We start from the raw sequence: 57,671 nt of genomic DNA on the forward strand, positions 1-57,671 counted from the left end.
TCCTCGCCGACACATACTCCGCGACCCTGACGCATTCGATCTACTAGCGCTCGGCCCGACCGAACGTCCCGAACATCGACGCGATGTGCGAGGCAGAATTCCTGATCAACTCGACAGTCCGACCCGACATCTCGTCGAGCGTCGAGGGTCCGGGTGCGATCGAGACCGCCGCCGTGACACCGGCCGCACGAGCCTGACTGGGGTCCAGCTGAACCCGCCCCGCCACGACTACGACGGGACAGCCGGACGGCACCGCACCCAGCACCCCGGCGACGACTTTTCCGTTCAGCGATTGCGAATCGAACGACCCCTCCCCCGTCAGCACGAGGTCGGCGCGTGCGCTCAGCTCACCGAATCCGACTGCATCCAGAACCAGCTGAGATCCCGGAAGAAATTCCGCTGAAAGAAGGGCCGACAGGCATGCAGGCATGCCTCCTGCCGCACCGGCGCCGGACAATTCGGTCGCGTCTACACCGGTGGCAGCGGTGAGTATTGCCGCCAAGTTGGCCAATCCTGTGTCGATGCGCTGAACCTGCTGCTGGTCGGCTCCCTTCTGTGGGCCGAATACCGCTGCAGCACCTCGACTTCCGAGCAACGGATTGTCGACATCCAATGCGACGCGAAAGTGCACATCGGCTGCACGTGCATGGATACCCGTCGAGTCGATCGAGCGAATGTCACCCAATCCCTGTGCCCCGCGGGCGACTTCGATCCCTGATTCGTCGAGAAACTTCACACCCAGCGCTCTCGCAAATCCCATGCCGCCGTCGTTGCTCGCGCTGCCGCCGATGCACAGCAGGATGTCGGTGACACCCTCGTCCATCAGATGACGCGCCAGGATCCCGACCCCGTAACTGTCTGCGCGCATCGGCTGGAGGTCCACGTCGGACACGTGCGGGAGTCCGTTGGCCTCCGCGGCCTCGATGACTCCTGTTGTACCGTCGGCAGATACGGCGACCCGAGCACGACGAGGGCGCCCGATGGCGTCGACGGTGTCGACCTCACGGATCTCGGCGTTCAGCCCCGCAGCGAGCGCGTCGAGGGTGCCCTCACCTCCGTCCGCGAGCGGGCACTTGACGACCTCGACCGCCGAGCCCAATGCCTCCCGCACTCCGGCGGCCATCGCGGCAGCCGCTTCGGACGCGGTACACGTGCCCTTGAACGAATCCGGGGCAACGACGACATAGCTCTTTAGCTCCATCACCGTAGGCTAGGCCACCGACAGACCAACCGATATGGGCGCAGCGCACACAAGACGACCCGAAATCGATGCCAGATCAGTGCGTCATGCACCTACTTCGACGACGGAGGCCGCAGCCAAGGCGATGCGCATCGTGACCGCATCGTCGAAGGTTCGGAGATCCAGGCCCGTCAGCTCCTGGATACGATTCAAGCGCTGCACGACGGTGTTGCGGTGCGCATGAAGCGCCCCCGCGGATGCGACGATCGAAAGATCGTGCGCCAGAACGGCTGCGGCGGTTCGGCGCAGCATGGGTGACAGAGGTCCAAGAGTGCGTGCGGCGCAATCCTTCGACAACTCGTCCGGCTGCAGTCCAAGAAGAATGTCGAGGTCGAACTCGGCGAGGTCGTGCACTTGCCCGTCGGCCACTCGTACGCGTCGGGACACGACGTCGAGTCGTCGTGCATCGATGGAGAGCTGTTCGGTTGTGGCAGAGATTCTTCCGACCACGACCGTCGCACCGCGGGAGCGCAGACGATCGAGCACGGCCCTGCGTACTCCGTCGTCCGCGCGGCCGACGAGGAACCAGATGAATCCTGATCGTTCGATCGCGACGACGTTGTCGATGCCCGCGATGCAGTTCCGCAGTCGCGACGGGTTCGCGTCGCCGCCCACGGCGGCAAGCAGACTCCACGGGGATCGACTCGGTCGCCCGACGTCGTTCAGGACCGCTACCACTCGGGCGTCCGGCACCCCTGGCTCGGCGACGAGCGCGGTCAGCAGATCCTTCAACCTCGCGTCGCGCCATTGAGAATCGACAAGTTGCTGCTCCTGGCGGAGCAACAGGGTCACTGTCAGGACGACCAGCCGCGCAACGGGTTCGACGACCGACGGCTTGCCCGTCACGCCCACCACTCCGACGGCTTCCCCGTCGATCACCAGGGGCACGTTGACACCGGCCTTGGACTGCTCGCGGTCGCGCGCGATCCGGACGATGTCTCGTTTCGCGAGCGCAGCGATGGCCCCGTCGTGACTCGTTCCGAGCCTAGCCGGGTCGGCCGACGCGATGATGACGCCGCGGTCGTCCATGATGTTGACGTTGTGCTCGACCACGGGACGCACCTGGTCGACGACTCGCTGGGCGAGCTCTGCAGTCAGCACGCTGGTACTCCCTTCCACGACCGCATCGATGGACCACCACAACCGTCTAACGGTTGCCACGTGACATCGATGCCGATAGAGCGTACGAAAAAGGCCCGCCGCTGACGCGACGGGCCCTTTCGACAGGAATTGCTTACTTCACGGAAAGCGATTCCAGGATCTCGCGAGCGAGTGCAGCGGTCTCGGACGGCGTCTTGCCGACCTTGACGCCTGCAGCCTCGAGCGCGTCCTTCTTCGCCTGAGCCGTGCCCGACGAGCCGGAGACGATGGCGCCTGCGTGGCCCATGGTCTTGCCCTCGGGAGCGGTGAAGCCTGCGACGTAGCCGACGACCGGCTTGGTCACGTTGGCCTTGATGTAGTCGGCCGCACGCTCTTCTGCGTCGCCACCGATCTCACCGATCATGACGATCAGCTTGGTCTCGGGGTCGTTCTCGAACGCCTCGATGGCGTCGATGTGCGTCGTACCGATGACCGGGTCTCCACCGATGCCGATGGCCGTCGAGAAGCCGAAGTCACGGAGTTCGTACATCATCTGGTAGGTCAGGGTGCCGGACTTCGAGACGAGGCCGACGGGTCCCTTGTCGGTGATGTTCGCCGGAGTGATGCCGACGAGAGCCTCACCGGGCGTGATGATTCCGGGGCAGTTCGGGCCGATGATGCGGGTCTTCTTGCCCTTTTCAACGTTGTAGGCCCACGCGTACGCGGAGTCCTGCACGGGGATGCCCTCGGTGATGACCACGAGCAGCGGGATCTCCGCGTCGATCGCCTCGACGATGGCGTCCTTGGAGAATGCCGGGGGAACGAACGCGATGGAGGTGTCCGCACCGGTCTTCTCGATTGCCTCGGCGACCGAAGCGAACACGGGAAGCTCGATGTCGTTGCCCTGTGCGTCGACATGCTTGACCGTCGTGCCGGCCTTGCGTGCGTTGACGCCACCGACCACGTTGGTGCCGGCCTTGAGCATCAGGGCGGTGTGCTTGGTTCCCTCGCCACCGGTGATGCCCTGGACGATGACCTTGTTGTCCTTGTTCAGAAAGATAGACATGGTTTCCTCTACTTCGCTGCCAGCTCGGCGGCCTTGTCGGCGCCTTCATCCATGGTTCCGGCGAGCGTCACCAGCGGGTGCGCGGCGTCGGCGAGAATCTTGCGTCCCTCTTCGACCTTGTTGCCGTCGAGACGCACTACCAGCGGCTTGTTGGCGTCGTCGCCCAGCTTCTTCAGCGCGCCGACGATGCCGTTTGCGACGGCGTCACACGCGGTGATGCCACCGAAGACGTTGACGAACACGCTCTTGACCTGCTCGTCACCGAGGATGACGTCGAGGCCTGCAGCCATGACCTCTGCCGAGGCGCCGCCACCGATGTCGAGGAAGTTGGCAGGCTTGACGCCACCGTGTGCCTCACCGGCGTATGCGACGACGTCCAGCGTGGACATGACGAGTCCGGCGCCGTTGCCGATGATGCCGACCTGTCCGTCGAGCTTGACGTAGTTGAGGTCGTTCTCCTTGGCCTTGGCCTCGAGAGGATCGGCCGCGTCCTTGTCCTCGAAGTCCGCGTGGGCTTCGTGGCGGAAGTCGGCGTTCGCGTCGAGCGTGACCTTTCCGTCGAGCGCGAGAATCTGGTCGTCGGGGGTGCGAACCAGCGGGTTGACCTCGACGAGAAGCGCGTCTTCCTTGATGAAGACTTCCCACAGCTTCTGGATGGTCACCGCAGCGGCGTCGAGCACCTCGGCGGGCAGCTTGCCCTTTTCAGCGATATCACGAGCAAATGCGAGGTCGACGCCCTTCACGGCATCGACCGGGATCTTTGCGAGTGCGTCCGGGTTCTCCTCGGCCGTCACCTCGATCTCCACGCCACCCTCGACGGAACACATCGCGAGGTAGGTGCGGTTGGTGCGGTCGAGCAGGAAGGAGATGTAGTACTCCTCGGCGATGTCGGAGGCTTCTGCAACGAGAAGCTTCTTCACGACGTGGCCCTTGATGTCGAGGCCGAGGATCGCTTCTGCGTTCTCGGTAGCTGCCGCGACGTCCTTGGAGTACTTGACGCCGCCGGCCTTGCCTCGACCGCCGACCTTGACCTGTGCCTTGACCATCACAGGCTTGCCGATTTCCTCGGCAATCTGAGTTGCACCAGCAACCGTGTCGGTGACACGGCCTGCGGACGTGGGTACGTCGTGCTTGGCGAACAATTCCTTCGCCTGGTATTCGAAGAGATCCATCAGCTCACCGTCTCGTCTACGTTGACGCCCGCTCAAGGGGTGTGAGCGGGTCCGGTCATCGACTTTATCCAGGTGCCCGGAGGCTTCATCGCCCACCCGGAACCTATGTGGTCTATCTCACCGGTACGCGGCATGTGTCCCAGGTCTCATCGAGCGCGCCGTCGAGCCGAAAGCAGCGCCGCCACAACGAGAATCACGCAGCCGAGGGCTCCGGCGACGACACCTGGACCGACCGCCGGGTCCGTCGCTCGCCCGGACGTGAGGGGCCAGCCCACCACGTAGACGACGACGGCCGCCGACCCGCCCGCCAGAAGCGCGGCACCGCGCGCAGGCCTCGAACGGGCAGCGACGACGGCCGCAACCACCAATGTCACCGCGAGAGCCATCTGGCCCCACACGTCCCAACCCCACGGGATTTCGGTCACCGTGGCTGCGGTGACGTCGGAGCCGCTGTAGAGCGGGAGCGCGAGACCGATCGCGGCGACGACGGCACCGAGCAAGGCAACCGCGCCGACGACGCGGTCTCCCGTCGTGTCGGACGTGTCGACGTCGTCACGCTCCGCGCTTCCCGCCAGGAGCGTCGCGGAACCGCACACCACGGCCGCGACGACGGCGACAACGATCGCCAGCCCGCCGGATCCGATCGCGATGCCGTCGATGTCCGTTGCGAGCACGACGGCCTGCAGCACGCCGGCACCCGTCATCACGACGGCCACGCTCAGTACACCCGTTGCAGGGCGGACCGTTGCCGCGAACAGCGAGAAGAACAGCGGCACCGACGCGACGACGAGAACGAACCCGGCAATGACGGCGGTGCGGGTCGCGAGGATCGTCGGTGTCGGCAGACCGTCGGGAACGACGAGAACAGGAAGCAGCCCACCTGCGATCGACGCCACGCCGGACACGACACCGGCCGCACCTGCGACGACGTGCCACCGCGTCGACGACGCATGTCCGTCGTCGAGCCCCGACCGACGGACGCGATCGGACCCTGCCCGGCGCTCACGCGCGGCTGCCACCGGCCATGCCGTGACCCCGGCGGCGAGAAGGACGACGGCAGCGGCCGTCCCCGCGACGGAGCCCGGGGACACCTCGATCCCGGGGCCGGACGCCAGGCCGGCGAGCAGCCGCGACCCGGTCAGACCGGTCAGTGCCGCACCCGCACCGAACAACGCGCCCGACGCGACGACGGGCGAGATCGATGCCAGTGCCGACGCCGCGACGACGAGGACTGCCAATGCGGCGAGAGCCGAGCCGACGGCCGTCGTCCACGGCGACTCGACGACCGCAGGCACGAGCACGATCGAATCGGTCGAGACGAACGGCGGAACGAACAGGGCCCCCGCGCCGATCACGGCCGCCACCACGGCCACCGTCGACAGCAGACCGCCGACGCGTGCGGCGGCGGCGCGCCCGGTCAGGTCCGGGCTGGCCGACTGGCCGTACCCGTCGCTCAGCGATGCTCGACCGACCGCGATCCAGCCGAGCAGGCCGGCAAGCACTGCGAGTGCGTGCGACGCCACCACCACATAGGCGCCTGCGCTCGGCTCGAGCACCGCTGCGGTGATCGGGCGGAACAGCTCCAGCCGGTTCGCGTCGATCGGATCCAGAAGCAGGCCGAGATCGAGAACGGTCAGTCCGACGGCCACCGCCCCGTATCCCGCCGTCACGGCTCCGGCCAGTGCAGGACCGCGAACGACCGCCAGCCAGGCGCCGACGGCGACGACCGCGAGAGGGACGGAGCCCACCAGACTCGCGCCGACGAGGCCGCCCGTCGGGCCATCACCCGACGTCGCACTCACGGGGTCGAGAACGACGGCGGCGAGCGCGAGAACAGCTGCGATCGACGCGACCGCCGCGGCCGCGATCGCGGGAGGGCGAGCGCTCTTGTCGTCCTGTGCCCTGCCCTCGATCACTCGAGGGGGAGCCTTGTCGGACCGGTGGATCTGAGATGAGGACGCCACACGACAGACGCTATCGTTCGTCGCCCCGGGAACACGTGATGCGCTCGTCGTGTTTCGACAACGGAATCGGGGGTACTCCGGCGTTGTCGGAGACCCCAGGGCGTCTCCGCGTTTCGCCTGTTCGCGTTGTGAGCCATCTCACATATCCGACCGCGGGGCCCGTAAAACTTGCGCCCCTTGCAATCGTTTCGTTACCGTCTGCCGAGTCTTAAGTCACGAGCAGATCACGAAACGGAGGCCGCAGGTCTTGTCGCAACACCGCGCGTCCTTCACCGCAAGCCGATTCGTCAAGCCGGCAGCGGTTACCGACAGCGCACCTGCCGTCTACTCGCCCGACACCGTGTTCACCGAGGACACCGTGTACTCCCGGGACACCAGCTGGGGCTCCGAGGCCGAGAACCTCGAGTCGAGTCGGTACGACTACTTCGCCAGCAGCTACGGCGCAGCCAAGACCTATCACGACTCCGAGCTGCACGTGTCCGAGATGGACGACGCAGCCGACGACTCCGTAACCGAAACCATCGAGGCCGTCGCTCGCCGAGGCGGAGCGCACCGCATTCCGACGCCTCCCACCGCACTCAAGGGCCGCGCAGCGGTTCTCGCAGTTGCCGCCGGTGCCGTTGTCGCAGCGGGCCAGGCCGTCGTCGATCACGAACCCGCCGCAGCCAGCTCGTCCGAGGAAGTTGCGCTCGCAGCCGGAGCGGCTCCCGCAGCCCCCGGCATTGCCGCGACGACCACCCCCGAGGCCGCCGACTACGCAACGGACGCTGCTGCGGCGTCGCCGTCGTCGGCCCCGCAGATCCTGAACGTCGCGAACCCGGTCGATCTCAGCCAGTTCAACGACCTGCTCGCCAAGGGCCAGCGTTTCAGCGAAGAACGCGCCGCCCGCGAAGCAGCGGCACGACGCCCGCTGTTCGTCCTTCCGGCGGTCGGAACCTACACATCCAACTTCGGCATCCGCTGGGGCGTCCTCCACGCCGGTGTCGACATCGCGAACGCCATCGGTACACCGATCCTCGCCGTCGCCGACGGCAAGGTCATCGACGCCGGTCCTGCGTCCGGGTTCGGCATGTGGGTTCGCCTGCAGCACGCCGACGGCACCATCACGGTGTACGGCCACATCGACAGCGCCAACGTCACCGTCGGCCAGGAAGTCATGGCAGGCGACCAGATCGCGCGCATGGGTAACCGCGGTTTCTCCACCGGCCCTCACCTGCACTTCGAGGTGCACCTCCCCGGCGAGAACAAGATCGATCCGCTGCCCTGGTTGGCATCCCGCGGCATCAGCCTCGGTCCCGAGCAGGACTGAGTTCAGTCGGCGTCGTACGCCCTCTCTGCCCCCCCCCCCGGTTTTCTGACCGAATGTGACATTCGGTCACCTTTGGCCGAGCGAGGGCGTCATCCGGTCCCTCAGAGTGACCCAGGGCGTCATTCGCTCCCCCCCGCGCTCCTCGCCCGACCGAGGGGGCCATCCGGTCACTCAGAGTGACCCAGGGCGTCATTCGCTCACCCCGCCCCGCGCTCCCCGACCGAGGGCCTCATTCGCTCACTCAGAGTGACCCAGGGCGTCATTCGCTCACCCCGCGCTCCGTTCCGCGCACGACCGAGGGGGTCATTCGGTCACTCAGAGTGACCAAGGGACGCCCTCGGTCACCTTCGGCGACGTTTCGCCACTCGGCACCCCAGGATCGCGGAGCTACAGCTTGGTCATCGGCACGCCACCGATGAGCATCATCTTGACGCGACCGGACGTGCCGAAGTCGACGAGCACCATGGCCGACGTACCGCTTCCGGTGGACTCGAGGACCGTTCCGAGGCCGTACTTGTCGTGGTTGACGCGATCGCCGACGGCCAGCACCAGCGTGTTGTTCTTGGGTCGGGGCGCACCGAAGCTGGGGGTCGACGGCCGATCGCCGAACCCACCGCCGCCGAAGCCGCCACCGCCGAAGCCCCCGCCGAAGCCAGATCGCGGCCGTCCACCGCCGATCGCGCGGCCGGAGATACCCGGGTCCTCGCGCTTCCAATTGATCAAGGACTGCGGAATCTCCTGCAGGAAGCGCGATTCGGGGTTGTTGATCGGCTGACCCCACGCCGAACGCATGATCGCGCGCGTCACGTACAACCGATGACGCGCCCGAGTGATGCCGACGTACGCGAGCCTGCGTTCCTCGGACAGTTCGTGCGGATCGCCGAGTGCCCGCATGTGCGGGAACTGACCGTCCTCCCACCCCGTCACGAAGACGACCGGGAATTCGAGACCCTTCGCAGTGTGCAGCGTCATCAGCGTGACGACGCCTGTGCCGGAGTCCGGAATCTGGTCGGTATCGGCGACCAAGGACACTCGTTCGAGGAAGGCCGCGAGCGAACCGGGCTCGGGCAGACCCTCGTCGTCGGCATCCTCGTCTGCGGCATCCTCGTCGACGACGTCATCGGTGTCGAGCTCCGCCTCGACGGCCGCCAGGTTTCGCGCCTCCGACGTGAATTCCCGTGCGACGCTGACCAATTCGTTGAGGTTGTCGAGACGCGCGCCGTCCTGTGGATCACTGCTGCCTTCGAGTTCGGCGCGGTAGCCCGTCCGATCGAGCACGGCTTCGACGACGTCACCGATGTCGGCGATGTCGTTGCCGTCACCGTCCGTGGTGCCGAGTACGTCACGCAGTTCGTCGAGCAGATCGAGGAACTGTCCGATCAACTTCTGCGCACGCGAGTTGAGCAACCCAACCTTGCCGTCGGCCGCGTCGCGCAGAGCCCGAGCGAAGCTGATGTCGCGCTGCTCGGCATGCACGGCCACGCACGCCTCGGCACGATCACCGATTCCGCGCTTGGGCACATTGAGAATGCGACGCATACTGACGGTGTCGTCTTCGTTGGACAACACACGCAGGTAGGCGACGATGTCGCGAATCTCCTTGCGTTCGTAGAACCGAACGCCGCCGACGACCTTGTACGGCAGCCCGAGGCGGATGAAGATCTCTTCGAGCGCACGGGAGGAATTGTTGGTGCGATAGAAGACCGCGACCTCGTCATAGCGGACGCCTTCGCCGTCGACCAGCCGATCGATCTCCGACGCAACGAACGACGCCTCGTCGTGCTCGTTGTCCGCGACGTAGCCGACGATCAGCTCGCCCTCACCGGAGTCGGTCCACAGCCGCTTCTCGCGCCTGCCCGCGTTACGCGAGATGACGGAGTTGGCCGCCGACAGAATGTTCTGCGTCGACCGGTAATTCTGCTCGAGCAGAATGGTGCGCGCATCGGGGTAGTCGCGCTCGAACTCCTCGATATTGCGAATCGTCGCGCCACGGAACGCGTAGATGGACTGATCGGCGTCGCCGACGACACACAGCTCCCCCGGCTCGACGGTGCCTTCGAGAGCCCCGTCGGAATCCTCGCGGCCCACGAGCTCACGCACGAGCATGTACTGGGCGTGGTTGGTGTCCTGGTACTCGTCGACGAGCACATGGCGGAACCGACGACGGTAGTACTCGGCGACCTGCGGAAAAGCTTGAAGCAGCCCGACGGTCTCGCCGATCAGGTCGTCGAAGTCCATGGCATTCGCGGCGCGGAGGCGCTGCTGATAGTGGCCGTAGACGCGCGCGATGAGCTTCGGCAGCTCGACGGTCTCTTTCTCCGCGTCCGCCGCGGCGTCCTCAGGGCCGATGAGTTCGTTCTTCAGGTTGGAGATGTGCGTGGCCAACAACCGCGCCGAGAACTTCTTCGTGTCGATCTGCAGATCCTTGGAGATCATCGTCAGCAGGCGTCGCGAGTCGTCGGCGTCGTAGATCGAGAAGTTCGAGTTCAGACCCGGCAGCAACGATGCCTGGCTGCGCAGGATGCGGACGCAGCTGGAGTGGAACGTCGACACCCACATGCTGTTGGCGCGTGGACCGACGAGACCTGCAACACGTTCACGCATCTCTGCGGCAGCCTTGTTGGTGAACGTGATGGCCAGTACCTGCCCGGGAGAGACGCCCCGCTCGGCGAGAAGGTAGGCGATGCGACGCGTCAGGACGGCCGTCTTACCCGAGCCTGCACCTGCGACGATGAGCAACGGCGATCCAGAATGCACCACGGCCTCGCGCTGCTGGGGATTCAGCCCCTCCAACAGCGCTTCCGACTTGCTCTTACCTGGCACTGGGACAACCTGAAGATTCGTGTTCATCGCGCATCCAGATTACCGGTGGGGACCGACAGGACGTCATCGCCGAGGACGTCGCACGAACAGCCGACTTTTCACGGGCGGCATCCGAGTGGCAAACTGGATCGGTGATCGAAACAGCCGTCCGTCGCCGCCTCCTGCCGTCGGTCGATCTACCAGCGACGAGACAAGGGGATTGTCGGTAGCAGTGCGCGCCCCGAGGTCCTCTTTTCGACGAGGGTCCGGGGTTTCTTCATGTAATTGCCGACATTCCGACCCACGCACCCGCGTAACGGTGACGAACAAGCCAACGATCCACGAAGTGACACTAGGAGAGAAAATGGCATCCACCACGCAGAGCGACTCCGAATCCACGTTGCCGTCGACCGAGGCAGAGATCGACGATCTCCGCCAGGAGATCGACCGCCTGGACGCCGAGATCCTGGCCGCCATCCAGCGCCGCACCGAGGTCTCGCAGTTGATCGGCCGCACCCGTATGGCTTCCGGTGGTCCTCGCATGGTCCACAGCCGTGAGATGAAGGTTCTCGACCGCTTCAGCGCCCTCGGCCAGGAAGGGCACACGCTTGCAATGCTTCTTCTCCGCCTCGGCCGCGGACGTCTCGGCCGCTAGACACCGGGGCCGCTGGACGCCGGGCCCTGTACGTCCGGTAGCTGACAACCTCGACGCTCGTTGTGCACGGCAACCCGTGCACAACGAGCGTTTCGGTCAGCTCAGAGCGATGTACTTGGTCTCCAGGTACTCCTCGATCCCCTCGCTTCCCCCTTCGCGACCGAAGCCGGAAGCCTTCACACCACCGAACGGCGCCGCCGCGTCCGAGATGACTCCGCGGTTGACGCCCACCATGCCGCTGTCGATGGCGTCGGCGACCCGTAGCGCTCGATCGAGCCCCTGCGTGTAGATGTACGACGCGAGACCGAATTCCGTGTCGTTCGCGGCCGCGATTCCTTCTTCCTCGGTGTCGAATCCGACGATCGGTGCGACGGGTCCGAAGACCTCTTCCTTCAGAATTCGCGCGTTCGCAGGAACGTCGGTCAGAACGGTCGCGGGATAGAAGTAGCCGTCACCGCCTGCGGCCTCGCCGCCCAGCGCCACCGTCGCACCGGCGTTCACGGCGTCGTCCACGAGTTCCTGGACCTTGCTCAGCTGGTCGGCGTTGATCAGCGGCCCGAGCTTGGTGTCGGGATCGATGCCGGGTCCGAGCGTGAACGTCTTCATCTTCTCGACGAGTTTCGCCGTGAATTCTTCGCGAACGCTGTTGGCGACGTGGAATCGGTTCGCAGCGGTGCACGCCTCGCCGCCGTTGCGCAGCTTGGCGAGAATCGCACCGTCGACGGCCGCGTCGATGTCCGCGTCGTCGAACACGACGAACGGCGCATTGCCGCCGAGCTCCATCGACGTCCGCAACAAGCTGCCCGCAGACTGCTCGACGAGCTTGCGACCCACCTCCGTCGAGCCGGTGAACGTCAACTTCCGCAGCCGCGGATCCTCCAACAAGGGTGCGCTGACCGCGCTGGACTTCGACGTCGTCAGCACGGACAGGACACCCTCGGGCAGTCCTGCCTCGGCGAACAGCTGCGCGAGCAAGAGCATGGTCAGGGGCGTCTCGCTCGCGGGCTTGACGATGATCGTCGATCCCGACGCCAGCGCGGGTCCGATCTTCCGAGTTCCCATCGCGAGCGGGAAGTTCCACGGCGTGATGGCGAGAACCGGTCCGACGGGCACCTTGGTGACCAGGATGCGTCCGTTGCCCGCAGGCGCCGGGGTGTAGCGACCGTCGACGCGAACGGCCTCTTCCGCAAACCATCGGAAGAATTCGGCACCGTACTTGACCTCGGCCTTCGATTCGGCAAGAGCCTTACCCATCTCGAGCGTCATGACGGCCGCGATGTCGTCGGCGCGTGCCGTGATCTTCTCGAAGACCGCGCGCAGGATCTCGCCGCGCTCACGAGCGGGAGTCTTGCCCCAGGACTTCTGGGCGCCGGCGGCCGCGTCGAGCGCCTTGACCGCGTCGCCCGCACTGGCGTCGGCGACCCGGGTGAGAGGCTTGCCGGTAGCAGGATCCTTGACCTCGAACGTCGCACCGTTCTCGGCATCGACCGCGAGGCCGCCGATCCACAATTTCGCAGGAATCGATTCGATGAGCTTGGAGGTGTGCATCCCTTCAGTCTGCCCTTGCTGTCTGCACAGCAAACGAGAAGGCGCGCACTCGGGCCGTCCGCCCACTAGGGTTTGTCGATATGAGCAGTGACATCACGGGCACCGAGGCCTGGACGAACCTGAAGGCGCATCACTCCTCCATCGGCGAGACAGACCTGCGAACTCTGTTCGCCGACGACCCGGATCGCGGCCGCGAGTTCACCTTGACCGCGGGCGATCTGCACATCGACTACAGCAAGCACCGAATCGACCGCGAGACCGTGTCTCTTCTCGTCGAACTCGCCCGCGCAGCCGACATCGAAGGCCGTCGCGACGCGATGTTCGCGGGCGAGCACATAAACACCTCCGAGGATCGGGCAGTTCTGCACACCGCGCTTCGCCTTCCCGCCGACGCTCGGCTGGAAGTCGACGGACAGAACGTCGTCGCCGATGTTCACGAAGTCCTCACGCGAATGGGAGAATTCACCGATCGCGTCCGCTCCGGCGAATGGGTCGGCGCGACGGGCAAGAAGATCGAGACCGTCGTCAACATCGGTATCGGTGGCAGCGACCTCGGACCCGTCATGGTCTATCAGGCACTGCGCCACTACGCCGACGCAGGCATCTCGGCGAAATTCGTGTCCAACGTCGACCCTGCCGATCTCGTCGGGGCGCTCGACGGACTCGACCCGGCGACGACGTTGTTCATCATCGCGTCGAAGACCTTCTCGACTCTCGAAACGCTCACCAACGCAACAGCTGCGCGACGCTGGCTCGTCGACTCGCTCGGCGAGGACGCCGTCGCCAAGCATTTCGTGGCGGTGTCGACCAACGCGGAACGCGTCGCCGATTTCGGTATCGACACCGACAACATGTTCGGATTCTGGGACTGGGTCGGCGGACGATACTCGGTCGACTCGGCGATCGGCCTGTCGGTCATGGCGGTCATCGGAAAGGAGGCGTTCGGAGAGTTCCTGGACGGCTTCCACCGCGTCGACGAGCATTTCCGCACCGCTCCCCTTGCCGAGAACGCGCCGGTGCTGCTCGGCCTCATCGGACTCTGGTACAACAACTTCTTCGGCGCGGAAACCCGTGCAGTGCTGCCGTATTCGAACGATCTCGCACGCTTCCCGGCGTATCTGCAGCAGCTGACGATGGAGTCCAACGGCAAGTCCGTCAAAGCCGACGGATCGCCCGTGACGACGTCGACCGGCGAAATCTTCTGGGGTGAGCCGGGAACAAACGGTCAGCATGCGTTCTACCAGTTGCTGCACCAGGGAACACGACTGATCCCGGCCGACTTCATCGGGTTCGCCGAGCCCACCGACGATCTCCCGACGCGCGACGGCAGCGGCAGCATGCACGACCTGCTGATGAGCAACTACTTCGCGCAGACCAAGGTGCTCGCATTCGGCAAGACCGCGGACGAGATCGCCGCGGAGGGAACGCCGTCGGATGTGGTGCAGCACAAGGTGATGCCGGGCAACCGTCCGTCGACGTCGATTCTCGCGCCGAAGTTGACGCCGTCGGTCGTCGGCCAGCTCATCGCACTGTACGAGCACCAGGTGTTCGTCGAGGGCATGGTGTGGGGCGTCGACCCGTTCGACCAGTGGGGCGTCGAACTCGGCAAGACGCAGGCACTGGAACTGACACCGGTCTTGACCGACGCCGAAGTACCTGCAGCGCAATCCGATTCGTCCACCGACGCGTTGGTCCGGTGGTACCGGGATCAGCGGGGTCGAGCGAAGTAGCTACGGCGGCGGGAGCAGCCCCGCTCACACCCTTGCCAACACCGCTGCGGTATCCACCCCCGTCGGCAAGGTGCCGAAGGCTCCACCCCAGTCCTGCGCCAACCTGCTGGCGCAGAAGGCGTCGGCAACCGCGGGATTCCCGTGACGCACGAGCAGGGACCCCTGCAGCACGAGGGCCATCGACTCGACGACGCGTCGGGCGCGGTATTCGATGTCGGACCGGTCGGCCAGCTCCTTGCCGACGCGGGCGATGGCGTCGTCGAGTCGAGAGTCCGCGCCTGCTGCAAGGCCGACCTCGGTGAAGTACGCCTCGACGGTGTCGGGCTGCTTGGCCAGCGCGCGCAGGGAGTCCAGTGCCGCGACGTTGCCCGATCCTTCCCAGATGGACATCAGCGGCGACTCCCGGTACAGCCGGGGCATGCCCGATTCCTCGACGTAGCCGTTGCCGCCGAGACATTCGAGCGCCTCGGCTGCGTGCGACGGCGCCCGCTTGCACACCCAGTATTTGGTGACGGCCAACGCGATTCGGCGCAGTTCGGCCTCCTGCGTGTCACCCGAGGCGGCGCGGTCGGTCGCCCCGGCCAACCGCATCATCACGGTCGTTGCCGCTTCGGATTCGATGATCAAGTCCGACAACACGTTCCGCATCAGTGGCTGATCGACCAATGCCGCACCGAACGCCTCGCGATGCCGAGCGTGGTGCACCGCCCGCATCGTCCCCGCACGAATACCGGCAGCCGAGCCGATGACGCAGTCGAGCCGCGTCATGTTCACCATCTCGATGATGGTCGGGACGCCGCGTCCTTCCTCGCCGACGAGCCATCCCGTCGCACCCTGGTATTCGATCTCGCTCGACGCGTTCGACTTGTTCCCCAGTTTGTCCTTGAGTCGTTGCAGTGCAATGCGATTGAGCGAACCGTCGGGAAGAACGCGGGGCAGCAGGAAGCACGACAGCCCTCCGGGTGCCTGCGCGAGCGTGAGGAACATGTCGGACATCGGGGCAGACGTGAACCACTTGTGCCCGACGATCGAGAAAGTCCCGTCCGAAGACGGCACCGCCGTCGTCGTGTTCGCGCGTACGTCGGAGCCACCCTGCTTCTCCGTCATCGACATTCCTGCGGTGAGGCCTCGTTTCTGCGTCGGCACGCGGAGTCCGAAGTCGTAGTGCGTCGACGCCAACAACGGCTCGTACAACGCCGCCAGTTCCGAATTGTGCCGCAGCGCAGGCACTGCCGCGTACGTCATCGAGATCGGGCACATGTGTCCGGCGTCGGCCTGGCCCCACGCGTAGAACTTCGCGGCCCGTGCGACGTGGGCGCCGGAACGGTCGCATTGCCACGGGGTCGCATGCAAACCGCCCGCGACAGCCACCGACATCAGGTTGTGCCAGTGCGGATGGAACTCGACCTCGTCGATGCGGTTGCCGTAACGATCGTGCGTGTGGAGCACGGGTGGATGCTCGTTGGCCAGTCGGCCCCACTCCTGCGCCTCGACACTGCCGGCCAGATCACCGAGCTCGCGGAGATCGTCGTACGCCCACTGCGCTCCCTCGCGCGCGAGACCTTCGAGCAGCGACGCGTCGTCGGACGTGTCGTAGGGCAGTAGATCCGGAACCTGATTGAAGACGCTGTGGGTAGCAGGGAATGTCATGGACGAACTCCTAACGAGCGGAGGGCGAATGCGACGAGATCGGGGACGACGTCAGGGCCCGGCGGTCGATCCGGACTCAGCGGACCCACCAGAACTTCGCCGACGGCACCGACGAGTGCGGCCGCCGCCAGCTGTGCGTTCTGTTCGGGCACGTCACCCGCGGCGATGCCCGCGGTGATCGCGCCGGCGATGGCGTCGGTGAAGCTTCGGCGGAAGACGAGCCGTTCGGCGTCGACGGCGGCATCGACGGGTTCGGCGAGCAGCGCGTAGGCCATGGTCCGGTTTTTCATAGCGCGGCCGGCGAACGTCTCGATGATGGCCGTGACCCGCTCGACGACGGTGCCGCGTGCACCCGCGTCGGCGACGGCCTGCACCTCGCGGCCGCATACTTCACGGAAGATCGCGACGACCAGATCGGACTTGTTCTCGAAATGGGTGTAGACACTCCCCGCCGACACGCCGGCCGCTGCGGCGACGGAGGCGATGGACAGACCCCTGTAGCCCTGCGTCGACAGCACCTCGACGGCGGACGCGAACAGTTTCTCTCTACCGGCGTCGAGCCTGGCTTGCACGGACTCCGTGCGGCGGTACGGCATGTCAAGAATTGAAGCACTGATTCATTGCTTCAAGCAAGGCCTGCTGGGTACCGTCGACTGCATGGCAGTGAGGATCGAGCGCTCCGGGCCCGTCACGACGATCGTGCTGTCGCGCCCCGAGTCCAGGAATGCCGTCGACGGTCCGACGGCGGCCGAGCTCGTCGCCGCGTTCGAGGACTTCGATGCCGACGACGACGCGGCCGTCGCGGTTCTGTGGGGCGAAGGCGGGACGTTCTGCTCGGGCGCCGACCTCAAGGCGCTCGGCACCGAACGATCCAATCACGCAACGGAACACGGCGACGGTCCGATGGGGCCGACCCGCATGCACCTGTCAAAACCGGTCATCGCCGCGGTGTCCGGGTACGCCGTCGCCGGTGGACTCGAACTGGCGCTGTGGTGTGATCTGCGTGTCGCCGAGGCCGACGCGACGTTCGGCGTGTTCTGCCGCCGGTGGGGCGTTCCATTGATCGACGGCGGAACCGTCCGCTTGCCGAGGCTCATCGGCGCGTCCCGTGCGATGGATCTGATTCTGACCGGCCGCGCGGTCGACGCCGACGAGGCGCTCGCGATCGGCCTGGCCAACCGGGTCGTGCCCGTCGGGCATGCGCGTCGGGAAGCCGAAGAGTTGGCCGGGGCGCTCGCCTCGTTCCCGCAGACCTGCATGCGACGCGACAGGCTGTCTCTGCTCGAACAGGACGGGCTCGTCGAGGATGCAGCCCTCGTGAACGAATTCCGCCACGGCGTCATCTCCATGTCGGCCGACGCACTGAACGGTGCGCAGGCGTTCGCCGCAGGCGCCGGAAGGCATGGGGCAAGCGCACCGTGACCACGGATCGCCTGTCCGTCGTCGACGAGATCTTCCTGCGGACTCATCGAGGCTACGGCCTGCCGATCGTTCTTCAGGGAATTCTGCGCACCGACGAGGTCGTCGCGCGCGTGGATCTTGCTGCGATACATGCCAATCTGGCTTTGGGCAGCTTGGGCCGACGGGTCGTCACCCCGTCGATCCCCGGTGCACGACGGCGCTGGGTACCGTCGAGCGAGACGCTCCCCCTCGTCGTCGACGACGGCCGCATCCCGGACTCCGACGTGCTGGACTGGGCGGATGCACAGGGCGACGTCGACCTCGATCCCGAGAACGGACCGGGCTGGCGACTGTCGGCGACGACGACACGCGGCGGTGGCACCGTCGTGTCGCTCGTGTGCTCTCATGCGCTGGCCGACGCAGCGGGTCTGATCGCGGCAGCTGCTCGCGCATTCGAAGGGTCTGCGCCACAGCGCTTCTCACGACGGACGTCGGATCTGGCCGACGCCGTGAAGCTGGGAACGACGGTTACCGCAGGCTCGGTCAAAGCGTTGGCAGGCCTCGTCCGCGACCCGGAATCGCGGCGCGAACTGAACGGGTACATCGGTGGATCCGACCGTACCGCGTCTCACGACGTCGCCATCGCGACAGCCGTTTTCGACGTCGCGGCCACACCGAACAATGCCGAGTTCGTCGCGATCGTGAGCGACATCGCCGTCGAACTGGGGCTCGACGCTCCGGTGTCGGTCAACATGCCGTTCCGAGTACCGACCCAGGGCGCCAACGGGATCGGCATGGTGACCATCGACGTGACACCAGGGGACACCGTCGACGAGATCAAGACCGCATACACGTCCGCGTTCGCGAATCCTGCCGGTGCGCCAGGAGGTTTCCCCGCCGAGACGGTGCAGCTGCTGCCCGACCGTCTCGCGGCGACGTTGACGTCGAAACCCGGACGCGCACGCGTGCTGTGCTCCAACATCGGTCGGATTCCCGACTCGATCATGGAGATAGGGCCTCACCGCGTCAGGTCCATCGCGACGCGGGCACTGCATCCCGGGGCGCACAGGTCGGTCACCGCGACGTCGCTGTCCGCATATCTCGCATACACGGATCGACAATGCACACTGTCCCTCGTCGGCACCGACGCGACTCTCGCGGCGTCGTCGGACGACGTGCGTCGAGGAGCCGAGGCGGTGCTGGCCCGTCGGCGACTCGATGCTCGATCGTGGAGATAGGACTACCGTGAACTCATGAGCGAGCACGACATCTACAGCAAGATCGAGCAGTTGGTCGCCACCGAGCACAAGCTCAGGTCGCAGACCGAAGCCGGCGAGATCGACCCGAGTGACGAGAAGGCCCAACTGGCATCGATCGAGCGTGCGCTCGACCAGTGCTGGGACCTGCTGCGTCAGCGCCGCGCCCGTCTCGATGCGGGACAGAACCCGGACGACGCCCAGGTCAACAGCGTCGAACAGGTCGAGCACTACCTGCAGTAGCGAGAAACAGCTACACGAAGCGGTTCGTGAGTTCGTTGGGCAGGAAGCGCAGGGCCAGGTCGATGGCCTGCCACTTCAGGCCGGGCAGGGCGACGCGTCGCGATTCCTTCTCGATGGCGTCGACCATTGCGGTGACGCCCGCGTCCAGGCTTGCCGTCATCGACGACGCGTCGCCTGCTTTCGCGGACATGTCGGTGGCGATGAAGCCGGGCAACAGCGTCGTGACGGCGATGTCGGTGCCTGCCAGTTCCGCCGACAGCGCTTCACCGAGTGCGGCGACGCCTGCCTTGCTGGCGGAGTAGACGGCCTTCGGTCCCGGGAGGCCGCGGTCCGCGCTGATCGACGACACGAGCACCAGGTGTCCGAACTTCTGCGCCCGAAAGATCTCGAGCGCTGCTTCGGTCTGCGACAGGGCACCGATGAAATTGGTTCGAGCAGTGGCGAGGTTCGCGTCGGCGCGGCCGCTTCCGATCATGGCGCCCTTGCCGAGGCCCGCGTTGACGACGACCCGGTCGAGTCCGCCCACTTCGTCTCGTAGCTCACCGAACACGGCGACGACGGCCTCGTGGTCGGTGACGTCGAGCGCTCGAACGGCAACCGTGATGTCGGGATGTTGCGCGATCAGTGTCTCGCGCAGGCTGTCCAGCCGGTCGAGTCGCCGCGCACACAATGCGAGATCGCGGCCCTTCGCGGCGAACCGCCGGGCCATCTCCTCCCCCAGGCCCGAGCTCGCGCCGGTGATCAGAATCTTCTGTCTCCTCTGCCCCATGGCCGACGAGCCTATGTCACTCTTGAGAAATGACCTCAGCAAGCACGGACGAATTCGACGTCATCGTCATCGGCGGCGGACCCGTCGGCGAAAACGCGGCCAGTTACGCCATCGCCGGCAGTGACCGCACTGCCGTCATCGTCGAACACGAACTCGTCGGTGGCGAGTGCTCGTATTGGGCGTGCATGCCCAGCAAGGCGCTGCTCCGTCCGGGCCAAGTGCTCGACGCCGCGCGCAACATGCCGGGCGTCCTGGAGTTGGTCGGCGACAAGCCGCTCGACGTGCCTGCCGTCCTTGCGCGTCGGGACTCGTTCACGCATTCGCTCGACGATTCGTCGCAGGTCGACTGGGCCGAGTCCGAGGGCATTTCCGTCGTACGTGGCCACGGCCGCATCTCGGGTGAGAAGACCGTCGATGTCGACGGCCGTACGTTGACCGCGCGACATGCCGTCGTTCTCGCGACCGGAACGACGGCGTCGATTCCCGGCACTCCCGGTCTGCGCGAGGCGTTGCCGTGGACCTCGCGCGACGCAACCAACATGCACGAGGTGCCGACGCGCGTCGCAGTCATCGGCGGCGGGGTCGTCGCGAGCGAGAGCGCGACGTGGTTGCTGTCGCTCGGTGCCGAGGTGACGATGCTCGTGCGTGGAGGGTCGTTGCTGTCGAACGCCGAGCCGTTCGCGAGCGAACTCGTCGCGGACGCCCTGCGTGCGCGAGGCGCGAAGATCGTGTTCCACGCGGACGTGACGAACGTGTCGCGCCCCGATGTGAACGACACGGGCATCGGCAGGATCCACGGCGGTCCTGCCGAACTGACCGTGGGCGGCGAGACGATCACCGTCGACGAAATTGTCGTTGCTGCAGGCAGGAAGCCGACGAGCGGTGATGTCGGACTGTCGGCAGTCGGGTTGGAGGACGGCGCCACCGTCGAGGTCGACGACCACCTGCAGGTGCCTGGAATTCCGTGGCTCTACGCGGTCGGCGACGTCAACGGCCGCGCGCAGCTGACTCACATGGGCAAGTACCAGGGACGCGTCGCGGGCGACGTCATCGCGGCACGTGCCGACGGCACGCCGCTCGACGGCAAGCGATTCTCGGCGACGGCAGATCACGGGCAGATCCCGCAGGTCGTGTTCACCGCGCTCGAGGTCGCGTCCGTCGGGCAGACCGAGAAGAACGCGCGCGACGCGGGCATCGACGTGGAGATCCTCGGCGTCGACATCGCGGTGGCCGGGTCGTCGCTGCAGCAGGACAACTTCTCCGGGCACGCGCAACTGGTGGTGGACCGGGCGAAGGACATCGTCGTCGGAGCCACGTTCGTCGGCCCCGGCGTCGCCGAGTTGGTCCATGCCGCAACGGTTGCCGTCGTCGGCATGGTGACTCTCGACGACCTGTGGCACGCGGTCCCGTCGTATCCGACGGTGAGCGAGGTGTGGTTGCGGCTGCTGGAGTCTCGCAGGACGTAGATTGGATGCGTGAGCCAGGAAACCGGATCGAAACAGCAGCCGCTGTTGGTGTTGGGCAAGATCACCGAGATTCTCGACGCGTTCTCGTTCGACCGTCCGTCGCTGACGCTCGGTGAGATCCAGCAGAGCACCGGAATTCCGACGTCGACGGTGCAACGCCTGGTCACCAACCTCGTCGCACAGGGTTTTCTCGACCGCGCCGGAGATCGAATCCGCATCGGCGTCCGGATGGCGTACTGGGCAGCAACGGCCACAAAGGATCTCGACGTCCTCTCCATCGTGAACCCGGTACTCAAGGAGGTTCGAGACCTCACGGGCGAAACCGCCTGCTTCTTCCGGCCGGAACAGAACTACCGCGTGTGCGTCGCGATCGCCGAGACGAAGCATGCACTACGCCGAGACATGTACGTCGGCAAGGTGATTCCGCTGAACGTCGGATCGGCGAGCCGTGTGCTGCTCGCTTACGATTCGGCACTCGCAAACCGCATCCTGTCGGGCACCCTCGAACAGATGACGGCCGAATCGATCACGCAGAAGGACACGCTGCGCGCCGCGGTCGACCGGGCCCGCGCCGACGGCTACGCCATCACGACCGGTGAACGCGAGACCGGTGCGTCGGGGTTGTCGGCGCCGGTGTTCGACTCCGCCGCCGACATCATCGGTGCCGTGACCATCAGCGGCCCGACACTTCGAATGCCGTTGTCGCAGTGCGAGGAATGGGTGGACCTGCTCGTCTCGCACGCCGAGCAGATCACCCGAACCCTCGGTGGCCGCTACCCGGCGTGACCCCACGCTTCGGGATTGACCGGATGCGGCGGTAGCGAGCCGGTCGCCATGGCTGCCGCGTTCTCGGCGCACAATCGGGCCATCTCGGACCGCACCGACACCGTCGCGCTCCCGACGTGCGGTAGCAACACCGTGTTCGGTAGTCCCGCGAGCCCCGGTTCCAACTCCGGTTCCCGCTCGTACACGTCCAGCCCCGCACCCGCGATGACTCGCTCGCGCAACGCCGTCACCAACGCAGCCTCGTCGACGACGGGTCCGCGCGCGGTGTTGATCAGGATCGCGGAGTTCTTCATCGCGTGCAGCACCCGTGTGTCGACGAGGTGATGCGTCGACTCGCTCAGCGGAACGTGCAGGGACAGAAAGTCGCTCGTCGCGACCAGCTCGTCCCACGACACGTGTTCGACGCGTCCGGCGAACTCACCCAATTCCTCGTCGCTGACCTCGCGGTCCGACGGCGGGCGTGGGCAGAACTTGACGGTCATGCCGAAGCCGAGAGCTCGACGCGCCGTCGCCCGTGCGATCCGGCCGAACCCTGCGAGCCCGAGAACACGACCGGACACGTCGGTGCCGAGCATGAATTCGGGCTTCCACCCGGTGAATCCGCCGGAACGGACGAGGTTGTCCGACTCGATCGCACGCCGCGCGGTCGCCAGCATCAGCAACAGCGCGATGTCGGCGGTCGAATCCGTCAGTACCCCAGGCGTGTTCCCGACGGTGATGCCGCGCGCCGTGGCCGCGGCGACGTCGATGTTGTCGAATCCGACGGCATAGTTCGAGATGCCGACGAGCTTGGCCGACGCCAGCAGCTCGGCGTCGAACTTGTCGCGCAGTTGCGACACGACGACCGAATAGTCACCGGAGGCGCATCGCTCCACCAAACCGTCGTGGTCGAGTTCGAGGACCTCCACCTCGCCTGCCGCGGCGAGAATGTCCATGCCGGGCGCGGGAATCGGGTGGGTGACGAGGATGCGGCTCATAGCACCCACTCGAACTTGTCTGCTGACGAATGCGCACCCTGAACGGTCTTGGAACGCATGGGCTCGCCCAGTTCGGCGAGAAGTTTCTCCGACAAATCCACCATGGTGGCCAGAGTATCGGGCTGGAACCAGTCGGGGCGCGTCGCGAACAGAATGTCCTCGCTCGAGGTGTTGCCGCTCGCACCGGGTGCGAAGGGACACCCGCCTAGGCCGCCGAGTGAGCCGTCGACCATCGCGGCGCCCGCGGTGATGGCAGCGAGGGTGTTCGCCACACCGAGTCCCCACGTGTCGTGACCGTGAAAGACGATGCGGCGCTGCGGTGTTTCGTCGACGACGCGGGTGATCAGCGACGATACCTGCGCCGGAACGGCCTGCCCGAGGGTGTCGCAGACGACGATGTCCGTTGCCCCGTGCGTACGCTCGTCGCGGGCGATGTCGAGTACACGCTCCTGCGGCACCTGTCCTTCGAACGGGCAGGTGAACGACGTCGCGATGCACAGCTGGATCTGCCCGTAGACGCTGCGGGTGATCTCCACGGCGTCGGGCATCGCCGCGAGGCTGTCCTCGGTGAGACGGCCGATGTTGGCCTTGTTGTGGGAATCCGACGCCGAGAAGCAGTACTGAAAGTTGCGCGCCCCTGCCGCGGCGGCTTTCTCGATGTGCCGGGGCGTGGCCACCCAGACCCAGCACTTCTCGAGTTCCTCGTCCGTCAGTTCGGCGATGACCTCGAGCGTGTTGGCCATCGGCGGCACCAGATCACCGCGTGCCATGGATCCGATCTCGAGCGACGGGACACCGGCTGCGAGCAGGCTTCTGGCGACGTCGAGCTTTCTTTTCGTCGACAGTAGTTTTCCGGTCAGCTGCAGACCGTCACGCAACGTGACGTCCCGGAGTTCGGCGGTGGGGGTGAACTGGAACATCAGGCGTCCATCTCTTCGTCGGTGCGTCCGAGCAAGGTCGAGAGTACTTCGCGGGTGTGCTCGCCGAGGTCGGGGCCCACCGATCGGATGGGGAGCGAGCGGTCGCCGATGACGGGCACCACCCCGACGAACCCCACGTCGGCCGGCTCGTCCGCGCCGGTGTCGACCTCGAAGTGCTGGATCATGTTTCGTGCCGCGTACTGTTCGTCGGCGACGACGTCGGCCGCGGTGTAGATCGGTCCCGACGGCACTCCTGCGGCGTCGAGCTGCTTCAAAGCTTCGTCACGAGAACGCATTCCGGTCCACACGCTGATGGCCGCATCGAGTTCGTCACGACGCTTCCAGCGACCTGCGTTGGTCGCCAGTTCCGGGTCGGCTCCGAGATCGGGACGTTCGATCGTGTTCATGTAGCGCTGGAAGATGGCGTCGCCGTTGCCCGCTACGACGACGGACTTGCCGTCGTTGCACATGTACGCGTTCGACGGCGCGATACCTTCCATGCGGCCGCCGGTGCGTTCGCGTTCGACGCCGTACGCGAGATAGTCGGGAATGAGCGACTCCATCATCGACAGAATCGACTCGTTGAGAGCGACGTCGATCGAGCGCTGCTCCAGCGACAGCGTGTCCTTGGCTGTCTGCCGCTGGAAAAGGGCCATGACACAACCGAATGCGGCGTACAGGCCTGCGATCGAGTCTCCGATGGACACGCCGACGCGTACCGGCGGCCGGTCGGGATCGCCGACGAGGTTGCGGAATCCGCCGTAGGACTCGGCGACCGCGGCGAAGCCCGGCCGTTCCGACATCGGTCCGGTCTGCCCGAACGCCGAGATGCGGGTGATGATCAGATCGGGATTCTTCTCGCTGAGAATCTCGGGCGAGAGCCCCCATTTCTCCAGTGTCCCCGGCCGGAAGTTCTCGAGCACGATGTCGCACTTCGCGGCGAGGTCGATGACGTCCTGACGGCCCTGCTCGGTGCGCAGGTCCAGCACGATCGACTTCTTGTTGCGATTGATCGTGCGGTACAGCATCGACGTCGTGCCGGAGTAGAGGCGCCAGTTGCGGAGTTCGTCGCCGGTACCGGGACGCTCCACCTTGATCACCTCGGCACCGAAGTCGGCCAGCATTCGGGCCGCGGTCGGTGCGGCGATGTAGTTACCGAGTTCGAGTACTCGAACTCCGCTCAGTGGGAGTGCGTTCATGGTCAATTACCCTCTCAGAGAACCAGACTCATGGGCAGGATCAGCAGGATGGCGACGACGGAGGCGACGGACACGCCGACCGAGCACGTCTTCAGTGTGCCCCTCGTGCTCTGTCCCATCAACGACTGCAGCAGCCAGAACGTATTGCTCGTGACGTGCACCGCGAACAGCGATCCTGCGCCCGCCGCGAGCGCGATGAACACGGGGTCGAGGCCGATCAGCGGCGCGACGGGAGCGAGAATGCCTGCAGAGGTGATGGCCGAGATCGTCACCGAGCCGACGGCGATGTGCAGCGCAGCGGCGATCACCCACACCATCAGCAGAGGCGCCGCCGTGCTCGCCGTGAAGTACTGGCCGAGAATGTCACCGAGCCCGGCTTCCTTGATCATCGCGGCGAGCGAACCACCGACGCCCGTCAGGATCAGGATCTGGCCGCTCTCGGCGAAACCACGGGCCAACGCCTTCTCGACGCGCTTCTGGCCGACGGTGTAGCGCGCGACGAGGCACGTTCCGACCAGTCCGATGAGCAGTGCGATCACCGGACTCGCAACGAATTCGACGACGGGGATGGAGATTTCGGCTACCTCGAGTAGCGCGCCGGTCGCGATGAGTACGAGCGCCAGAAGCAGAGGAGACAACAGCACGACGAGACGCGTGCGCTTCTCGGCACGTACGGCCTGCGCGACTCCGCCGGAAACGAACGGCTCGTCGGCGGGATCCTCGTCTTCTTCCACCGCGACGGAGATGAACTCCTGCTCGTCCTTCTCCTCGTTCCACCATCCGCGGCGGAACGCGAACGTCATGACAGCGATCGAGATGATCACGACGGGGACGATCAGAATCAGGCCGTAGATCATCATCTTGCCCAGCGGTACGCTGAGCAGTCCGGCGAGGGCCAGCGCCGCGACGCCGGGGACCATGAAGACGATGCCGCATTCGAGACCGATCGCGAGCGCCGTCGCCATGCGCGCGGTGCCGAGTTTGCCGATCCTCGGTGCGAGATTGCGTGCGAGTGGCGCCGAGATGACCAGCAGAACGTCGAGGAAGATCGACTGCAGCACGGTCGCGATGGTCAGGGACAGCGCATACGGCAGCCGCTTAGGACCGAACGTTTTGAGTAGCGTCCCGACGAGGCGTTGGATCGCCTTCATCTCCTGGAGTACCGCCCCCATGAGCACTCCGAACCCGATCAGCAGACCGACCTCGGCCATGATCTCGCCGAAGCCTCCGGTGATGGTCTCGACGGTCGTCGACACCCCGAGCTTCGTCGCAAGCCCGAGGTAGGCGGCGCCCAGCACCAGCGAGACCACAGGGTTGAAATGGAAGCGCACGATGAAGATCACCACCGCTAGTACGGCGATCACCGTATGAATCACGATCCAAATATCGGACATCTGGGTTCTTTCCACGTAGTGAGGGGCGCCATCCGGGGCGCGTAGGTGTGACGAGCCACACCGTCGCTCACATTATGGGCACAGATTCACTTCATGGGCAAGGGCGGCTTCGCCGCCTGCGGTTGGGCCCTTGTCACCTGCGCCGCTGCCTTCGACGCGTCCAGCTCGACGGGCGACCGCACGATCACCGGCCCAGTCCGCAACGTCCCGTCGGTCCGCGGCTCCGCTCGCAGGCCGCCGCGCCCGATGAGCGCCTTTCGGGCACCGTCCACGATCATCGAATCCATCCAGGCGCACGGATGGGCAGGTCTGCCGCCGCGGAAGCGAACCGGGCCGTCACCGGAATCCAGCTCGAACTCGACGCCGCGTAACGGGTCGAGTTCGATACCGCGTACTACGATGTTTCGCCTGGCCACGGCCGTGTCGGGCATCTCCGTCGCCAACGCGTCGCCGACGGCTTCCCACGCCTCGACGGCCAAGAACGTCACCGCGGCCTCGGTATGGGCCTTGACGCCGAAGAATCGGTCGCCGCGAATGCCCTTGTTCGCGACGATCTCGACCCGCTCGACGAGGTCGGTCCTCACGTCGTCGGCAGGCCCGTCCTTCGACCTACCGAAATACGCATGGGCAGGTGAGACCAGGAGTTGGAGAATGTCGGCGCGATATTCGAACACCATGACCTTCAGTGTCCACGACCGTCGGCGTGGGGAAATTTGTACACTCGCCGACATGGCTTTCAACACCAGAATCGCCACGCTGGACGGCGTCGTCGAGGGCAAGACCGTGGGCGATCTCGTCACCTGGCGCGGCATCCCCTACGCGGCGCCACCCGTCGGACCACGTCGGCTGCGCGCGCCTCAGCCTGTCGAGCCGTGGACAGGAGTCCGCGACGCGACCGAGTGGGGTAACGCGTCGGTGCAACACAAGCGCGGCACGATGCTCTCGATCGGCAAGTATCAGCCGTCGAGCGAGGACTGCCTGACGCTCAACGTGTTGACCCCGGGCAGGCGCAGTGCGACGCCACGGCCGGTGATGGTGTTCATCCATGGCGGCGCGTACACGCTCGGCACGTCGGCGACGCCCCTGTACGGCGGCGGCTCCCTGGTCCGACGGTCTTTGAAGGACTCTCACGGCATCGTCTACGTGTCGATCAACTATCGACTCGGTGCGCTCGGCTATCTGGACATGACCCAGTTCTCCACCGAGGCACGGCAATTCGACTCCAACCTGGGTCTGCGAGATCAGGTCGCAGCCCTCGAATGGGTGCAGCGGAACATCGCGCAGTTCGGCGGAGATCCGAACAACGTGACGATCTTCGGGGAGTCCGCCGGAGGAAACGCCGTCACGACCTTGTTGGCGACGCCCGCCGCGAAAGGGCTTTTCACGCAAGCGATCGCGGAGAGTTCGGCACCCGGTCTCGTCGGCACGCACGCGAACGCGACGCAGTGGGCCACGCAGTTCCTCGACTTCCTGGGCCACGACGGCGACCCTGCCGACGCACTCGACACCGCCGACGTCACGCGTCTCGGCCGAGCAGGAACGAAACTAGCCCTCACGGTCGCGTCGGCGACTCCCGGTCTGCATCCGTTCGGGCCCGTCGTCGACGGGGACTACCTACCGAAGAACCCGCTCGACGCGTACCAGGACGGGTCGGCGCATCGCGTCCCCCTGATCATTGGTACGAACGGCCGCGAAGGCACGCTGTTCCCGAAGGTGCTCGACGCGCTACCCACCAACCCCGAGCGCATCGACAAGCTGTTCTCGTTGACCGACCCGTCGGCCAAAGATGCTGTGCTGGAAGCCTATCCGGGCTACCCGTCCGAGGCAGCGGCCATAGACGTCGGCGGCGACTTCACGTTCTGGAAGCCGTCGCTCGAAGTGGCGGAAGCACATTCGGCGTACGCGCCGACCTACAGCTACCGCTTCGACTTCGCGCCGCGCATCATGCGGTGGCTCGGTCTCGACGCCACCCACGGATTCGAATTGTTCGCGGTGTTCGGCATCAGCAACACGGCGTTCGGCAAAGCGATGACGCTGCCGGGCGGCCGGAAGGCCTTCGCCGACGTCACCGAACGTGTGCAGTCGCAGTGGCTCGAGTTCGCGAGAACCGGTGCGCCCCTTCCGTCGTGGCCGAAGTACGACGAGCAGAGCCGCGAGACGATGATCTTCGACGCCCGCACCCGTGTGCAGCGCGATCCGCGGCGTGACCGTCGTCGAGCATGGGAGGGCTACCGCGGCTACGCGAGCCTGAAGACCGAGCCGAGCACTACTTGAGCAGGCGCGACATCCGGCGGTCGGCGAGGATCTTGCCGCCGGTCTGACACGTCGCGCAATACTGGAACGAACGCTCGGCGTACGAGACTTCGCGGACCGGATCGCCGCACACCGGGCACGGCAGGCCGGTCCTGGCATGTACCCGCATGCCGGACCGCTTCTCCCCCTTGAGTCGGGCTGCGTCCTGTCCAACCGAGCGCGCGACTGCATCGGTCAGCACGTCGCGCATCGCCTGATACAGCGTGGCGACGGACTCCGCATCGAGCTTGCTCGACGACGCGAACGGCGACAACTTCGCCACGTGCAGAATTTCGTCGGAATACGCGTTGCCGATGCCGGCGATCAGAGCCTGGTCGACGAGCGACGTCTTCAACCTGGCCGTCGTGCCGCCGAGAATTTCGGCGAACTCCGGCTCGGTGACGGCCAGCGCGTCCGGTCCGAGTCGGGCGATGCCCGGCACCTCGCTGGGGTCGTGCACCACCCAGACCGCGAGCCGCTTCTTCGTGCCCGCCTCGGTGAGGTCGATCGCGGGTGTCAGACCCTCCGGGGTGAAGAAGTGCACCCGCAATGCGAGCGGCCCCTTGCCGGGCTTCGGCGGTGCGGCGCTGGGGTTGTCCGTCCAGCGCAGCCACCCGCCGCGCGAGAGATGGGTGATCATCCAGAGGTCACCCGCCTGCATCGCCAGGTGCTTGCCGAACCGCGCGGCATCGGTGACGTCGCGCCCCTGCAGCACGGTGATCGGCGGATCGAACGTTTTCAGAACACTCAGCGCCGCGATGTCGACACGACCGACGACGGAACCGACTGCGTGCTCGCGCAGGAACCCGGCGAGCGCTTCGACCTCGGGTAGCTCAGGCATTGCCCCATTATGCGGGCCCGCCGTGCTCGTGCACGGGATATAGACTGGCTCACCGTGATGGTTCCAACCCCGTACGAGGATCTCTTGCGGCTCGTGTCCGAGACCGGCACCCCGAAGTCCGACCGCACGGGCACCGGCACGACCAGTGTCTTCGGCCACCAGATGCGCTTCGACCTGTCTCGGGGATTTCCGTTGATCACCACCAAGAAGGTGCATCTGAAGTCCATCGTGTACGAACTGCTGTGGTTCCTGCGCGGCGACTCCAACGTGCAGTGGCTGCAGGATCACGGCGTCACCATCTGGGACGAGTGGGCGGGTCCGAACGGAGAACTGGGTCCCGTCTACGGCGTGCAGTGGCGGTCGTGGCCGACGCCGTCGGGTGAGCACATCGATCAGATCAGTCAGGTCATCGAGACCCTGCGCACCGATCCCGATTCACGACGCATGATCGTCTCGGCCTGGAACGTCGCCGACATCCCGCAGATGGCCCTCGCGCCGTGCCACGCGTTCTTCCAGTTCTACGTCGCCGACGGCACCCTGTCGTGCCAGCTGTACCAGCGCAGTGCCGACATGTTCCTCGGTGTGCCGTTCAACATCGCGAGCTATGCGCTGCTCACCCACATGGTCGCCGATCAGGTCGGGCTGAAGGTCGGCGAGTTCATCTGGACCGGCGGTGACTGCCACATCTACGACAACCACCGCCAGCAGGTCACCGAACAGCTCTCCCGTGAGGCGTTCGCCTACCCGACTCTGAAGCTGGCGCACCGGGATTCGATCTTCGACTACCGATTCGAGGACATCGAGATCCTGGACTACCAGCACCACCCGGCGATCAAGGCGCCGGTGGCGGTGTGACTGCTCGCCACGTCGGCATGATCTGGGCGCAGGCCCGCGGCGGTGTCATCGGCGACGGCGGGACCATCCCGTGGCACGTCCCCGAGGACATGAAGCACTTCCGGTCGACGACGCAGGGCCACCCCGTCGTCATGGGCCGCAAGACGTGGGACTCGCTACCGCCGAAATTCCGTCCCCTGCCCGGCCGTCGGAACATCGTCGTGACGCGCGATCCCGATTGGTCGGCCGACGGCGCCGAGAGAGTCGGAAGCATCGACGACGCACTGTCATTGGTCGACGACACTGTCTGGATCATGGGCGGCGGCGAAATCTACCGCGCTGGACTGCCTTTCGCGTCGGAGCTTCAGGTGACGGAAATAGACCTCGACATCGAGGGTGACACCGTCGCACCCGAGGTGTCCGACGAATGGACCGCGTCCCCCGGAGAGTGGCAGACGAGCAGCAACGACGGCATCCGCTACCGCTTCGTCCAGTACGGCAAGGCTTACCGAACCCCTTGATTCGCACCGACTTCCGTCGACTCCGCTCTTGCCGGACGGACATTGGGGTCATACTGGGCACATGGACAAGAAGTCACTCACCGCCCTTGCCCGACAACAGCTCAAACTGGCCGTGGGGGCGTCCAGTGGCCGCAGCTCGCAGACCGTCTACGGCGGTCACCAACGGCATCTTCGGCAGACCGTCGTCGCGCTCGCAGCGGGAAACAAGATGGCCGAGCACGATCTGAACGGCGAATCCACGGTGTTCGTTCTCAGCGGCAAACTCGAACTCGCCAGCGGCGAGAAGTCCTGGAAGGGTTCCGCGGGTGACCTTCTCGTCATTCCCGACGCCCGTCACAGCGTCGAAGCAATCGAAGACGTCGCGTTCCTGTTGACGGTGGCGGTCTAGCCCCCCGGTCCTCGCACCACCATGACCGGGCAGTCCGCGGTGTGGACGAGCGCGTAACTCGTCGACCCGAGAAGCATGCCGGCGAACCCGCCGCGCCCGCGGTGTCCGACGACGATCAGTGACGCCTGCTCCGACATCTGGCTCAGCACGCGCACCGGACGGTCCTGCGCGACGACGCGTCGCACCTCGACGTCCGGGTACTTGTTCTGCCATCCTGCGAGGCTCTCGGCGAGCAGCACTTCTTCCGACGCGGCGATCGTGTCCCAGTCGCGCGGCGGACCCGCCACCTGAGCAAGACTCACGTCGGACCAGACGTGCACGGCCACCAACGGCGAATTACGTTGTGCGGCTTCCTCGAACGCAACGCCTACCGCTGCCTGGTTCTGCTCGGAACCGTCGACACCCACGACGACGGGACCGAGCGTGGGCGGGCGACCGTCGATACTGCGACCTCGCACCACCACGACGGGCGACGACCCGTGCGCGCACAACGCCACAGCTGCGGACCCGAGCACTCCCGACTCGGACTCGCCCAAGCCACTCGCACCGAGGACGATCGCTTCCCGACCGTGCGACTCGGCCATCAACACCTCGGCGACCTTGCCGTCCACCGCCGCGGTGACGATGTCGAACCCGGGTTCGTCGACGCTTTCGCGCGCGAGGACTTCGGCCGATGTCAGACGGGCATCGGCAACCGCTCGGTATTCGGTGGTGTCGTCTGCAGTCAGATGCGCAGGAGGATCGACGGCGGTGACGATCCGCAACGTCCAACCGCGTGGTGCAGCTGTCAGCGCGGCCCAGACGACGGCGCGGTCGGCGCTTTCGGAACCATCGATGCCCACTACGATCGTATGCGCGCCCGACACGAGACCACCTCCGGTAGGGATCGGATGTCCGGCCTCAGGATAGACGAAGGTGCCTCTCTCCGGCTCGACACCGGAGAGAGGCACGCTACCCTCGGACCCCCCGGGGGCTTCTTCGGTCGCGCGCCCGATCTAGGACGCGCGCAGTCTTCTCGCTTCGAACGATGTCGCTCGAGCCTCGAGATCGCCGAGGAAATCGGCCAGGATCTTCGTGCTGCGGGCGCCGAGGTCGAGGTCGGTCCGTTCGAAGAACCGCCAGAACTTCAGAATCGGTCGCACCACCTCGTCGAGGTGGAGTCGGAGGTCGTAGATGCCGTCGCGTTCGATCAGCATCGAACTGCGCTCGAACCCGGGAAGGCCGCTTCCCGGCATCTGGAAGTTCATGATGACCTCGGTGACGATCGACGCCGTCTGCGCGGGCACGATGTCGAAGGCCGCGGCCGCGATGCTGCGGAGAAACTCGACCTGACGTTCCTGGTCGGCGACGACGCGACCGAGCAGAGCCGTCGCCACCGGATCGGCACATTCGACGGATGTGTTGCGGTGGCTGACCATCGTGGCCATGACGTCGATCGTGGCGTGCGCGATCGATCGAAGCAGGTGGTCGCCTTCCATCGACGACGCGATTCCCACCGTCATGCACTGGAACCGGGCGCGGTCGAGCGCAACGGGATCGACGCTGCGCGTGGCGACGAGGTAGTCCTCTATCGCTGTCGCGTGACGCGCCTTCTCGTCGGACCAGGCGGACGTCCACGACGTCCACGCGCTGGGAATGGCAGGCGACTCCACCGATTGATAGTTGTTGTGCGTCAGAAGCGTCGTGATCAGTGCTGCCTTGGCGGTTTCGGTCAGCGTGGAACGTTGTGCGCTCCAGAAGGATTCGGGTTCGACGTAGTCCGACGACGTCCAGGTCGACGAGTCGCCGAGGTACTCACCGAATTTCACCTTCATGACAGGCTCCAGCTCTCGGAGCAACGCCAGTTGAGTCACCTGTCCGCGCACTGCCTACCCCCTGACTCGATGGTGATCGCCCCCGTCGTGCGTCGGCGTCGTCGGATCCGCACCGTGAAAACGTAGGCGCCGGATCACGGCGCTGGGAACCGGTTTTCGAAGGTTTAGGCAATGTCGCAAGGCCCGATCGCCGGGCCTCGAGAGTCCTCACAAGTTCTTTGGCCGAACCTATGGATAACGCGTTGATAACAACCTAAGATCGAGTCCGCTAGGGGGCTCGAAACAAACTCGAAGTTCGAAAACAGCGAAATTTCGTCGAAGTTTGCCTACGACAACTAGGTAAGTACGCCATACTACGCACCAGTAACTTTGTTTCCGCCAGAGCTGAAGTTCCTACACGAAGGGCTGATCTGTGACCGTTCACAACACGACGAGCCTTGGAATCATGGTCGCGGGCGAGCCCGCTTCCGCTCCGCTTCGCGACTTCCGTGCCGTGGCCCGGCTGCTCGTCGGCCACTTCGCCGCCAACACGCCGTGCGGTTCGCTACCTGGCGAGCAACTGCACGGCGACGTCACCGAGTTCACGGTCAAGTGCATCAGCATCGCGGTCCAGATGCTCGACGAGCGTCGCGCTCCGAACGACGCGGACCTCGCCGAACTTCGTGCGAAGGCGAGCCAGTGGGCGCGTGAAGGTGTGCCACTCGAATCGGTGCTGACCGTGTATCACGAGGGAATTCAGATCGGCTGGAACCTCGTGTCCAAGCGAGCGGGCGACGGCGATGCACGCAGCCTCATCGAAGCAGCGCGAGTGTTCGTACTTCTGTCGGAGAAGGTGTCGATCGCCGCATCGAAGAGTTACGTCGAAGAACTTCAAGCCGTCGCCAGCGAGCACCACACTGCGGCGCACACTCTCGTGTCGTCGCTGCTCAGCGGACACAACGCGGTGTCGTTCGCGCGTCAGAGCGGAATCGAGCTGGCCGACAGTTACCTGGTGCTCGCGTTGTCCGTTCCTCCTCACCCCGACGAGAACGACCCGGCCATCCAGAGGACCGTCGCGGCGCGTCGGAAACTACGTCGCATTCAAGCCGAACTCGCGACCATTTGCGGTCGCACGCCGCTGTCGATGCTCAGCCCCGAGGGCGGCACCGTTCTCATTCCCGGTGTGCACGACGAGGAATGGGTCGAGGCGCTCGTCCATCGGATCAGCACCGCCGCCGAGGTTCAGGTGACCGCCACCGCCGAGCAGTCGGCCATCGCCGACATTCCCACGGCCGCCGACCAGGTTCACGAGTTGCTCGTGCTCGCACATCAACTTCACCGTCCCGCCGGGCTGTACCGCATGGACGATCTGGTTCTCGAATATCAGCTGACACGTCCGGGACCGGGTCGACGTCACCTCCGGCAGATCCTCGAACCGCTCGACGCGTCCCCCGAACTTCTCGAGACGTTGGAGATCCACATCTCACACGACCTCAACCGTCAGCGCTCGGCCCGACAGCTGCACCTGCACACCAACACCGTCGACTACCGGTTGAAGAGGATCGCGCAGCTCACCGGGTTCGATCCGACCCGGCCGTCGGGCATCAGGCATCTACAGGCGGCGTTGGTCGCGCGCCGGCTCGAGGCTTCGCAGGGGGCTGCGTAACCATCGCGGGAATTATTCGAGAAGGCATGCAGTTGCACTTGTCGACAGTGTTCGATCCATGCCCCGGGTACCAACACTCTGCCGCTGCGAGCGGCCACTTGCCGAGAGGCGCACTGGCGGACACTGTCAGCTCGGGAGCCGTCCACACATCATGTGGGCGGCTTCCTTCTTTCTCGAAGTCATCGGGTACCCTGACCGTGCGCCTTCGTAGCTCAGGGGATAGAGCAACCCTCTCCTAAAGGGTAGGTCGCAGGTTCGAATCCTGCCGAGGGCACCACGTACAACCGAGACGTTCCAAGTCACTGGCTACTATGCGGCATATGAAACCATGCGTTCTGTCAGTTTTGGCGGTCTGCGCCGTCGGCGCGGTCGTTGCCGGATGCAGCGCGTCCGACCAGTCAGCTGACGCCGCACCGTCGGCGAGCGCGCGCGTCGAGGCCACCGAGACGACAGCCGCTTCTCCCAGCACTCCGCCCGAACGAACTCCGTCCGACCCTGCGGACTTCGGTCGACTGTTCGACAGATACGTCGCGTCGGGTGTACCCGTGGTCGACTGGGCCAGATCGGTCTGCCAAGCATTCGACCGGGGCGAATCGACCTCATCGGTCGAGACTTCGCTGGCAGGCTACCTCGAGAACTACCCGCCGCCAGGAGATTCGGCGTCGTGGGTTCCCGCGGATTCTCAGTTCCTCGTTGACAATTCGGTCACGCTCTACTGCCCCGAGCACCTTTCCCTGATCGACAACTAGCACGTCGCGATCTCTTGCACGGCTCGTGGCAATCCGCTAGTCTCGAACATGTGTTCGAAAGAGATTGGGGGATCTCGTGGAAACAATCGCCGACGCGCAGGACTCACTGGGGGCGGCAGAAGTGCTCGCGTTCGTGTCGAGGCTGCAACAGCGGCTCGACCTGCCCGACGCAGCGGCCGGCGTCGATTTGATCTCCGCCCTCGAAACCGTGAAATCTGCAGCGTCGGCCGTGCAGGCCACGGCGACGGTGTCGGTTGCAACCACCATCGAGACGACGCGCAAAGAATCAGGAAAGCCGAAATCGCAGTGACGCAAAGGGATTGCGTCGCAGATCGGATTGGCTCGCCGCGAATCACCCAGCAAGGGCGGCAGATTCCTCGGGCTCGCACGCGCGCTGGTCGATGAAATGCCCAATGCTTATCGACGTCTGCTCGCAGGCGAACTCAACGAATGGCGCGTCACCATGATTGCCCGCGAGACCGCATGCCTGGCCGCTGAGGACCGGCGGGAGATCGACAAGCGGCTCTGCGAGAACCCCGACACGTTGAAGGGGCTCGGCGACAAGGCAATCGAGGGGAAGGCGCGGGCACTGGCTGCCGAGCTCGATCCGGCGTCCGTAGTGAAGAAGCGTGCGAAGGCATTTTCGCAGCGCCGCACCGCCACTCGACCGCAGCCGGACTTCATGGCCCAGTTCACCACGCTGACATCCATGGATCGCGCTGTCTCCATGTGGGCCACCTTGAAGCGTGACGCCGACTCGATGGTGGGCGTAGGCAAAGAGCCCAGGACACGAGACCAGATCATGGCCGACCTTGCGTACGAGCGCATTACGGGCGCCGCGTCGGCGACCAGCAGTGCGCCGGTGTCGGTGAACCTGGTCATCTCCGACGACTCACTACTGTCGGACGGGGCCAAGCCCGCGCACCTCGTCGGCTACGGAGACATCCCAGCGACCATCGCGCGGCATCTCGTGAAGGAAGCATGCGAGTCCGACACCGACGTCGAATTGCGGAGGCTTTACGCCACGCCGGCGACCGGCGCCCTCACCGCGATGGAGTCGAAATCGCGACACTTCCCGACAGCGTTGGCGAGGCTGATCGACATCCGTGACCGGACATGCCGAACACCGTGGTGCGACGCGCCGATTCGTCACCGCGACCACATACGCCCCCATGCACGGGGAGGAAAGACGAGCGCGGACAACGGGGCAGGTCTGTGCGCGGCGTGCAACCACGCGAAGGAAGCCGAAGGCTGGGTATCGACACCACGACCGCGTAGATACGGCGTGGTGCACGGGTACGACTTCGAGACTCCGACCGGGCATCGGTACACCTCGGAGGCACCGCCGATGCCCGTCGGCAGGGTGTATGTGTCGCTCGTCGAGCAGGATCTCGACGACGGTCTGTCGGCTGCGTGAGTGCCTGATGCATCACTCGGGAAATGATTTCGAGGCCTCACCCGTTACACTCGACGATGGCGCGCGTAGCTGCTCGTCAGACGTCGTGGAATGCTTCGACTTTCCGCCCGGCTCCGGCCGCGTTGTCCATGTGCACCTTGCACAGGCTTTTCTTACGGCGATCGATACTGCCCACCGGCAGTCTCGCCACCTTGCATTCGCGGGCGAATTCGCCCATGGGTGCACTAGTTTGCCCGAAAGGCACACCACTTTCTATGACTACGTTCGCTTCGTTCGGTGTCCCGACTGCACTCGCCGAAGTTCTCTCCGCCCAGGGCAAGACCGAGCCCTTCCCGATCCAGGCAGACACGCTCCCCGACACACTCGCGGGACGCGACGTGCTCGGCCGCGGCAAGACCGGCAGCGGCAAGACCCTGGCGTTCTCCATCCCGATGGTCGCCCGCCTCGCGGAAGGATCGACGGGACGCCGCAGGCCGGGTCGGCCGCGCGGCCTCATTCTGTCCCCGACCCGTGAGCTGGCCACCCAGATCGCCGCAACGATAGAGCCGTTGGCCGCTGCCTACTCGATGAAGGTCACCACCATCTTCGGTGGCGTCTCGCAGAACCGTCAGGTGGCAGCACTGTCCGCAGGCGTCGACATCGTCGTCGCCTGCCCCGGACGTCTCGAAGACCTCATGAAGCAGCACTACGTGAGCCTCGAGAACGTGCAGATCACCGTCCTCGACGAGGCCGATCACATGGCCGACCTCGGATTCCTCCCCGGCGTGACCCGCATCCTGTCCGCCACGCCTGCGAAGGGACAGCGCCTGCTGTTCTCGGCGACGCTGGACAACGGCGTCGACAAGCTCGTGAAGCGATTCCTCACCGACCAGGTGACGCACTCGGTCGACGAAGCCACCTCCCCTGTTGCTGCCATGACGCACAACGTATTCGAGGTCGACGGCGTCGAGACCAAGAAGAAGCTGGTGCACACGTTGGCGTCGGGCACCGGCCGCCGAATCCTGTTCATGCGTACCAAGCATCAGGCTCGCAAGCTCGCGAAACAGTTGACGGAGGCCGGAATTCCGTCGGTCGACCTGCACGGCAACCTGTCCCAGGCTGCGCGCGACCGCAACCTGCTCGCGTTCTCGTCCGGTGACGCAAAGGTTCTCGTCGCCACCGACGTCGCCGCCCGCGGTGTGCACGTCGACGACGTCGCGCTGGTCGTGCACGTGGATCCGCCGGCCGAACACAAGGCCTACCTGCATCGTTCGGGTCGTACCGCGCGCGCCGGAAGCGCTGGAGACGTCGTCACCGTCGTGCTCCCGGAACAGCGCAAGGACACGGCAGTTCTGTTGCGCAAGGCCGACATCAAGGTCACCCCCATCCGCGTCACCGCGGACTCCCCCGAGGTGGCACGCCTCGTCGGCGAGCAGGCAGCCTACGTCGCGCCGGCGCCCAAGGACGCTCCGCAGCAGCCGCGTCAGGCCAAGCCCCGCAACGGTTCGGGCCGCAGCAGCAATCCGCGTAGCACCGCTGCTCGCGGCGGCGGCAACTCCCGCAGCGCGTCGGGCAACCCGCGTGCAGGTGCAGGTGCGGCAGCAGCCGGAGCCGACGGCCGTCAACACGCAGCAGGCGGCGGACGCCGTCGCCGTCGTCCTGCGGGGCCTGCCACGAGCCAGCGGACGCGCTGAGTTTCTACAAGCTCCGCGCGAAGCAGAGTGAGGTCGGCTCGTCGACGTACGGGCCGTACGAATCGATTCGCGAATATCCCTCGCGTTCGTAGAACTTCACCGCATCGGGCTGCCCCGACCCCGTTTCGAGTTTGAGTACCTCGATTCCCCGGTCACGGGCCAGACGTTCGAGCTCGCGGAGGATGGCGACGGCTGCGCCTCCTCCGCGCTCGAAGGGGATGACGTACATCCGTTTGATCTCGGCAGAACCGTCGCCGAGCAGTCGCAAAGCGCCGCAGCCGATGCCGACCGCATTCTCGTCGCGGGCGACGACGAAGACAGCGATGTCGTCTGCAGACGGTGCACTGCCCGGCTCGTGGTTGCTGTTTCCGTAGCGAGCATCCAATTCTGCTCGCTGAGCCGCACGCAGCTGGGCGCCCACGGGGGTGTCCCAGCTCTCTTCGTTCACGGTGACCAATTCGTGCGCCTCTCTCGTTTTCGCTGATCAAGAGTTTAAGTCCGTTCCTGGCACACTGGACAAGTGAGTAAGAACCCCCGTGTCCACAGACAGGCCCTGACGCCTGCAGAACTGGCCACGGCTGCGGTCATGAGCAGTTTCTCCGTCGCGCTGTCCGTCGTCGCGATGGTGGTCCCCCTTGCGACGGCGCTGCAGATCGTTGCCGCTGTGCCGATGGCCGTCGTCGCGCAACGTCACCGCACGCGCGCGCTCGTGTCCGCCGCGGTGGCGGGCACACTCGTCGCGTTCGTCGCGGCCGGAACCACGACGGCCATCACTGTTGCGACGTCGGCGTTGCTCGGCGGGCTGGTCGGTCGGGCGAAACGCAAAGGACACGGCCTGCTGTCGGTTCTGGGGACCGCGTCGATCGTCGGCCCGTCGCTCGGTCTGGTGACGGTCCTCGCACTGTGGGTCCTGACGCCGCTTCGAGAGCTGTTCCTCCGAACGATCGAGAACACCATCGAAGGCATCGCCCGACTGCTCGCCCGCGCCGATGCTCTCGTGTCGACAGCCGACGTCGTGCGATCGAGCGCAGGCGCGGTGATCGACAACTGGTGGTGGTGGATTCTCGGCACGATGAGCGTCAGCACCGTCGGTGGCGCATTCTTCACCTGGCTGATCCTCGGCGCCGTTCTGGACCGCCTCGCCACCATTCCCGTCGTCGATCATCTGCCCGCAGGTGGCGACGGTGACATCGGACCACTTCCGGTTCGGTTGCACGACATACACTTTCGCTACGACGGCGCACACTCGGACGCGCTGCAGGGCATCGACCTGACAATCGGATACGGCGAATTCGTCACGATCGTCGGACACAACGGCTCCGGAAAATCCACCCTTGCACGGATCCTGGCCGGCCGCGTCCCGACGTCGGGCGTCGTCGAACGTCCCGGTATCGCGGGTCTCGGACGTGTCGGTGGCACGGCAGTGGTGTTGCAGCGGCCGGAAAGTCAGATCCTGGGCAGCCGCGTCGCCGACGATGTCGTGTGGGGTCTCGCACCGGATTGCGACACCGACGTCGACGCGCTGCTCGCCGAAGTGGGTCTGGCAGGAATGGGTCCACGTGAAACCGCATCTCTCTCCGGCGGTGAGATGCAGCGGCTCGCCGTGGCCGCAGCCTTGGCGAGACGGCCCGCGTTGCTGATCGCCGACGAGGCAACGACGATGGTCGACGCGGACGGCCGGGCCCGATTGGTCGCGCTGCTCGCCGATCTCCCGAAGCGGCACCGCATGTCGGTCGTGCTCGTGACGCATCAGGAATCGGAGACGACAGCTGCCGATCGCGTCGTCCATCTCGACGGAGGAAGACAAGTCGAGCACGCCCAGGATTGGATGCGTGCACGCTTCCTGGACGACGACCCGACGCCGTTCCGCGCGGGGGCTCCGCTGATGGAACTACGCGGTGTCGAGCACACGTACAACCGGCGTACGCCGTGGTCGCAGAAGGCTTTGAACGGCCTCGACCTCACCGTTCGTCACGGCGACGGCATTCTGATTCTGGGCGGAAACGGGTCCGGGAAATCGACGCTCGCATGGGTTCTCGCGGGCCTGACGACGCCGTCGCACGGCACGGCCGAGTTCGACGGCTCCCCGATCTCCCGGGACGTCGGAACCGTCGGCCTGGCTTTCCAGCATGCTCGTCTGCAACTGCAACGCCGGACCGTCTCGGAGGACATCGAAGCGGCGGGCGGTCCCGAAGTCGGCTCGGCGCACGTGGCGTATGCGATGGACGCCGTCGGACTGGATCGACGTCTGGCGGGCCGCGACATCGACGCACTCAGCGGCGGGCAGATGCGTCGGGTCGTCATCGCCGGATTGATCGTCAACAAACCTCGCGTGCTCGTGCTCGACGAACCCCTCGCCGGTCTCGATCCGCCGGGCCGAACGGAGATCATCGGCGTACTCGGGAATCTCCGGCGACGCGGCATCGCGATCGTCGTCATCTCCCACGACGTCGACGGTATGGACCGCATCTGCGACCGAACGATCGTGTTGGACAACGGCCGCATCGCACAGGACCTGTCGAGAAGAGGAGTGACGTCGTGACAACCGTTGTGCTGCGGCAGGTTCCGCGGACGTCGCCGATCCACCGGCTGTGGGCGGGTACGAAACTGATCTCGGTTCTGCTGCTGAGCATTCTGCTCGTGGTCGCACCGTCGTGGCCGACCATCGGCGTCATCGTCGCACTTCTGGTCGTCACGGCAATCGTCGCGCGCGTGCCGCCGACGGCGATACCGCGTCCACCCATCTGGATCTGGGGCCTGTTCGTGATCGGCGCGCTGATCAACGCGCCGCTCGGGTTCGACGCGATCCTGCTGTTCCTGCGTGCGACGACGTTCGCGTTCGTGCTGCTGGGTGCGTCGATGATGCTCGGCTGGACGACGTCGATGAGCGACATCGCGCCTGCAGTCGCCGTGCTGGGCTATCCGCTGAAGAAGATGCGGTTGCCGGTCGACGAGTGGGCAGCCACCGTCGCCCTGTGCCTGCGATCGCTTCCGCTGTTGATCGAGGAGATGCGGGTCATGAACGCGGCACGTCGACTGCGTCCGAAATCGGTACTCAACAGCGCGGCCGACAACTCGATCGTCGACCTCGTCACCGCCACGATGTCGATCGCGATCCGGCGCGCCACCGAGATGGGCGAGGCCATCACCGCTCGTGGTGGCACCGGCCAGATCACCGCGTACCCGAGCAGGCCCGGCATGGCCGACGCCATTGCACTCGTCGTGGTCGCGGCGTGCTGTGCGTTGGGCATCGTGCTCACGGTGATGCTCGGCTGATCGGCGCCGCGTCTACTGCCCGCCGACCCGTTCGGTGCGCGAATTGAGTGCCTTGACGAAGACCTCGGGGATGTCGCGTGGATCCTCGGCGATGTAGCTGGTTCCGCCCGTTGCAGCCGAAATCTTCTGCAAAGCAACAGGATCCGCGTCCGTCGTGATTCCCACGGTCACGATCACGATCGGACGAACCGGGTCCTGCTCGCGCTGCAGCGTGGCAAGCAGTTCGTCGAGGCTCGGGCTGCCCGCATCCTCGTTCGCGCCGTCGGTGAGGATGATGACGCTGTTGACATAGTTCGGGTCGTAGCCTTCTTTCACCCGGCGGAAGGCGGCGAGAGTCGTGTCGTACAAACCGGTTCCACCGCCGACGAGCGAGGGCAGCGTGCGAATGGCCGACAGAATGGCTTCGCGCTGCGGCACTCCGTCGACCATGTTGCTCACCGGGCCCAGGGGAACCAGCTCACGGAAATCCTGGTTGCCACCACCGAGGCCGATCGAGAACGCCCACAAACCCATCTCGGTCTGGTCGCTGAACAACGAATTCGCACCGAGGCTGGCATCGACCGTCAACGCGATGCGCGTCGAATCACCGGACTTCGCTGCCATCGAACCCGACACGTCCTCGACGACCAACGTGCGCAGGGGCAAGGCGAGCACGGCCCAGTCGCGGAGCGTCGTCTCGATCGCCAACGGGTTCTTCAGTTCGAGCGATGCCGCCGATCCGACGCCCTTGCCGTCGGGCAACGACGTGCCGTTCGACTGCCGAAAACCGGCGGCCGTCAACGCATCCGTGGCGGATTTCGTCGACAACACCGACGACAGCGACGCGCCGGCGTCCTTGGCTCTGTCGTAGTCGGGTCCGGCTGCGGCGGTGACGGCGAGCGGAAAGTTCAGGAAGTAGCTGCCCGTCGGCGGCACCGACGCCGTCAGCGGCGCACCGGGATTCGCGTCGTTGTAGGCGACGAGACTCTGTTCCGTCGACACACTCGTACCGCCGTCGGTCGCGACCTGCTTCACCAGGTCGGCTACCTCGTGAGGCGTGTCGGCGATGCGCCCGAAGTCCTGAGCCATCGGCACGAGCGCCGCCGACACCGCGTTGGCGTCGGTGATCGCGACCTCGGATTCGGCGAGCGCACCGAGAATCGACGCCAACGACGCACTGCTGGTGAGCGGATCGCCGATGCGCTGACCCTGCTTCTGCAGAACCTGAAGCCACGTCACGGCAGGGGGCAGCGAATCGTCCTGCGAGACAACGACCGGAAGCGTGTTGGCCACCGAGGACTTGGCCAGCTCCGGGAGCGCCCCCGTGGATCGCAACGTCTTGAGCAGCCACAGCGTCGAATCCGGGATCCACAGATCGGGACGGTTCGTGTTCTCGCCCGCCAATTCCGCAGCCGTGTCGCTCGGAGCTTCGGCACGGACCTCGAAATCGGTGCAGCCACGCGACACCTCGTCGGACTGCGCGAGGACGTCGGTGATCACCGGCGCAATGGTCGGATCGACGGCGAGAGAGACCTGCCGGGTGCCGTCGCACCCGGCGGATCCGGCCCGGACGGCCTGAACTCCGAAGTACCCCCCGACCACCACGACCACGGCGACTACGACGACGGCACCCCACGTCAGGGCAGGATGTGTGCGCGATCCAGTTCCGTGCCGCCCCGACATTCTCCTTCGCCCCCAAACGAGTCTCTGTGCATCCGGCAAACCAACCTAGCTGCTGAATCAGCGGCCGGACCGGCTTTTGAGAGCATTCACAAAGACGTTGGGGATTTCCGCTGGGTTTCTCGCCAAGAAGCTGGTTCCGCCGGTGGCCGCCGAGATCTGTTGCAGCACGCCGGCGTCGGCGTCGTCGGTGATCCCGATCGTGACGACGATGACGGGCTTCGTCGGGTCCTGCTCCGCCCGTAGCGTCGACAACAGTTCGTCGAGGGAGATGCTGTCGGGATCTTCGTTCGTGCCGTCGGTCAGGATGATGACGCTGTTGATGTAGTCGGGGTCGTACCCTTCCTTGACCTTCCTGAACGCCGCCAACGTGGTGTCGTAGAGGCCCGTTCCGCCACCCACGAGGCTCGGCAGAGTCCGCGTCTGCTGCAGCAAGACCTCACGCTGCGAAGTTCTGTTCACGTTCTCGTCGAGACGCCGGATCGGCACGAGTTCGCGGTAGTCCTGGTTGCCGCCGCCGAGTCCGATCGAGAACGCCCAGAGCCCGAGAGCTGCGTTGTCCGGGAACAGTCGGTTGCCGGTGTCGCTGGCCTGGACGGTCAGTCCGATCCGGGTGTCGGCGCCCGCGCTGTAGCCCATCGAGCCGGACACGTCTTCCATGACGAGCGTGCGCGACGGCAGCGCCAGAACCTGATACCGCTGCAACGTGTCCTCGGCGGTCTGCTGATCCGCGATGGTCAACGTTGTGACATCACCCAAACCGCGGCCGTCGCTCAGGGCGGTCGCGTCGGGAGCTCGGAAGCCTGCGTCGGACAGCGCCGACAGACCGGCCTCGGAAGCGAGGGCGTCGGCGACGGCGCGGCCGACCTCCTTGGCCTCGTCGTGCCGCTCCCCCGCGGGCTCGGTGACGGCAAGCGGGAAGTTGAGAAAGAAGCTGCCGGTGGGTGGTGTCGTCGCACCGAGTTCGGTGCCGGTGTCCTTCTCGTAGGTCAGCAGCGACTGCTCGGACACGACGGCGACGCCGCCGTCGGAGGACATCTCGTCGAGACGCACGACGGGGTCCGCCTCCCCGCGCGTCGCGGCCTGCGCCTGCGCGATCGGAACGAGGGCAGCGGACACCGAGTCGACGGCCTCGGCGTCGGACCCGGCTTCGGCGAGCGCGCCGAGGATGGCCGCGTCGGACACGGTGTTGCTGAGCGGATTACCGATTCGTAGGCCCCTCAACTGCAGTGCCGTGAGCCAAGTGTCGAAGAACGGAACCTCGTCCTTGCGGGCAGCGATGACCGCCGGACTACTGGCCACCGACTGGCTGGCCAGGTCGACGAGGGCACCCGTCGCACGGACGGTCTTGCCGACCCACAGCGACGAGTCGGGAATCCACAGAGCAGGCGCGTCGGCACCCTTCGACACCGCGGCGGACGCGTCGGCCGAATCCTGGGCGGTGACGTCGACGCTGCCGCACCCGAGTTCGTCGGCCGACTTGTCCGCCAGAACGCCGGCCACCACGTCCGCGATCGCAGGATCGGCTGCCAGGCTGTACGTGGCCGGATCGGAACAATCGGAACCGAAGGCCTTCTGTGCTGCGAACACACCGCCGCCGACCACGAGCAGCGCCACCACGGCGATGACGCCGTACTTCACGAATCCCGTCGAGCCGGACGCGGCGGACGGCGCGCTGTGTTTGCCTGGCATTGCAGAACCTCTCCGTAGTGAGCAGAAGCCGAACTGCGATGGCTCCCGCTGTGCGGTTGGCGGCGATAGTAACGGGTTCTACGAGTACAGAGTCTCGAACTTCTTCAGCGAGCTCTCGATGTCGCCTTTCAAGGCTCGTGCGACGCCCGAGCCGATGGGCCCGAACAACGGCGCTCCGCCGAGATCGATGTCGAGCGCGAGGTCCGATCCTCCAGCCTTGGCTTCGGACACCGACAGCACGAGCGAGATCTTGACGCCGCCCTTTCCGTTTCCTTTCAGCTTCAACTTCTTCGGCGGGTCGTAGCTTTCGATGGTCCAGCGGACCCGGTTGCGCATGCCCTTGACGGTGGCCACGCTCTCCAGGGTGGTGCCGGCAGCGAGCTGGTCGGGGAGCTCGCCTCGCCATGCTTCGTGGATGGACAACCACTTCTCGTAGTCCGCGAGATCCGACGCGTGAGACCACGTCGTGTCGGGGTCGAGGGGAACGTTGACGGAAACCTTCAGCTTGGCCACGCAGGGATAGTAACCACACATGCCACGACGCCCGTGTGAGGCATGACTCACACGGGCGTCGTCGGTTTGTGACAGTTCCTAGTGGACCGAGGCCTTCTCGGCGCCGATGCCGGTCAGCGACCGCACCTCCATCTCGGCCTGCTTGGTCTTGTCCTCGTTGTCCTTCGACAGCAGGGTGCCGACGATGCCGAGCACGAAGGCCAGCGGGATGGACACGATGCCCGGGTTGGACAGCGGGAACCAGGCGAAATCCGAGCCGGGAATCATCGACGTCTTCGACCCGGACACTGCGGGCGAGAAGACGATGAGCACGAGCGTCGAGATCAGGCCACCGTACATACTGCACAGCGCACCGGTGGTGTTGAAGCGACGCCAGAACAGCGAGTACACGATGGTCGGCAGGTTCGCGGCTGCGGCGACGGCGAATGCCAGTGCGACGAGGAACGCGATGTTCTGCCCGTTCGCGAGGATGCCGAGGCCGATCGCGAGCAAACCGATCACGACGGCGGTGATCCGCGAGACCTTGACCTGCTTCCGCTCGTCGACGTCGCCCTTCTTGATGACGGACGCGTAGATGTCGTGTGCGAACGACGCCGACGCGGTGATCGTCAGACCCGCGACGACGGCGAGGATCGTCGCGAAGGCGACGGCCGAGATGACGCCGAGCAGGACGACACCACCGAGTTCGAACGCGAGAAGCGGTGCGGCCGAGTTCTGTCCGCCTGCCGACGCGAGAATGCGATCCGGTCCGACGATGGCCGCGGCGCCGTAGCCGAGAACCAGGGTGAACAGGTAGAACGCACCGATCAGGGCGATGGCCCAGACGACACTGCGACGGGCTTCCTTCGCGGTGGGCACGGTGTAGAAGCGCATGAGAACGTGTGGGAGACCGGCAGTTCCGAGCACGAGTGCGATACCGAGCGACAGGAAGTTCAGCTTGGACATGTTGCTGCCGCCGTACTGGGCACCGGGCTCGAGCACGTTCGTCGCAGCGACGGTCTCGCTGGCCGAGCCGGAGATGGTCGCCTGTGCGCTACCGAGCAGGTCGGACAGGTTGAATCCGAACTTCGCGAGCACGAGCACCGTCATGAACAGCGCGCCCGCGATGAGCAGAACAGCCTTGATGATCTGCACCCACGTCGTACCCTTCATGCCGCCGACGAGGACGTAGACGATCATCAGCACACCGACGACGGCGATGACGATGGATTGCCCGGTGCGATCGGAGATGTCGAGCAGCAGTGCGACGAGTCCACCCGCACCTGCCATCTGCGCGAGCAGGTAGAACAACGATACCGTCAGCGTCGACAACGCGGCCGCGGTACGGACCGGACGCTGCTTCAGACGGAAGCTCAGCACGTCGGCCATCGTGAATTTGCCTGTGTTGCGAAGCAATTCGGCGACGAGAAGCAACGCGACGAGCCACGCGACGAGGAACCCGATGGAGTACAGGAAGCCGTCGTACCCGTAGACCGCGATGGCACCTGCGATGCCGAGGAAGCTGGCCGCGGACAGGTAGTCACCGGCGATCGCGACGCCGTTCTGCGGCCCGGAGAATCCGCCGCCCGCGGTGAAGAACTCCGACGCCGTCGCATTCTTCTTGCTCGCGCGAATGACGACGAACATGGTGACGGCGACGAACGCGCCGAAGATCGCGATGTTGACGATCGGTTCGCCGACGGTGGTGTCGGCGGCCTGAGCCAGAACGTTCACGACCGAGCCTCCATTTCGTTGCGAAGCGCTTCGGCGCGGGGATCGAGCTCACGGTTCGCGAACCGGACGTAGATGCCCGTGATGGCGAAGGTGGTCACGAACTGACCGAGACCCAGCAGCAGGCCGACGTTGATGTTGCCCCACACCGGGGTGGACATGAAGTCGTGCGCGTAGTTGCTGAGCAGCACGTAGACGATGTACCAGATCAGAAAGAACGCGGTCATCGGAAAGACGAAGCTGCGCAGGCGTCGTCGCAGCTCCTGAAACTCCGGGCTTGCTTGCATCTCCACGAACGCTTGCGCATCCGGGGGTGTTGTATCCGGCTTGGTCACCGTCGTTGCTCCCTCTTTCGGCCGTCACGGTCTGTGACTCGGAACTGAAGGAGACGATAATGAGAGCCACATCACAAAGGAACGATGCGGCAGCGATCGCACGGTGAACCGACTGTCGATGCGACGAACGGTCGCCGAACGACGACGAACGGACTTACAGCTCGCGCTCGCGATCGCGGCCCATGTCGAGACGTTCCGGCGCGTGCAGCCGGGTGAAGATGCGTCCGACGTCGACAGGCACCGATCGTGCCGTGGCCTTGCTGACCAGGATCATGAGCGCGAACGCGAGCGGAACACTGACCGCCGCCGGGTAGCCGAGAATCGCTGCGGGCCAGCCGGACCACACGGCGTCGGACACTCCGAACACCGACAGCGTCGCCGCGGTGAGGGACACGACGCCGCCGCCGATCAGCCCCGCCGCGGCGCCCGCAGCCGTCAAGCCGCGCCACCAGATTCCGAGCACGAGCAGCGGGCACAACGTCGACGCTGCCACGGCGAACACCAACCCGACCGTGCGCGAGAGATCCAGCGACACCACACCCAGAGACAGAGCAAGCGGGACGATGCCGGCGAGGACGGCCGCGATACGGAAGTCGCGGACCCGACCGCGCAGCACATCGGTGCTGAGCACGCCGGCAATACTGACGAGCAGGCCGGACGACGTCGACAGGAACGCCGCGATCGCACCCGCGGCGACGACGGCAGCGAGCAGTTGGCCTCCGACACCCGACAGGACCGACCCCGGCAGCAGCAACACCGCGGCGTCGGACGTGCCGGTGATCGACAGTTGCGGCACGTAGAGGCGAGCGAACACCCCGAGCAGCGTCGGGAACAGATAGAACACGCCGAGCAGACCCAGCACCGTCAGCGACGTGATGCGCGCGGCACGTCCGTCGGGGTTCGTGTAGAACCGCACCAGCACGTGGGGCAGGCCGAGAGTACCGAGGAACGTCGCGAGAATGAGCGAGTAGACCTGGTACAGCGGGTGCGTCCCGCCCAGTCCCCACCCCGGTTGCGCCCACTGTCGATCCGTCGTCGGCGCCCCCGCGACGACGGGGACCGGCGAGTCCGCGTCGAGAACGAGCGTCGTACCGTCGCCGAGTTCGTGCGTTCCGGGGTCGAGAACGACACGTCCGTCCACGGCCTCCTGGTCGACGGTTCCCCGCGCGGTCACCTCGATCGGCGAATCAACCTGCACCAGAACGTCGGTGGAGATCTCGACGGTCGTCTCACGATCGACGGTCGGTGGCGCCGGACTGCCGACGACGCGGTCGTCCGAGAGAAAATGCATGGCCAGCACGACGGCGGGAACGGCGACGGCCGTGAGCTTCAGCCAGTACTGAAACGCCTGCACGAACGTGATCGACCGCATCCCGCCCCCGACGACGTTCGCGATGACGATGAGACCGACGACGGCCGCGCCGACCCAACTCGGAACGCCGAGAAGGATGTTCAGTGTCAGGCCCGCACCCTGGAACTGCGGCACCAGATACAGCGCGCAGATGATGACGACGACGAACATCGCCAGTGTGCGCAATCGCCGTGAGCCGAGGCGGAACTCGGCGAAATCCGGGACGGTGTACGCCCCGCTGCGTCTCAAGGGCGCGGCGACGAACAGCAGCAGTCCGAGGTAACCCGCGGTGAATCCGATCGGATACCACAGCGCGTCCGCACCGTATTTCGCGATGAGACCGGCGACGCCGAGAAACGACGCAGCCGAGAGGTATTCACCGGAGATCGCCGCCGCGTTCCACCTCGGCCCGACACTGCGCGACGCCACCAGGAAGTCCGACGTCGTGCGTGCCAGTCTCACGCCGTAGACACCGATCGCGACCGTGGCGACGGCTGCGAGCAGCAGCGCGGCAACCGTCACCCAAGGCACGGTCTCCATCTACGCGGTGTCCATCTAGTCGTCCACGAGGTCGACGAACTCGTGTTCGTTGCGGTCGGCCTGACGCACGTACACCCACCCGACGACCAGCAGCAGCGGATAGACCGCGACACCCAACACCAGCCACGGCAGCCGAATTCCGAACAGCGTCGCGTCGGCGAACGCGGGCACTACGAGGGACACGAGCGGAATGGCGAACAGCACGGCCAACGTCAGCAGCGCCAACCGGACGGACAGCATCAGTTGTGCACGTACGAGACCACGGACCATCGCGTCGCCGACTTCGGTCTGCTCCTGGACCTCGACGCGGGTGCGCACCATGCGTGCTCCGCGCCTGCCCGCGAGAACGACGCGTTCCCTCGGCCGGCGTCGTGGCCCGGTCACCGGCTCGACCAGGACTGCAGCGGACCGCGGACCAGTCGGTCCTTGAGTTCTCTGGTGTGACGGCGACTCACCGGCAGTTCGGTGGCGGGCAGTGCGCCGTCGGCGCGCAGGCACACGACCAAACCCGAACCGACACTGCGGATTCCGGTCACGAGCGCGAGCGACACGAGGAAAGATCGGTGTACCCGAAGGAAACCACTGCTCCCCCAGCGGCTTTCGAGTGTCGAGATCGGGATACGCACCAGATGCGAGCCGGACGTGGTGTGCAGCCTGGCGTAGTCGCCCTCGGCTTCGACCCATCCGACGCTCGAGCGTTGGACGAGCGTCGTCGTCCCGGCGAGTTCGACGGGAATGATCTCGTCCGAGGCGACGGCGTCCTGCGGTTCGCTCTGTCTACCCGCCGACACGATCCGGCGAAGCGATTCCGCGAGCCGCTCCTCGCGCAGCGGTTTGAGCAGATAGTCGACCGCTCCGAGGTCGAATGCCGCGAGTGCACGGTCGTCGTGCGCGGTCACGAACACCACGGCAGGCGGGCGCGCGAAATTCGACAGGATTCCAGCGAGTTCCATGCCGTCGAGTCCGGGCATGTTGATGTCGAGGAACACGGCGTCGACAGCAGGGACACCCGGTCCGGCGGGATGTTGCAGCCGACGCAAGGCAGTGGTGGCGTCCGAGGCCGTACTGACCTCGGCCACCGACTCCTGTCTGCTCAGCAGAAAGGCAAGCTCGTCGAGCGCGGGTTTCTCGTCGTCGACCGCGAGCACGACGAGCCCTGTCGACGACGCAGTATCCACGGACGTCATCGTGCCAGACGCGCCGGTCATGCCCGAATACCTGCTCGAAATTTCGGTACCCGCATGCTGACCTTCGTTCCGGCGCCCGGCGCGGTGTCGACGACGAGTCCGTAGTCGTTGCCGAACGCTGCACGCAATCGGTCGTCGACGTTGGACAGTCCCACGTGCGCACCTTCCTCCACGTTCAACGAGCCCGAGCGCAACATGTCCGGATCCATGCCGACGCCGTCGTCCTCGACGCTGATCAGACAGTCGGTCCCCTCGTCGGCGGCGACGATGGTGATGGTGCCACCGCCCGAACGTCCGGACAGCCCGTGTCGAACCGCGTTCTCGACGAGCGGTTGCAGCGCGAGGAACGGCAGCACCACGCTCAACACCTCGGGCGCGACCCGCAGCGTCACCTGCAGAGTGTCGCCGAAGCGGGCGCGTTCGAGAGTCAGGTAGCGGTCGATGTTGCGCAGCTCGTCGGCCAGCACCGTGAATTCGCCTGCCGTCCGGAACGAGTAGCGCGTGAAGTCGGCGAACTCGAGCACCAGCTCGCGAGCCCGGTCCGGGTCGGTCCGCACGAACGACGCGATCGTGCCGAGTGCGTTGTAGATGAAGTGCGGACTGATCTGCGCTCGCAGTGCGCGTACCTCGGCGCGATCCAATCGAGCGCGCGACGCGTCGAGCTCGGCGAGTTCGATCTGCCCGCACGCGTACCGGGCGACCTCCGAGATCGCGCCGAGCATGCCCGGCCCCGGCACCGACGTCGTCACGGCTCCGAGAACGCCGACGACGCCGACGTCCTCGATCAGCAGCGGTTGCGCGATGACAGCACGTACCGCGTGATCCGGCCCCAGCGGATACGACAGCAGCACGCGTCGCTCACCCTCGATCGCACGGGACGACGCCTCCAGAAACGGCCCCGCCAGTTCGTCGTAGGGGCCGTTCCACGTCAGCAGTCTCGCGTCCGCGTCGGCGACACCGAGCGCATCGCCGCCGGTCAGGGCCCGCAGATGCGGTGCCGCCTCGGCGGCGGACTCCGCGTCCAACCCTTGCCGCAGCGGGCGCGCAGCCAGGGATGCGGTGTGGAGCGTCGAATGCACGGCTCGTTCCTCGGGCGTCGTCAGCGCGCGACGGCCACGGAAGCTGATCAGCGCGATCGCCGCCACCGCACACGCGGCGATGACGGCGAGCCAGAGAGGCGCAGAGTTCACTCGGGCTGCCGCTCCGCGTCGAGCTGCGTCGGTCGATCCAGCACGGCCCTCAGCCTCCTGCGCAGGTGTTCGGTGCGGGCACACCCGCGAAACGGTCGGACAGCCACGACACTCCGTACGGAATCGCAGCCTGGTCGGAATGACCTTGTCCCGGGTCCCGCCGGAGTTCGACGACGTCTCCCAACGAGCATGCCTCGGCGACGGCGTCCTGTGTCCACTTCGGGTCGATCAACTGATCCTGGTCGCCGACGAACGCCGCCAACGGAACCGACGACTGCGCACGCGGAAGCGCGACGGACGTCAGCCACTCCTCCATGCGCAGTCGTGACGCCTCGGTGGCAGGCGCGGAATCGCCGGGCGTCAGACGCGTTGCGGCTTCGGCCTTCTGCACTCCGAGCAGATCCGTGCACGCGGTGAGTGCACGTCGTTCGCTGCTCAGGACGCCGCGGATGTACTCGGACGCGTCGACGTCGGGCTGCCGAAACTGCACACCGTCGACCAGGAACGGCGTCAGCAACGCCTGCGGAAGGGTCGGTGTCGCACCGCTTCGATACAGCGGGCTCAGATCCAACACGGGCGACAGACCGACCGCGCCGACGAGATCGAGACCGTCAGCGTAGTCCGCGCGCTCCGCCGCAGCCCAGACCGCCTGTCCTCCTTGCGAATTGCCGATGGCACCCCATCGCGTTCCGGTTCCCGGCACGAGCGCACGTGCCGCACGCACGATGTCGATCACGTTGTACGCGGCGGCGTCGGGATCGAGATACGGGTGCGGTCCGTCGGTGCCGATACCCTCGTAATCGGTGACGGCGACGACCATGCCGCGTTCGAGGAACGGTGCGACGGTTCCGATGGTGCCCAACAGGTTCGGATACAGCGACGGTGCACATTCGTCGGTGACGCCCGTGGTCCCGTGCGCGACGGACACGACGGGCCATCCACCCGCGGGCGGCGCTCCGCTCGGTGCGAACACGACGCCCGACACCTCGGTACCTGCAGTGCCGTCCCCTGACGTGGACCGGTAGACGACGCGGGTCGCCGTCGCACCGAGCACACGGACCGCGAAGTCCGCATGACCCATGGCGAACGACGAGACCACTGCGCCCCTCTCGTCGCCGACCGGGGCTGCAGGCACGACCGCCGAATGCGGCTGTGTTTCCGCCTGTGGCTTCGTCTCTGCCTGTGGCTGAGCGCAACCCGCCAGCACGCAGACCGCGACGGCCAATATCGCTGCCACCCGCGTCACCGAATACGCCGTTCGATTCGCGCCTCGGCGGCAGCCTCCTCGACGTCGAGACCGTCCAGAACCTCCCGCAGCACCTCGTCGTCGAGATCGCCGGAGTCACGCGCTTTCACGAGCGCAGTTCGCTGCGCCGCCAAAACGTTTCGTCGCAACCGGTCGAACGTCGCACTCACCGACTTCTTCCGTTCCTCGTGGTCCTCGGCCGCGTCGGCTTCGAGTCGGGCGCGGACCGAGCGTCGCACTCGGTCGAGCACCGCGTCGACCGATTCCTTGTCGGACCCCGAGATGCCGTCGGAGGCCACCTCGGACAGGTACGTCTCGGCGGCTGCCCGAGAAATCGCGCGGGCCAACGCATGCTGCTGCTCCGTCTGCTGCTGCTCGAGCGGATCCGCGACGTCGAGGCGGCGGATCAGCATCGGCAGCGTCAGACCCTGGATCAACAGTGTTCCGACGGCAACGACGAACGCGACCGCCTGGATGACGCCGCGGCCCGGGAAAGGATCGCCCGTCACCGTCACGAGTGGTACACCCGATGCCGCGGCGAGCGTGACGACACCGCGCATCCCGGCCCAGGACAGCACGAGGTTCTGCCGCCACGTGAGACCCACCGCATCGGTGCCGGAGGATCCGTTCCGTCGCAGCAGTTTTCGGCTTGCGGCCCGTCGACCGGTGTTGACGAAGATCCACGCCGGCCGCACCGCGATGACGACCGCGAGAATAAGCAGCGAGTAGGCGAAGATGTGCAGCACGGGCAGGCCGTTCCGTTCGACCTCTGCGATGACCGACTTCAGCTGAAGACCCATGTACGCGAACACGAATGCCTCGAGCAGCAGGTCCAGGGTCGGCCACACCTGCCGCTCCTGGATTCGCGTCGTCACCGGGACGTCGGCGGTGACGCGTCCGAGCACGAATCCCGCCGTCACCACGGCCAGCACACCCGACGCGTGTATCTCCTCGGCGGCGAGGTACGCGGCGAACGGAAGAACGAGGCCGAGAACGGTTTCCAAGGCCGAGTCCTGGATACGGGATCGGACGAAACGCACGATTCTCGCCAGTATCAGCCCGATCAGAACTCCGCCGACGATCTCGTATGCGAAGAACAGAACGGGCGAGTCGATGGCGATCTTCTTACCGGTAACCGACGCGACCGTGAGGGTGAACAGTGTCAGTGCGGCGGCGTCGTTGACGAGACTCTCACCCGTCAGGATCGCCATCATGCGCGACGGCAGGCCGAGCTTTCGGCCGACGGCGACGGCCGCGACCGCGTCGGGAGGTGCGACGACGGCGCCCAGCACGAGTGCTGCACCGAGGGTCAGTTCCGGGACGAGCCAGTTGGCGAAGTAGCCGACGGCGAAGGTCGTCACGACGACCATGATGATGCCGAGCCGCAGGATATGGCCGAGGTTCTTACGGAAACTGACGAACGAGAAGTCGAGCGCAGCCGAGTACAGGAGCGGGGGCAGAACCGCACCGAGGATGAGATCCGGCGCGAGGGTGATGTGCGGGACGCCGGGAACGAACGATGCGATGGACCCGACAGTCACCAGGACGAGCGGAACCTGCAGATCGAGACGCTTCGCGAAACCGGCAACTGCGACGGCGGCAATCACCACGAGGAGAAGAATCGGTCCGTCCACACGAACATAGTGCGCCAACGCACCCGTGCGTGGATAGTTGGCCCAGGGGCCGTGTCCAGGGGCCGACTATTCACGCACGGGCGCTACGCGCCTACTTTTCCGGAATCGCCTTCTTCGCGGCTTCCTGAACCTTGTCGACCTTGTCGGAATACTTGCCGCCGGTCTTGTTGTCGATGAAGTCACCGGCCTTGTCGACGGCGCTCTCGATCTTGTCCGAGTTCTCGGCAGCGGCCTTCTTGCCCTTGTCGACGAGACCCTTCAGATTGTCTGCGAAACCCATGATCGCTCCATCTCGTGTGGTTGTGTCCGACCCCGAAAAGCTTACTCAGGCCGGTGCGCCTGCAAACAGGCGTCGTCTTTCTCCGTGCAGCGCCGCACTGATCCACCAGGCTGCTTCGACTGCCACGATGCCGATTGCGCCGATGACGAGCGCCGTCGTCGTCAGGGCGATGTTCGACGGGTCCAGCTTGAAGAACGTGCGGCAGAACGGGATCGTGAACAGCAGCAGGTAGCCGACGACCGACCCGGCGAGCAACAGAATCTTCCACCACACGTACGGCCGCGCGACGACGGCGAGAACCCAGACGGCGATCATGATCAACGTGATCAGTGCCGTCGTACTGGCTTGCGTCACCTGGGTTTCCGACGCCTCGGGCCCCTGGTACGCGAGCAGGTACGACACGAACGTAGCGACACCGACGATCAGTCCCGACGGCACCGCCAGACGCATGACGCGGCCCACGAATCCAGTGCGTGCGCGTTCGTTGTTCGGCGCGAGCGACAGGATGAACGCCGGAATGCCGATGGTGAACCACGCTGCGATCGTGACGTGCCTCGGCAGGAACGGATACGGCAGTGGTTCGAAGTGGAAGATCTGCGACAGCACACCCGAGATCCCGATGAGAAACGCGAGCAGCACCGAGTACACCGTCTTGGTGAGGAACAGATTCGAGACGCGTTCGATGTTGCCGATGACGCGTCGACCTTCACCGACGACATACGGCAGCGTCGCGAACTTGTTGTCCAGCAACACGATCTGTGCGACCGCGCGCGTTGCCGCGCTTCCCGAACCCATCGCGACGCCGATGTCGGCGTCCTTGAGGGCGAGCACGTCGTTGACGCCGTCGCCGGTCATCGCGACGGTGTGCCCCCGAGACTGCAGCGCGCCGACCATCTGCCGCTTCTGATCGGGACGCACGCGTCCGAAGGTGATGCCGCTTTCGACGGTGTCGGCCAGTTCGTCGTCGTTCTCGGGCAGCGTGCGTGCGTCGACGGGGCTGCCCTCCAATCCGAGCGAGCCCGCGACCGCGCCGACGGACACCGCGTTGTCGCCGGAGATGACCTTGACCGAGACGGACTGGCTGGCGAAGTAGTCGAGGGTCTCGCGGGCGTCGGAACGCACCTTCTGCTCGAGGATCACCAGGGCCCGAGGCGTCACGAGGCCGGGAGCGTTCACGTCGTCGACGGGCAGGTCACTGCTGGCCAACAGCAGGACACGCAGTCCGGACGAGCCCGCATCCTCGGCCTGGCGCGCGATGACAGTGTCCGCGTCGAGCAGTACGTCCGGGGCGCCGAGGAGCCAGTTGCCGTGGTCCCCGTAGGACAGCCCGCTCCACTTCTTCGCCGACGAGAAGGGTGCGACGGCGGTCTCGGTCCAGTTCGGATCGTCGGGAAAGGCCTCGGCAATGGCGAGCACGCTGGCGTTCGGCCGCGGATCGTCGTGTGCGAGGGCAGCGAGCACCTGCGTCAGCAGGCCGCCGTCGCCGTCCTCGACGACACGCAGCTCCGACAGGCGCATACCGTTCTCGGTGAGGGTTCCGGTCTTGTCCGCGCAGACGACGTCGACGCGCGCGAGACCCTCGATCGCGGGAAGTTCCTGCACGAGACACTTGCGCTGGCCGAGGCGAACGACACCGACCGCGAACGCGATCGACGTCATCAGCACGAGGCCTTCCGGCACCATCGGCACGAGCGCGGCCACCATGCCGTTGAGCGCGGGCCCGAGCGACTGACCGCTCGAGAACAGCTGGTTGTAGATGATCAGCGCACCCGCCGGAATCATCAGGTACGTGATGAACTTCAGGATCCTGTCGATGCCGCTGCGCAGTTCGGAATGCACGAGCGTGAACTTGCTGGCTTCCTCGGCGAGCCGGGCGGCGTACGCGTCGCGTCCGACTTTGGTCGCCCGATAGGCGCCGCTGCCCGAGACGACGAAACTTCCCGAAAGTACTTGTGCGCCATCGGTTTTGTGGACAGCGTCGGCCTCGCCGGTGAGCAGGGACTCGTCGACCTCTAGGCTGGCCGTCTCGATGATCTCGCCGTCGACAACGATCTGATCGCCCGGTCCGAGTTCGATGACGTCGCCGAGGACGACCTCGTCGGGCGCGACCTCGCGGGCCACGCCGTCGCGTCGTACGACGGGCTTGTTCTGGCCGACGATGGCCAGTTCGTCCAGCGTCTTCTTGGCGCGAATCTCCTGGATGATGCCGATACCGCTGTTCGCGATGATCAGCAGGCCGAACATGCCGTCAACGATC

General features: G+C 65.8%; 51 protein-coding genes and 1 tRNA gene (1 of these 52 only partly in view). 20 read left to right on the forward strand and 32 right to left on the reverse strand.

All coding sequences use genetic code 11. The features are described from left to right. Window positions 1–43: 43 nt before the first annotated feature. The 5 genes from DK926_RS09455 to DK926_RS09475 form a co-directional block, all read right to left on the reverse strand. Window positions 44–1,201, reverse strand: coding sequence for a glycerate kinase (locus DK926_RS09455; RefSeq protein ID WP_114330206.1), 1,158 nt, complete (start codon window positions 1,199–1,201; stop codon window positions 44–46). 84 nt (window positions 1,202–1,285) lie between these two features. Then, entirely contained in the window at window positions 1,286–2,341 is a 1,056-nt protein-coding gene (locus tag DK926_RS09460) for a sugar diacid recognition domain-containing protein (RefSeq protein WP_114330307.1), read from the reverse strand. A 133-nt stretch (window positions 2,342–2,474) separates the two neighbouring features. Then, the gene (gene sucD, locus DK926_RS09465; protein WP_068424533.1) at window positions 2,475–3,386 is read right to left on the reverse strand and encodes a succinate--CoA ligase subunit alpha; all 912 of its coding nucleotides are present in this window, start codon (window positions 3,384–3,386) and stop codon (window positions 2,475–2,477) included. Between the two features lie 8 nt (window positions 3,387–3,394). After that, window positions 3,395–4,558 carry an ADP-forming succinate--CoA ligase subunit beta gene (gene sucC, locus DK926_RS09470; protein ID WP_068424535.1) on the reverse strand — a complete coding sequence of 388 codons (1,164 nt, stop codon included), beginning with the start codon at window positions 4,556–4,558 and terminating at the stop codon, window positions 3,395–3,397. 146 nt (window positions 4,559–4,704) lie between these two features. Continuing rightward, a complete protein-coding gene (locus tag DK926_RS09475; protein ID WP_243636728.1) occupies window positions 4,705–6,522 on the reverse strand; it encodes a hypothetical protein in 1,818 nt (605 codons plus the stop codon). Between the two features lie 247 nt (window positions 6,523–6,769). Between DK926_RS09475 and DK926_RS09480 the strand changes: the two genes are divergently transcribed. Then, a complete protein-coding gene (locus DK926_RS09480; protein ID WP_114330208.1) occupies window positions 6,770–7,831 on the forward strand; it encodes a M23 family metallopeptidase in 1,062 nt (353 codons plus the stop codon). Window positions 7,832–8,218: 387 nt separating this feature from the next. Here DK926_RS09480 and pcrA read toward each other — a convergent pair whose 3' ends face one another. Further along, window positions 8,219–10,681 carry a DNA helicase PcrA gene (gene pcrA, locus DK926_RS09485; protein ID WP_114330209.1) on the reverse strand — a complete coding sequence of 821 codons (2,463 nt, stop codon included), beginning with the start codon at window positions 10,679–10,681 and terminating at the stop codon, window positions 8,219–8,221. A gap of 316 nt (window positions 10,682–10,997) precedes the next feature. Between pcrA and DK926_RS09490 the strand changes: the two genes are divergently transcribed. Further along, the gene (locus DK926_RS09490) at window positions 10,998–11,288 is read left to right on the forward strand and encodes a chorismate mutase (RefSeq protein WP_068424545.1); all 291 of its coding nucleotides are present in this window, start codon (window positions 10,998–11,000) and stop codon (window positions 11,286–11,288) included. A 96-nt stretch (window positions 11,289–11,384) separates the two neighbouring features. On the opposite strand, the gene DK926_RS09495 is transcribed toward DK926_RS09490, so the two are convergent. After that, complete coding sequence (locus DK926_RS09495; RefSeq protein WP_114330210.1) at window positions 11,385–12,836, reverse strand: NAD-dependent succinate-semialdehyde dehydrogenase; 1,452 nt, start codon at window positions 12,834–12,836, stop codon at window positions 11,385–11,387. Window positions 12,837–12,916: 80 nt separating this feature from the next. Here DK926_RS09495 and pgi point away from each other — a divergent pair, with 80 nt between their 5' ends. Beyond that, a complete protein-coding gene (gene pgi, locus DK926_RS09500; RefSeq protein WP_114330211.1) occupies window positions 12,917–14,566 on the forward strand; it encodes a glucose-6-phosphate isomerase in 1,650 nt (549 codons plus the stop codon). A 24-nt stretch (window positions 14,567–14,590) separates the two neighbouring features. Here the strand turns inward: pgi and DK926_RS09505 are convergent, their stop codons facing one another. Together DK926_RS09505 and DK926_RS09510 are read right to left on the reverse strand one after the other, a co-directional pair. Then, window positions 14,591–16,216 (reverse strand): acyl-CoA dehydrogenase family protein, encoded by a 1,626-nt coding sequence (locus tag DK926_RS09505; RefSeq protein ID WP_114330212.1) that lies wholly within the window; start codon window positions 16,214–16,216, stop codon window positions 14,591–14,593. Continuing rightward, a complete protein-coding gene (locus tag DK926_RS09510; protein WP_114330213.1) occupies window positions 16,213–16,812 on the reverse strand; it encodes a TetR/AcrR family transcriptional regulator in 600 nt (199 codons plus the stop codon). Before DK926_RS09510 ends, DK926_RS09505 begins: the two co-directional genes overlap by 4 nt. A gap of 61 nt (window positions 16,813–16,873) precedes the next feature. Here DK926_RS09510 and DK926_RS09515 point away from each other — a divergent pair, with 61 nt between their 5' ends. From DK926_RS09515 to DK926_RS09525, 3 genes are read left to right on the forward strand one after another with little or no spacing between them, the layout of a single operon-like run. Next, the gene (locus tag DK926_RS09515; RefSeq protein WP_165839550.1) at window positions 16,874–17,638 is read left to right on the forward strand and encodes a crotonase/enoyl-CoA hydratase family protein; all 765 of its coding nucleotides are present in this window, start codon (window positions 16,874–16,876) and stop codon (window positions 17,636–17,638) included. After that, window positions 17,635–18,855, forward strand: coding sequence for a hypothetical protein (locus DK926_RS09520; RefSeq protein ID WP_114330214.1), 1,221 nt, complete (start codon window positions 17,635–17,637; stop codon window positions 18,853–18,855). Before DK926_RS09515 ends, DK926_RS09520 begins: the two co-directional genes overlap by 4 nt. A gap of 15 nt (window positions 18,856–18,870) precedes the next feature. Continuing rightward, window positions 18,871–19,116, forward strand: a complete 246-nt coding sequence (locus tag DK926_RS09525; RefSeq protein ID WP_068426010.1) for a DUF2630 family protein — start codon at window positions 18,871–18,873, stop codon at window positions 19,114–19,116. A 10-nt stretch (window positions 19,117–19,126) separates the two neighbouring features. Here DK926_RS09525 and DK926_RS09530 read toward each other — a convergent pair whose 3' ends face one another. Continuing rightward, window positions 19,127–19,885, reverse strand: coding sequence for an SDR family oxidoreductase (locus DK926_RS09530; RefSeq protein WP_114330215.1), 759 nt, complete (start codon window positions 19,883–19,885; stop codon window positions 19,127–19,129). Window positions 19,886–19,914: 29 nt separating this feature from the next. On the opposite strand from DK926_RS09530, the gene DK926_RS09535 reads away from it, so the two are divergent. Then, window positions 19,915–21,351, forward strand: coding sequence for an NAD(P)/FAD-dependent oxidoreductase (locus DK926_RS09535; protein ID WP_114330216.1), 1,437 nt, complete (start codon window positions 19,915–19,917; stop codon window positions 21,349–21,351). A gap of 9 nt (window positions 21,352–21,360) precedes the next feature. Beyond that, the gene (locus DK926_RS09540) at window positions 21,361–22,137 is read left to right on the forward strand and encodes an IclR family transcriptional regulator (protein ID WP_207890785.1); all 777 of its coding nucleotides are present in this window, start codon (window positions 21,361–21,363) and stop codon (window positions 22,135–22,137) included. Here the strand turns inward: DK926_RS09540 and DK926_RS09545 are convergent. From DK926_RS09545 to DK926_RS09565, 5 genes are all read right to left on the reverse strand, one after another. Then, window positions 22,125–23,114 carry a D-glycerate dehydrogenase gene (locus DK926_RS09545; protein WP_114330217.1) on the reverse strand — a complete coding sequence of 330 codons (990 nt, stop codon included), beginning with the start codon at window positions 23,112–23,114 and terminating at the stop codon, window positions 22,125–22,127. The genes DK926_RS09540 and DK926_RS09545 overlap by 13 nt on opposite strands. Then, window positions 23,111–24,034 carry a hydroxymethylglutaryl-CoA lyase gene (locus DK926_RS09550; protein WP_114330218.1) on the reverse strand — a complete coding sequence of 308 codons (924 nt, stop codon included), beginning with the start codon at window positions 24,032–24,034 and terminating at the stop codon, window positions 23,111–23,113. The genes DK926_RS09545 and DK926_RS09550 overlap by 4 nt, the downstream gene beginning before the upstream one ends. After that, window positions 24,034–25,233 (reverse strand): CoA transferase, encoded by a 1,200-nt coding sequence (locus DK926_RS09555; RefSeq protein ID WP_114330219.1) that lies wholly within the window; start codon window positions 25,231–25,233, stop codon window positions 24,034–24,036. Before DK926_RS09555 ends, DK926_RS09550 begins: the two co-directional genes overlap by 1 nt. 14 nt (window positions 25,234–25,247) lie before the next feature. Next, on the reverse strand, window positions 25,248–26,627 hold the full coding sequence (locus DK926_RS09560; protein ID WP_114330220.1) for an SLC13 family permease: 1,380 nt from the start codon (window positions 26,625–26,627) through the stop codon (window positions 25,248–25,250). 86 nt (window positions 26,628–26,713) lie between these two features. Continuing rightward, window positions 26,714–27,304: a molybdenum cofactor biosysynthesis protein gene (locus tag DK926_RS09565; protein WP_114330221.1), complete on the reverse strand. Its 591-nt coding sequence runs from the start codon at window positions 27,302–27,304 to the stop codon at window positions 26,714–26,716. A 52-nt stretch (window positions 27,305–27,356) separates the two neighbouring features. Between DK926_RS09565 and DK926_RS09570 the strand changes: the two genes are divergently transcribed. Then, window positions 27,357–28,901, forward strand: coding sequence for a carboxylesterase/lipase family protein (locus DK926_RS09570; RefSeq protein WP_114330222.1), 1,545 nt, complete (start codon window positions 27,357–27,359; stop codon window positions 28,899–28,901). Here DK926_RS09570 and DK926_RS09575 read toward each other — a convergent pair. Beyond that, a complete protein-coding gene (locus DK926_RS09575) occupies window positions 28,894–29,760 on the reverse strand; it encodes a DNA-formamidopyrimidine glycosylase family protein (protein ID WP_114330223.1) in 867 nt (288 codons plus the stop codon). The two genes, DK926_RS09570 and DK926_RS09575, sit on opposite strands and share 8 nt — an antisense overlap. Window positions 29,761–29,814: 54 nt before the next feature. Between DK926_RS09575 and DK926_RS09580 the strand changes: the two genes are divergently transcribed. The 3 genes from DK926_RS09580 to DK926_RS09590 all read left to right on the forward strand — a co-directional run bounded on the left by DK926_RS09580 (window position 29,815) and on the right by DK926_RS09590 (window position 31,503). Beyond that, a complete protein-coding gene (locus tag DK926_RS09580) occupies window positions 29,815–30,615 on the forward strand; it encodes a thymidylate synthase (RefSeq protein WP_279387072.1) in 801 nt (266 codons plus the stop codon). Then, the gene (locus DK926_RS09585) at window positions 30,612–31,115 is read left to right on the forward strand and encodes a dihydrofolate reductase (RefSeq protein WP_279387073.1); all 504 of its coding nucleotides are present in this window, start codon (window positions 30,612–30,614) and stop codon (window positions 31,113–31,115) included. Before DK926_RS09580 ends, DK926_RS09585 begins: the two co-directional genes overlap by 4 nt. A gap of 61 nt (window positions 31,116–31,176) precedes the next feature. After that, window positions 31,177–31,503, forward strand: coding sequence for a cupin domain-containing protein (locus tag DK926_RS09590; protein ID WP_068424584.1), 327 nt, complete (start codon window positions 31,177–31,179; stop codon window positions 31,501–31,503). Here DK926_RS09590 and DK926_RS09595 read toward each other — a convergent pair. Both DK926_RS09595 and DK926_RS09600 read right to left on the reverse strand, forming a co-directional pair. Then, a complete protein-coding gene (locus tag DK926_RS09595; protein WP_114330311.1) occupies window positions 31,500–32,369 on the reverse strand; it encodes a universal stress protein in 870 nt (289 codons plus the stop codon). The genes DK926_RS09590 and DK926_RS09595 overlap by 4 nt on opposite strands. Window positions 32,370–32,498: 129 nt before the next feature. After that, on the reverse strand, window positions 32,499–33,317 hold the full coding sequence (locus DK926_RS09600; RefSeq protein ID WP_114330312.1) for an acyl-ACP desaturase: 819 nt from the start codon (window positions 33,315–33,317) through the stop codon (window positions 32,499–32,501). A 412-nt stretch (window positions 33,318–33,729) separates the two neighbouring features. Between DK926_RS09600 and DK926_RS09605 the strand changes: the two genes are divergently transcribed. The 6 genes from DK926_RS09605 (at window position 33,730) to DK926_RS09625 (ending at window position 38,801) form a co-directional block, all read left to right on the forward strand. Further along, window positions 33,730–34,962, forward strand: a complete 1,233-nt coding sequence (locus tag DK926_RS09605) for a helix-turn-helix domain-containing protein (protein ID WP_114330225.1) — start codon at window positions 33,730–33,732, stop codon at window positions 34,960–34,962. A gap of 201 nt (window positions 34,963–35,163) precedes the next feature. Further along, a tRNA-Arg gene (locus DK926_RS09610) sits at window positions 35,164–35,239 on the forward strand. A 43-nt stretch (window positions 35,240–35,282) separates the two neighbouring features. Then, window positions 35,283–35,711 carry a DUF732 domain-containing protein gene (locus tag DK926_RS09615; RefSeq protein ID WP_114330226.1) on the forward strand — a complete coding sequence of 143 codons (429 nt, stop codon included), beginning with the start codon at window positions 35,283–35,285 and terminating at the stop codon, window positions 35,709–35,711. Window positions 35,712–35,787: 76 nt separating this feature from the next. Continuing rightward, window positions 35,788–36,021: a hypothetical protein gene (locus tag DK926_RS27005; protein WP_243636729.1), complete on the forward strand. Its 234-nt coding sequence runs from the start codon at window positions 35,788–35,790 to the stop codon at window positions 36,019–36,021. Between the two features lie 96 nt (window positions 36,022–36,117). After that, on the forward strand, window positions 36,118–37,128 hold the full coding sequence (locus DK926_RS09620; protein ID WP_243636730.1) for an HNH endonuclease: 1,011 nt from the start codon (window positions 36,118–36,120) through the stop codon (window positions 37,126–37,128). 254 nt (window positions 37,129–37,382) lie between these two features. Continuing rightward, the gene (locus DK926_RS09625) at window positions 37,383–38,801 is read left to right on the forward strand and encodes a DEAD/DEAH box helicase (protein ID WP_243636731.1); all 1,419 of its coding nucleotides are present in this window, start codon (window positions 37,383–37,385) and stop codon (window positions 38,799–38,801) included. Window positions 38,802–38,805: 4 nt separating this feature from the next. On the opposite strand, the gene DK926_RS09630 is transcribed toward DK926_RS09625, so the two are convergent. Further along, window positions 38,806–39,249: a GNAT family N-acetyltransferase gene (locus DK926_RS09630; protein ID WP_243636740.1), complete on the reverse strand. Its 444-nt coding sequence runs from the start codon at window positions 39,247–39,249 to the stop codon at window positions 38,806–38,808. A 72-nt stretch (window positions 39,250–39,321) separates the two neighbouring features. Here DK926_RS09630 and DK926_RS09635 point away from each other — a divergent pair, with 72 nt between their 5' ends. Together DK926_RS09635 and DK926_RS09640 are read left to right on the forward strand one after the other, a co-directional pair. After that, on the forward strand, window positions 39,322–41,343 hold the full coding sequence (locus tag DK926_RS09635) for an ATP-binding cassette domain-containing protein (protein ID WP_243636732.1): 2,022 nt from the start codon (window positions 39,322–39,324) through the stop codon (window positions 41,341–41,343). After that, complete coding sequence (locus tag DK926_RS09640) at window positions 41,340–42,077, forward strand: energy-coupling factor transporter transmembrane protein EcfT (RefSeq protein WP_114330230.1); 738 nt, start codon at window positions 41,340–41,342, stop codon at window positions 42,075–42,077. The genes DK926_RS09635 and DK926_RS09640 overlap by 4 nt, the downstream gene beginning before the upstream one ends. A 12-nt stretch (window positions 42,078–42,089) precedes the next feature. On the opposite strand, the gene DK926_RS09645 is transcribed toward DK926_RS09640, so the two are convergent. From DK926_RS09645 to DK926_RS09705, 13 genes are all read right to left on the reverse strand, one after another. Beyond that, window positions 42,090–43,739 (reverse strand): VWA domain-containing protein, encoded by a 1,650-nt coding sequence (locus tag DK926_RS09645; protein WP_114330231.1) that lies wholly within the window; start codon window positions 43,737–43,739, stop codon window positions 42,090–42,092. A 57-nt stretch (window positions 43,740–43,796) separates the two neighbouring features. Next, the gene (locus DK926_RS09650) at window positions 43,797–45,362 is read right to left on the reverse strand and encodes a substrate-binding domain-containing protein (RefSeq protein WP_207890791.1); all 1,566 of its coding nucleotides are present in this window, start codon (window positions 45,360–45,362) and stop codon (window positions 43,797–43,799) included. 144 nt (window positions 45,363–45,506) lie between these two features. Beyond that, window positions 45,507–45,941 carry an SRPBCC family protein gene (locus tag DK926_RS09655; RefSeq protein ID WP_068424598.1) on the reverse strand — a complete coding sequence of 145 codons (435 nt, stop codon included), beginning with the start codon at window positions 45,939–45,941 and terminating at the stop codon, window positions 45,507–45,509. A gap of 78 nt (window positions 45,942–46,019) precedes the next feature. After that, entirely contained in the window at window positions 46,020–47,654 is a 1,635-nt protein-coding gene (locus DK926_RS09660; RefSeq protein WP_068424600.1) for a cation acetate symporter, read from the reverse strand. After that, window positions 47,651–47,938, reverse strand: coding sequence for a DUF485 domain-containing protein (locus DK926_RS09665; RefSeq protein WP_068424602.1), 288 nt, complete (start codon window positions 47,936–47,938; stop codon window positions 47,651–47,653). Before DK926_RS09665 ends, DK926_RS09660 begins: the two co-directional genes overlap by 4 nt. Before the next feature lie 202 nt (window positions 47,939–48,140). After that, a complete protein-coding gene (locus DK926_RS09670) occupies window positions 48,141–49,877 on the reverse strand; it encodes a cation acetate symporter (protein WP_114330232.1) in 1,737 nt (578 codons plus the stop codon). A 15-nt stretch (window positions 49,878–49,892) separates the two neighbouring features. Next, window positions 49,893–50,198: a DUF485 domain-containing protein gene (locus tag DK926_RS09675; protein WP_240931099.1), complete on the reverse strand. Its 306-nt coding sequence runs from the start codon at window positions 50,196–50,198 to the stop codon at window positions 49,893–49,895. A 59-nt stretch (window positions 50,199–50,257) separates the two neighbouring features. After that, on the reverse strand, window positions 50,258–51,085 hold the full coding sequence (locus DK926_RS09680; protein ID WP_243636733.1) for a LytTR family DNA-binding domain-containing protein: 828 nt from the start codon (window positions 51,083–51,085) through the stop codon (window positions 50,258–50,260). Continuing rightward, complete coding sequence (locus tag DK926_RS09685; RefSeq protein WP_243636741.1) at window positions 51,082–52,224, reverse strand: histidine kinase; 1,143 nt, start codon at window positions 52,222–52,224, stop codon at window positions 51,082–51,084. The genes DK926_RS09680 and DK926_RS09685 overlap by 4 nt, the downstream gene beginning before the upstream one ends. A gap of 79 nt (window positions 52,225–52,303) precedes the next feature. Next, window positions 52,304–53,491, reverse strand: coding sequence for a lipase family protein (locus tag DK926_RS09690; protein WP_243636734.1), 1,188 nt, complete (start codon window positions 53,489–53,491; stop codon window positions 52,304–52,306). A gap of 5 nt (window positions 53,492–53,496) precedes the next feature. Then, window positions 53,497–55,134: a Na+/H+ antiporter gene (locus tag DK926_RS09695; RefSeq protein WP_114330235.1), complete on the reverse strand. Its 1,638-nt coding sequence runs from the start codon at window positions 55,132–55,134 to the stop codon at window positions 53,497–53,499. Between the two features lie 91 nt (window positions 55,135–55,225). Then, window positions 55,226–55,414 (reverse strand): antitoxin, encoded by a 189-nt coding sequence (locus DK926_RS09700; protein ID WP_068424611.1) that lies wholly within the window; start codon window positions 55,412–55,414, stop codon window positions 55,226–55,228. Window positions 55,415–55,459: 45 nt separating this feature from the next. After that, window positions 55,460–57,671 carry the 3' portion of an HAD-IC family P-type ATPase gene (locus DK926_RS09705; protein ID WP_114330236.1) on the reverse strand. It continues 194 nt past the right edge of the window, so only the last 2,212 of its 2,406 coding nucleotides appear in the window; its start codon lies off the right edge, out of view — the gene reads right to left on this strand; it ends in the stop codon at window positions 55,460–55,462.

The organism is Rhodococcus sp. Eu-32 (assembly GCF_003336925.1).
Lineage (GTDB): Bacteria > Actinomycetota > Actinomycetes > Mycobacteriales > Mycobacteriaceae > Rhodococcoides > Rhodococcoides kyotonensis_B.

Excerpts from the sequence above, each read along its gene's own strand:
- DK926_RS09490 (WP_068424545.1), top strand. The coding sequence starts at position 10,998 with ATGGCATCCACCACGCAGAGCGACTCCGAATCCACGTTGCCGTCGACC.
- DK926_RS09565 (WP_114330221.1), bottom strand. The coding sequence starts at position 27,304 with ATGGTGTTCGAATATCGCGCCGACATTCTCCAACTCCTGGTCTCACCT.
- DK926_RS09525 (WP_068426010.1), top strand. The coding sequence starts at position 18,871 with ATGAGCGAGCACGACATCTACAGCAAGATCGAGCAGTTGGTCGCCACC.
- DK926_RS09530 (WP_114330215.1), bottom strand. The coding sequence starts at position 19,885 with ATGGGGCAGAGGAGACAGAAGATTCTGATCACCGGCGCGAGCTCGGGC.
- DK926_RS09615 (WP_114330226.1), top strand. The coding sequence starts at position 35,283 with ATGAAACCATGCGTTCTGTCAGTTTTGGCGGTCTGCGCCGTCGGCGCG.
- DK926_RS09600 (WP_114330312.1), bottom strand. The coding sequence starts at position 33,317 with ATGAAGGTGAAATTCGGTGAGTACCTCGGCGACTCGTCGACCTGGACG.
- DK926_RS09645 (WP_114330231.1), bottom strand. The coding sequence starts at position 43,739 with ATGTCGGGGCGGCACGGAACTGGATCGCGCACACATCCTGCCCTGACG.
- DK926_RS09535 (WP_114330216.1), top strand. The coding sequence starts at position 19,915 with ATGACCTCAGCAAGCACGGACGAATTCGACGTCATCGTCATCGGCGGC.
- DK926_RS09510 (WP_114330213.1), bottom strand. The coding sequence starts at position 16,812 with ATGCCGTACCGCCGCACGGAGTCCGTGCAAGCCAGGCTCGACGCCGGT.
- DK926_RS09515 (WP_165839550.1), top strand. The coding sequence starts at position 16,874 with ATGGCAGTGAGGATCGAGCGCTCCGGGCCCGTCACGACGATCGTGCTG.
- DK926_RS09545 (WP_114330217.1), bottom strand. The coding sequence starts at position 23,114 with ATGAGCCGCATCCTCGTCACCCACCCGATTCCCGCGCCCGGCATGGAC.
- sucC (WP_068424535.1), bottom strand. The coding sequence starts at position 4,558 with ATGGATCTCTTCGAATACCAGGCGAAGGAATTGTTCGCCAAGCACGAC.
- sucD (WP_068424533.1), bottom strand. The coding sequence starts at position 3,386 with ATGTCTATCTTTCTGAACAAGGACAACAAGGTCATCGTCCAGGGCATC.
- DK926_RS09555 (WP_114330219.1), bottom strand. The coding sequence starts at position 25,233 with ATGAACGCACTCCCACTGAGCGGAGTTCGAGTACTCGAACTCGGTAAC.
- DK926_RS09620 (WP_243636730.1), top strand. The coding sequence starts at position 36,118 with ATGCCCAATGCTTATCGACGTCTGCTCGCAGGCGAACTCAACGAATGG.
- DK926_RS09675 (WP_240931099.1), bottom strand. The coding sequence starts at position 50,198 with ATGGTGCGCACCCGCGTCGAGGTCCAGGAGCAGACCGAAGTCGGCGAC.
- pcrA (WP_114330209.1), bottom strand. The coding sequence starts at position 10,681 with ATGAACACGAATCTTCAGGTTGTCCCAGTGCCAGGTAAGAGCAAGTCG.
- DK926_RS09570 (WP_114330222.1), top strand. The coding sequence starts at position 27,357 with ATGGCTTTCAACACCAGAATCGCCACGCTGGACGGCGTCGTCGAGGGC.
- DK926_RS09590 (WP_068424584.1), top strand. The coding sequence starts at position 31,177 with ATGGACAAGAAGTCACTCACCGCCCTTGCCCGACAACAGCTCAAACTG.
- DK926_RS09680 (WP_243636733.1), bottom strand. The coding sequence starts at position 51,085 with ATGACCGGCGCGTCTGGCACGATGACGTCCGTGGATACTGCGTCGTCG.
- DK926_RS09505 (WP_114330212.1), bottom strand. The coding sequence starts at position 16,216 with ATGACATTCCCTGCTACCCACAGCGTCTTCAATCAGGTTCCGGATCTA.
- DK926_RS09700 (WP_068424611.1), bottom strand. The coding sequence starts at position 55,414 with ATGGGTTTCGCAGACAATCTGAAGGGTCTCGTCGACAAGGGCAAGAAG.
- DK926_RS09455 (WP_114330206.1), bottom strand. The coding sequence starts at position 1,201 with ATGGAGCTAAAGAGCTATGTCGTCGTTGCCCCGGATTCGTTCAAGGGC.
- DK926_RS09560 (WP_114330220.1), bottom strand. The coding sequence starts at position 26,627 with ATGTCCGATATTTGGATCGTGATTCATACGGTGATCGCCGTACTAGCG.
- pgi (WP_114330211.1), top strand. The coding sequence starts at position 12,917 with ATGAGCAGTGACATCACGGGCACCGAGGCCTGGACGAACCTGAAGGCG.
- DK926_RS09550 (WP_114330218.1), bottom strand. The coding sequence starts at position 24,034 with ATGTTCCAGTTCACCCCCACCGCCGAACTCCGGGACGTCACGTTGCGT.
- DK926_RS09665 (WP_068424602.1), bottom strand. The coding sequence starts at position 47,938 with ATGCAAGCAAGCCCGGAGTTTCAGGAGCTGCGACGACGCCTGCGCAGC.
- DK926_RS09495 (WP_114330210.1), bottom strand. The coding sequence starts at position 12,836 with ATGCACACCTCCAAGCTCATCGAATCGATTCCTGCGAAATTGTGGATC.
- DK926_RS09625 (WP_243636731.1), top strand. The coding sequence starts at position 37,383 with ATGACTACGTTCGCTTCGTTCGGTGTCCCGACTGCACTCGCCGAAGTT.
- DK926_RS09575 (WP_114330223.1), bottom strand. The coding sequence starts at position 29,760 with ATGCCTGAGCTACCCGAGGTCGAAGCGCTCGCCGGGTTCCTGCGCGAG.
- DK926_RS09670 (WP_114330232.1), bottom strand. The coding sequence starts at position 49,877 with ATGGAGACCGTGCCTTGGGTGACGGTTGCCGCGCTGCTGCTCGCAGCC.